Origin of the sequence: Streptomyces sp. NPDC007157 (genome assembly GCF_040634235.1) — a bacterium.
GTDB lineage: Bacteria > Actinomycetota > Actinomycetes > Streptomycetales > Streptomycetaceae > Streptomyces.
Map to the genome: position 1 here is coordinate 57,672 of NZ_JBEYFE010000015.1, position 57,436 is coordinate 115,107.

Annotated in this window: 51 protein-coding genes and 1 pseudogene (1 of these 52 running past the window's edge); 31 read left to right on the forward strand and 21 right to left on the reverse strand. The window is 70.5% G+C overall.

From position 1 onward, the window contains the following. Positions 1–641, reverse strand: partial view of a VOC family protein gene (locus tag ABZ642_RS26100; RefSeq protein WP_360488735.1) — the 5' portion only. The gene continues 175 nt to the left of window position 1, outside the view; 641 of the gene's 816 nt are visible here — the first part of the coding sequence; the start codon lies at positions 639–641; its stop codon lies off the left edge, out of view. A 315-nt stretch (positions 642–956) separates the two neighbouring features. Here ABZ642_RS26100 and ABZ642_RS26105 point away from each other — a divergent pair, with 315 nt between their 5' ends. Next, entirely contained in the window at positions 957–1,799 is an 843-nt protein-coding gene (locus ABZ642_RS26105; RefSeq protein ID WP_360488738.1) for a sulfurtransferase, read from the forward strand. Between the two features lie 70 nt (positions 1,800–1,869). On the opposite strand, the gene sepH is transcribed toward ABZ642_RS26105, so the two are convergent. Beyond that, positions 1,870–2,904 carry a septation protein SepH gene (sepH, locus tag ABZ642_RS26110; RefSeq protein WP_360488741.1) on the reverse strand — a complete coding sequence of 345 codons (1,035 nt, stop codon included), beginning with the start codon at positions 2,902–2,904 and terminating at the stop codon, positions 1,870–1,872. A 471-nt stretch (positions 2,905–3,375) separates the two neighbouring features. Between sepH and ABZ642_RS26115 the strand changes: the two genes are divergently transcribed. Further along, complete coding sequence (locus ABZ642_RS26115; protein WP_360488744.1) at positions 3,376–4,167, forward strand: hypothetical protein; 792 nt, start codon at positions 3,376–3,378, stop codon at positions 4,165–4,167. Here the strand turns inward: ABZ642_RS26115 and ABZ642_RS26120 are convergent. Together ABZ642_RS26120 and ABZ642_RS26125 are read right to left on the reverse strand one after the other, a co-directional pair. Next, a complete protein-coding gene (locus ABZ642_RS26120; RefSeq protein ID WP_360488747.1) occupies positions 4,091–5,419 on the reverse strand; it encodes a D-arabinono-1,4-lactone oxidase in 1,329 nt (442 codons plus the stop codon). The genes ABZ642_RS26115 and ABZ642_RS26120 overlap by 77 nt on opposite strands. Next, on the reverse strand, positions 5,379–6,617 hold the full coding sequence (locus ABZ642_RS26125; RefSeq protein WP_360488750.1) for an MFS transporter: 1,239 nt from the start codon (positions 6,615–6,617) through the stop codon (positions 5,379–5,381). The genes ABZ642_RS26120 and ABZ642_RS26125 overlap by 41 nt, the downstream gene beginning before the upstream one ends. Positions 6,618–6,776: 159 nt before the next feature. On the opposite strand from ABZ642_RS26125, the gene ABZ642_RS26130 reads away from it, so the two are divergent. Together ABZ642_RS26130 and ABZ642_RS26135 are read left to right on the forward strand one after the other, a co-directional pair. Continuing rightward, a complete protein-coding gene (locus ABZ642_RS26130) occupies positions 6,777–7,904 on the forward strand; it encodes a ferrochelatase (protein ID WP_360488753.1) in 1,128 nt (375 codons plus the stop codon). Positions 7,905–7,912: 8 nt separating this feature from the next. After that, on the forward strand, positions 7,913–8,728 hold the full coding sequence (locus tag ABZ642_RS26135) for an inositol monophosphatase family protein (RefSeq protein WP_360488756.1): 816 nt from the start codon (positions 7,913–7,915) through the stop codon (positions 8,726–8,728). Positions 8,729–8,879: 151 nt separating this feature from the next. Here ABZ642_RS26135 and ABZ642_RS26140 read toward each other — a convergent pair whose 3' ends face one another. Next, on the reverse strand, positions 8,880–9,053 hold the full coding sequence (locus ABZ642_RS26140) for a hypothetical protein (protein WP_351709989.1): 174 nt from the start codon (positions 9,051–9,053) through the stop codon (positions 8,880–8,882). A 415-nt stretch (positions 9,054–9,468) separates the two neighbouring features. Between ABZ642_RS26140 and ABZ642_RS26145 the strand changes: the two genes are divergently transcribed. From ABZ642_RS26145 to ABZ642_RS26160, 4 genes are all read left to right on the forward strand, one after another. After that, on the forward strand, positions 9,469–10,122 hold the full coding sequence (locus ABZ642_RS26145) for a response regulator transcription factor (RefSeq protein WP_196943825.1): 654 nt from the start codon (positions 9,469–9,471) through the stop codon (positions 10,120–10,122). A 5-nt stretch (positions 10,123–10,127) separates the two neighbouring features. Further along, entirely contained in the window at positions 10,128–11,387 is a 1,260-nt protein-coding gene (locus ABZ642_RS26150) for a HAMP domain-containing sensor histidine kinase (protein WP_360488759.1), read from the forward strand. A gap of 402 nt (positions 11,388–11,789) precedes the next feature. Then, positions 11,790–12,086: a DUF4193 domain-containing protein gene (locus tag ABZ642_RS26155; protein ID WP_003997302.1), complete on the forward strand. Its 297-nt coding sequence runs from the start codon at positions 11,790–11,792 to the stop codon at positions 12,084–12,086. 13 nt (positions 12,087–12,099) lie between these two features. Continuing rightward, positions 12,100–13,017 (forward strand): hypothetical protein, encoded by a 918-nt coding sequence (locus ABZ642_RS26160; RefSeq protein WP_360488762.1) that lies wholly within the window; start codon positions 12,100–12,102, stop codon positions 13,015–13,017. A gap of 27 nt (positions 13,018–13,044) precedes the next feature. Here the strand turns inward: ABZ642_RS26160 and ABZ642_RS26165 are convergent, their stop codons facing one another. After that, entirely contained in the window at positions 13,045–13,506 is a 462-nt protein-coding gene (locus ABZ642_RS26165; protein ID WP_360488765.1) for a DUF3093 domain-containing protein, read from the reverse strand. A 58-nt stretch (positions 13,507–13,564) separates the two neighbouring features. Between ABZ642_RS26165 and ABZ642_RS26170 the strand changes: the two genes are divergently transcribed. From ABZ642_RS26170 to ABZ642_RS26205, 8 genes are all read left to right on the forward strand, one after another. Beyond that, on the forward strand, positions 13,565–14,149 hold the full coding sequence (locus tag ABZ642_RS26170) for a PaaI family thioesterase (RefSeq protein WP_360488768.1): 585 nt from the start codon (positions 13,565–13,567) through the stop codon (positions 14,147–14,149). Beyond that, the gene (gene dut, locus ABZ642_RS26175) at positions 14,146–14,709 is read left to right on the forward strand and encodes a dUTP diphosphatase (protein ID WP_360488771.1); all 564 of its coding nucleotides are present in this window, start codon (positions 14,146–14,148) and stop codon (positions 14,707–14,709) included. Before ABZ642_RS26170 ends, dut begins: the two co-directional genes overlap by 4 nt. A 1-nt stretch (position 14,710) precedes the next feature. Then, a complete protein-coding gene (locus ABZ642_RS26180; RefSeq protein ID WP_360488774.1) occupies positions 14,711–15,472 on the forward strand; it encodes a DUF3710 domain-containing protein in 762 nt (253 codons plus the stop codon). A 194-nt stretch (positions 15,473–15,666) separates the two neighbouring features. After that, positions 15,667–16,836 (forward strand): alginate lyase family protein, encoded by a 1,170-nt coding sequence (locus ABZ642_RS26185; RefSeq protein WP_360488777.1) that lies wholly within the window; start codon positions 15,667–15,669, stop codon positions 16,834–16,836. A gap of 156 nt (positions 16,837–16,992) precedes the next feature. Next, positions 16,993–19,572 carry a sensor histidine kinase KdpD gene (locus ABZ642_RS26190; RefSeq protein WP_360488780.1) on the forward strand — a complete coding sequence of 860 codons (2,580 nt, stop codon included), beginning with the start codon at positions 16,993–16,995 and terminating at the stop codon, positions 19,570–19,572. Then, a complete protein-coding gene (locus ABZ642_RS26195) occupies positions 19,569–20,255 on the forward strand; it encodes a response regulator (protein ID WP_360488783.1) in 687 nt (228 codons plus the stop codon). The genes ABZ642_RS26190 and ABZ642_RS26195 overlap by 4 nt, the downstream gene beginning before the upstream one ends. A gap of 104 nt (positions 20,256–20,359) precedes the next feature. Beyond that, complete coding sequence (locus tag ABZ642_RS26200; RefSeq protein ID WP_351325771.1) at positions 20,360–20,758, forward strand: OB-fold nucleic acid binding domain-containing protein; 399 nt, start codon at positions 20,360–20,362, stop codon at positions 20,756–20,758. Between the two features lie 3 nt (positions 20,759–20,761). Next, positions 20,762–21,517 carry a DUF3159 domain-containing protein gene (locus tag ABZ642_RS26205; RefSeq protein WP_360488786.1) on the forward strand — a complete coding sequence of 252 codons (756 nt, stop codon included), beginning with the start codon at positions 20,762–20,764 and terminating at the stop codon, positions 21,515–21,517. Positions 21,518–21,583: 66 nt separating this feature from the next. Here ABZ642_RS26205 and ABZ642_RS26210 read toward each other — a convergent pair whose 3' ends face one another. Continuing rightward, positions 21,584–22,255: a TrkA family potassium uptake protein gene (locus ABZ642_RS26210; RefSeq protein WP_351710019.1), complete on the reverse strand. Its 672-nt coding sequence runs from the start codon at positions 22,253–22,255 to the stop codon at positions 21,584–21,586. Beyond that, a complete protein-coding gene (locus tag ABZ642_RS26215; RefSeq protein WP_351325777.1) occupies positions 22,255–22,926 on the reverse strand; it encodes a TrkA family potassium uptake protein in 672 nt (223 codons plus the stop codon). The genes ABZ642_RS26210 and ABZ642_RS26215 overlap by 1 nt, the downstream gene beginning before the upstream one ends. Positions 22,927–23,289: 363 nt before the next feature. Here ABZ642_RS26215 and ABZ642_RS26220 point away from each other — a divergent pair, with 363 nt between their 5' ends. Both ABZ642_RS26220 and ABZ642_RS26225 read left to right on the forward strand, forming a co-directional pair. Further along, positions 23,290–25,335 carry an APC family permease gene (locus ABZ642_RS26220; RefSeq protein ID WP_360488790.1) on the forward strand — a complete coding sequence of 682 codons (2,046 nt, stop codon included), beginning with the start codon at positions 23,290–23,292 and terminating at the stop codon, positions 25,333–25,335. A 272-nt stretch (positions 25,336–25,607) separates the two neighbouring features. Further along, positions 25,608–26,936 (forward strand): TRAM domain-containing protein, encoded by a 1,329-nt coding sequence (locus tag ABZ642_RS26225; RefSeq protein WP_360488793.1) that lies wholly within the window; start codon positions 25,608–25,610, stop codon positions 26,934–26,936. A 402-nt stretch (positions 26,937–27,338) separates the two neighbouring features. Here ABZ642_RS26225 and ABZ642_RS26230 read toward each other — a convergent pair. Continuing rightward, positions 27,339–27,593 (reverse strand): annotated as a pseudogene (locus ABZ642_RS26230) (ATP-binding protein); the annotation flags it as partial. A gap of 133 nt (positions 27,594–27,726) precedes the next feature. Between ABZ642_RS26230 and ABZ642_RS26235 the strand changes: the two are divergent. Further along, positions 27,727–28,575: an RNA polymerase sigma factor SigF gene (locus ABZ642_RS26235; RefSeq protein WP_360488796.1), complete on the forward strand. Its 849-nt coding sequence runs from the start codon at positions 27,727–27,729 to the stop codon at positions 28,573–28,575. A 479-nt stretch (positions 28,576–29,054) separates the two neighbouring features. Here the strand turns inward: ABZ642_RS26235 and ABZ642_RS26240 are convergent, their stop codons facing one another. Together ABZ642_RS26240 and ABZ642_RS26245 are read right to left on the reverse strand one after the other, a co-directional pair. Then, complete coding sequence (locus ABZ642_RS26240; RefSeq protein WP_360488799.1) at positions 29,055–30,809, reverse strand: SpoIIE family protein phosphatase; 1,755 nt, start codon at positions 30,807–30,809, stop codon at positions 29,055–29,057. A gap of 331 nt (positions 30,810–31,140) precedes the next feature. After that, positions 31,141–31,335 (reverse strand): hypothetical protein, encoded by a 195-nt coding sequence (locus ABZ642_RS26245; RefSeq protein ID WP_360488802.1) that lies wholly within the window; start codon positions 31,333–31,335, stop codon positions 31,141–31,143. A 30-nt stretch (positions 31,336–31,365) separates the two neighbouring features. Between ABZ642_RS26245 and ABZ642_RS26250 the strand changes: the two genes are divergently transcribed. The 4 genes from ABZ642_RS26250 (at position 31,366) to ABZ642_RS26265 (ending at position 36,299) form a co-directional block, all read left to right on the forward strand. After that, entirely contained in the window at positions 31,366–32,949 is a 1,584-nt protein-coding gene (locus ABZ642_RS26250; protein ID WP_360488805.1) for an FMN-binding glutamate synthase family protein, read from the forward strand. 13 nt (positions 32,950–32,962) lie between these two features. Beyond that, positions 32,963–34,726, forward strand: a complete 1,764-nt coding sequence (locus tag ABZ642_RS26255) for a thiamine pyrophosphate-dependent enzyme (RefSeq protein WP_360488808.1) — start codon at positions 32,963–32,965, stop codon at positions 34,724–34,726. A 96-nt stretch (positions 34,727–34,822) separates the two neighbouring features. Next, entirely contained in the window at positions 34,823–35,668 is an 846-nt protein-coding gene (locus ABZ642_RS26260) for an RNA polymerase sigma factor SigF (protein WP_360488811.1), read from the forward strand. Between the two features lie 472 nt (positions 35,669–36,140). Next, positions 36,141–36,299: a hydrophobic protein gene (locus ABZ642_RS26265; RefSeq protein ID WP_360488992.1), complete on the forward strand. Its 159-nt coding sequence runs from the start codon at positions 36,141–36,143 to the stop codon at positions 36,297–36,299. 622 nt (positions 36,300–36,921) lie between these two features. On the opposite strand, the gene ABZ642_RS26270 is transcribed toward ABZ642_RS26265, so the two are convergent. The 4 genes from ABZ642_RS26270 to ABZ642_RS26285 all read right to left on the reverse strand — a co-directional run bounded on the left by ABZ642_RS26270 (position 36,922) and on the right by ABZ642_RS26285 (position 40,475). Next, positions 36,922–38,130 carry a phospholipase D-like domain-containing protein gene (locus ABZ642_RS26270; protein ID WP_360488814.1) on the reverse strand — a complete coding sequence of 403 codons (1,209 nt, stop codon included), beginning with the start codon at positions 38,128–38,130 and terminating at the stop codon, positions 36,922–36,924. 416 nt (positions 38,131–38,546) lie between these two features. Further along, positions 38,547–39,260: a hypothetical protein gene (locus tag ABZ642_RS26275; RefSeq protein ID WP_360488817.1), complete on the reverse strand. Its 714-nt coding sequence runs from the start codon at positions 39,258–39,260 to the stop codon at positions 38,547–38,549. A 69-nt stretch (positions 39,261–39,329) separates the two neighbouring features. Continuing rightward, positions 39,330–39,632 (reverse strand): hypothetical protein, encoded by a 303-nt coding sequence (locus tag ABZ642_RS26280; RefSeq protein ID WP_360488819.1) that lies wholly within the window; start codon positions 39,630–39,632, stop codon positions 39,330–39,332. Positions 39,633–39,932: 300 nt separating this feature from the next. Continuing rightward, positions 39,933–40,475: a hypothetical protein gene (locus tag ABZ642_RS26285; protein ID WP_360488822.1), complete on the reverse strand. Its 543-nt coding sequence runs from the start codon at positions 40,473–40,475 to the stop codon at positions 39,933–39,935. 59 nt (positions 40,476–40,534) lie between these two features. On the opposite strand from ABZ642_RS26285, the gene ABZ642_RS26290 reads away from it, so the two are divergent. Together ABZ642_RS26290 and ABZ642_RS26295 are read left to right on the forward strand one after the other, a co-directional pair. After that, positions 40,535–40,873, forward strand: coding sequence for a helix-turn-helix domain-containing protein (locus tag ABZ642_RS26290; RefSeq protein WP_360488825.1), 339 nt, complete (start codon positions 40,535–40,537; stop codon positions 40,871–40,873). 240 nt (positions 40,874–41,113) lie between these two features. Continuing rightward, positions 41,114–42,580, forward strand: coding sequence for a WGR domain-containing protein (locus ABZ642_RS26295; RefSeq protein ID WP_360488827.1), 1,467 nt, complete (start codon positions 41,114–41,116; stop codon positions 42,578–42,580). 213 nt (positions 42,581–42,793) lie between these two features. Here ABZ642_RS26295 and ABZ642_RS26300 read toward each other — a convergent pair whose 3' ends face one another. The 4 genes from ABZ642_RS26300 to ABZ642_RS26315 form a co-directional block, all read right to left on the reverse strand. Beyond that, positions 42,794–44,509: a SpoIIE family protein phosphatase gene (locus ABZ642_RS26300; RefSeq protein ID WP_360488830.1), complete on the reverse strand. Its 1,716-nt coding sequence runs from the start codon at positions 44,507–44,509 to the stop codon at positions 42,794–42,796. A gap of 240 nt (positions 44,510–44,749) precedes the next feature. Further along, the gene (locus tag ABZ642_RS26305; protein WP_360488833.1) at positions 44,750–45,232 is read right to left on the reverse strand and encodes a DUF5994 family protein; all 483 of its coding nucleotides are present in this window, start codon (positions 45,230–45,232) and stop codon (positions 44,750–44,752) included. Positions 45,233–45,446: 214 nt separating this feature from the next. Beyond that, positions 45,447–45,731, reverse strand: coding sequence for a hypothetical protein (locus tag ABZ642_RS26310; RefSeq protein ID WP_360488836.1), 285 nt, complete (start codon positions 45,729–45,731; stop codon positions 45,447–45,449). 117 nt (positions 45,732–45,848) lie between these two features. Further along, entirely contained in the window at positions 45,849–46,193 is a 345-nt protein-coding gene (locus ABZ642_RS26315) for a hypothetical protein (RefSeq protein ID WP_360488839.1), read from the reverse strand. Positions 46,194–46,580: 387 nt separating this feature from the next. Here ABZ642_RS26315 and ABZ642_RS26320 point away from each other — a divergent pair, with 387 nt between their 5' ends. From ABZ642_RS26320 to ABZ642_RS26345, 6 genes are all read left to right on the forward strand, one after another. Beyond that, entirely contained in the window at positions 46,581–47,591 is a 1,011-nt protein-coding gene (locus ABZ642_RS26320; protein WP_360488842.1) for an acyl-CoA desaturase, read from the forward strand. 41 nt (positions 47,592–47,632) lie between these two features. Beyond that, entirely contained in the window at positions 47,633–48,061 is a 429-nt protein-coding gene (locus ABZ642_RS26325; RefSeq protein WP_360488845.1) for a DUF5994 family protein, read from the forward strand. 247 nt (positions 48,062–48,308) lie between these two features. Then, complete coding sequence (locus ABZ642_RS26330) at positions 48,309–49,634, forward strand: extracellular solute-binding protein (RefSeq protein ID WP_360488848.1); 1,326 nt, start codon at positions 48,309–48,311, stop codon at positions 49,632–49,634. 53 nt (positions 49,635–49,687) lie between these two features. After that, positions 49,688–50,539 (forward strand): sugar ABC transporter permease, encoded by an 852-nt coding sequence (locus ABZ642_RS26335; protein ID WP_360488993.1) that lies wholly within the window; start codon positions 49,688–49,690, stop codon positions 50,537–50,539. Beyond that, positions 50,536–51,456, forward strand: a complete 921-nt coding sequence (locus ABZ642_RS26340; RefSeq protein ID WP_360488851.1) for a carbohydrate ABC transporter permease — start codon at positions 50,536–50,538, stop codon at positions 51,454–51,456. The genes ABZ642_RS26335 and ABZ642_RS26340 overlap by 4 nt, the downstream gene beginning before the upstream one ends. Before the next feature lie 107 nt (positions 51,457–51,563). After that, entirely contained in the window at positions 51,564–53,918 is a 2,355-nt protein-coding gene (locus tag ABZ642_RS26345; RefSeq protein ID WP_360488854.1) for a glycoside hydrolase family 3 N-terminal domain-containing protein, read from the forward strand. Between the two features lie 63 nt (positions 53,919–53,981). Here the strand turns inward: ABZ642_RS26345 and ABZ642_RS26350 are convergent, their stop codons facing one another. After that, a complete protein-coding gene (locus ABZ642_RS26350) occupies positions 53,982–56,123 on the reverse strand; it encodes an RICIN domain-containing protein (RefSeq protein ID WP_360488994.1) in 2,142 nt (713 codons plus the stop codon). A gap of 153 nt (positions 56,124–56,276) precedes the next feature. Next, on the reverse strand, positions 56,277–57,317 hold the full coding sequence (locus ABZ642_RS26355) for a LacI family DNA-binding transcriptional regulator (RefSeq protein WP_360488857.1): 1,041 nt from the start codon (positions 57,315–57,317) through the stop codon (positions 56,277–56,279). Positions 57,318–57,436: the final 119 nt, after the last annotated feature.

The following is a 57,436-nucleotide window of genomic DNA, read 5'->3' on the forward strand; positions in this document are numbered from 1 at the left end:
CAGTGCGGCCCCCGGTCCCGCGGCAGCGAGAGACCGACCCCGTGGATGCCGGCCACCGGGCGTCCCTCGACGTGCAGGGTCACGTAGTCGAAGTCGGCGGACACCACCGGCTCCTCCTCGTACCCGAACACCGCCTCGTAGAACTTGGCGACGCTCGCGGTCTCGAAGGTGAGCAGCTCGTTCCAGGCGGGCGTGCCGGGGACACCGGTGACGGCCGTGCCGAGGTGGGCAGAGGCCTGCCAGATGCCGAACACGGCGCCCGACGGGTCGGAGCCGATGGCCATCCGCCCGGCCTCGGCCGCGTCCAGCGGGCCGACGCCCACCGTGCCGCCGCACAGCCGGGCCGTCTCGGCCGTCAGGTCCACGTCCTCCGAGGCGAAGTACGGCGTCCAGGCGATCGGCAGCCGGCGGTCCGGCGGCAGCTGCCCGATACCCGCGACCTCCTGCCCGTCGAGCAGCGCCCGGACGTAGGGTCCGAGCTGCTGCGGTCCGGGCTGGAACTCCCAGCCGAACAGGGCCTCGTAGAACTCCTCGATCGCGGTCAAGCCGTGCACCATCAGACTCACCCAGCAGGGGGTGCCGGGCGTGCGCCGAGCGTGTGTACCGCCGTTCAGGCCGGCCGATCCCCGTACCTCGGTCATCGTCACTCTCTCCTCGGCCCCCTCACGGTGGCCGTGTCGCTTCCGCTCTCCGGACCGGCTGTGCCGCAGCCGCGGGCACGCCCCGTGCCGATGCTCGCACCCTCCGTGGCGTCCTGCGTCCAGGCGGGGGTGGCGGCCTTCGCCGCGAGGATGCCTGATCTGCCGTTTCCCGCCCGTTACCGGGCGATTGCTGCCGAGTGTCCATCAGCTGTACAGCATGTGCCCGATCCCGTACGCCCGGTGATCGTGCCTGTCCGGCCGAGCAGAGTAGTCGTACCTGGACGATGCGGCCACCCCTGGCGTAAGGATGGGGCCATGGAAGCCATCATCAACGCAACCGAACTCGCCGCCGACCTGGCCGGGCCGAACCCGCCCGTGCTGCTGGACGTGCGCTGGCAGCTGACCACGCTGGGCGGCGCGGCCTTCGACGGCCGGGCCGAGTACGCCGCCGGGCACCTTCCGGGCGCCCGTTACGTGGACCTCGACACGGAGCTGGCCGGCGCGCCCGGCGAGCGCGGCCGCCATCCCCTGCCCGACCTGGCCGTCTTCGGGGCCGCGATGCGCCGGGCGGGTGTGTCGGCGGGCCGGCCGGTGGTCGTGTACGACGGCGGACACGGCTGGGCGGCGGCGCGCGCCTGGTGGCTGCTGCGCTGGACGGGTCACCCGGATGTGCGGGTCCTGGACGGCGGGTTGCCGTCCTGGGAAGGCGCTCTTTCGGCTGACGCGGCCGAGCCGGCCGAGGGTGACTTCGAACCGGCGCCCGGCGCGCTGGAGTTGCTCGACGCGGACGGGGCGGCCGCGCTGGCCCGCGCGGGTGTGTTGCTCGACGCCCGCGCGGGGGAGCGGTACCGGGGCGAGGTGGAGCCGATCGACCGGATCGGCGGCCACATCCCGGGCGCGGTCTCCGCGCCGACCACCGAGAACGTCGGCCCGGACGGCCGTTTCCTGTCCGCCGGGGAGCTGAGCGACCGTTTCAAGGCCCTGGGCACCTCCGCGGCGGCCCCGGTGGGCGTCTACTGCGGCTCGGGTGTCTCGGCCGCCCACGAGGTGCTGGCGCTGGCCGTGGCGGGCATCCCGGCGGCGCTGTACGTCGGTTCATGGTCGGAGTGGTCCGCGGACCAGTCCCGTCCGGTCGCGGTCGGCCCCGACCCGCAGTAGGACAGCGAGAAGAGGGGGCACGCGCGCGTGCCCCCTCTTCGTACGGCCGTACGAGTCCTGCTACTCCTTGCTATTCCTGCTTCTTGCGCCGCGTTCCGAAGACGATCTCGTCCCAGCTCGGCACCGCGGCCCGGCGGCCGGGGCGGACGCCGTCGGCCTCGGCCTGGCGGTCGGTGGCGCCGATCAGCCGGTCGCGGTGGCTGCCGACGGAGCGGGGCATGAGGACGTCCGCGTAGGCGGAGCCGGCCGAGGCCGCGGGTGCCGGGGGCTCCTCCGCCGCCGGTTCCGGAGCGGGCTCCTCCGGTGCGACCTCCGCCGGGCGCTCCGGGACCACCATGTCGCCCCGGAAGCTCGGTACCGCCTCCAGCAGGCTGGTCAGCGAGTCCCGCTCGCCGGCCGTCTCCTCGACCGGTTCGGCCGTCTGCGCGGGCAGGCTCGGCCGGTCCCGGTCGCCGGAACGGTCCAACGGGCGGTCACGCGGCAGCCGCGCGATCCGCGGCACGAACGGAAAGCTGGGCTCCGGTACGGCGAGGTCGTCGGACTCGCCGATCAGCGAGCGCGCCTCGTCGTCGACGGCCTGGACCAGCCGCCGGGGCGGGTCGTAGGTCCAGCTCGCCGAGTGCGGTTCGCTCGCGACGCGGTAGACGAGGAGGACTTCCCAGGTGCCGTCGTCGCGCCGCCAGGAGTCCCACTGCACGGTGTCCTTGTCGGCACCACGCAGCACCAACCGCTCCTGGACGGCCTCGCCGAGCAGCGGCCCGGAGTTCTCGCCGGGCCGGCGGACCGGCGTCTTGCGGGCTCGCTCGGCCATGAAGGCGCGCTCGGCCAGTACCGGACCCTCGAAGCGCCGCACCCGGTCGACGGGGATCCCGGCGAGCTGGGCGACCTCTTCCGCGGTCGCACCCGCCCGTATCCGCGCCTGGATGTCTCGGGGCCGGAGATGGCTCTCGACCTCGATCTCGATCTGGCCGAGCCGGGGCCGGTCGCCGCGTACGGCGGCACGGAGCCGTTCGTCGATCGGAAGCGTGTACTCCGTAGAGTCGGCAGCCTTGAGCACCAGCCGTGTGCCGTCATTGGAGACGGCCACGACACGCAGTTCGGGCATGGGGACCTCCCGGGTGGTGCCTGCCGACGTCACGTGCGTCGCTGCTTCCGCTAGTCGAGTGTGGCCTGCCCGGGTGCAGCCTGCCACAACCTTGCCGAGTTGCCCGGCGTGTCGGGCACAGGCCCGGGTACGCCGTTATGGCACGGTTACCTATTCGCAACGCTAAGTGACCAACTCCGTCACCCTGTGCAACTAGCCCCCTCCCGGCGGTCCTGCAAGGCCCCGGACGCCCTGGCGGGAGACCGGACCCAGGGCTCGCAACAGTACTCCATTCGGGCCACGTGCGTGGATTGGCGCGCCGCCCAACTTCTGGCAACGAGCCGCCCCTGGCCGCCGGTTGCCCACTTCGGGCGATCTTGAACGTGGCGTACTTCACGCAATCCGCAGAAACGGAACTATTGGTTTCGTTCGTACGTCCCTTTCTTATGCAGTCGATCGAACAAGTACCGGAAGGGCAGGCAAGGTTCGGGAATGCGTGAAAGGCCCGGTTCCGGTGACCAGACCAGTGCGGGGGAGGAGGTGAAGGGGAGTTCGAAGCGGATCGACCTCAGCGTGCCCCAGGTCGCGGGCAGCGCGGTGGCCGCGGTCGTGGCCGCCAAACTCGCGTCCTATGCGGGGGTGTACGGCACGATCCTCGGCGCCGGAGTCGTCAGCGTGATCGCCACCTGCGGCGGCACCCTGTTCCAGCACTTCTTCAAGCACACCGGTGAACAGCTGCGCGACGCGACGGTGGCCCCCCGGCTCCAGGAGCAAGCGCCCCCGGCGCCCGGCGAGTTCACCGCGGGCACCGTCTACCGCGCCCGGGTGCGGACCTGGCGCCGCCCGGTGTTCGCGGCGGCCCTGGTGTTCGTGGTGGCCATGGCCGGTGTCACGACCTACGAACTGGTCTCCGGCAGCAGCTTCAGCGGCGGCTCCGGTACGACGGTCAGCGGCGCCGTCACCGGCGACACCGGGTCCTCGAAGTCGTCGGCCCCCGCCGATCCTGCGGACCCCTCGGGCTCCGCCGACCCGAACTCCGTTGAGGGCACGGGCACTTCGCCGACCCCGACCCCGACACCGTCGCCGCCGTCGTCCTCGGACGCGTCACGGACACCGGCGAGCGGGGGTGCCACGACGCCGGCACCGTCCCCGAGCGAGTCCGCGAGCGGGGAGCCGAGTACGGCCCCCTCGCCCGCCGGGCCGCCGGCTACTGACCCAGAACCCTCCGCAAGTAGTCGTTCTGGAACAGCCGGTCCGGATCGAGCCGATCCCGCAGTGCGGTGAACTCGCCGAACCGCGGGTAGGCCTTGGCGAAGTACTCCGCGTCCCTGGTGTGCACCTTGCCCCAGTGCGGACGGCCCTCGTGCGCGGTGAAGATGCGCTCGGCGGCGGTGAAGTACGCCTGGTACGGGGTGCCCCGGAACATGTGCACCGCGACGTAGGCGCTGTCCCGGGCGGAGGCGGTGGACAGGGCGATGTCGTCGGCCGGGGCGGTACGGACCTCGACCGGGAAGTTGATCCTGAGACCGGAACGGTCGACCATCGCCTTCAGTTCCCGCAGCGTGTCCACCAGGGCCTCGCGCGGCACGGCGTACTCCATCTCCACGAAGCGCACCCGGCGCGGGGATGTGAAGACCTTGTAGGGGATGTCCGTGTACGACCGCGCGGACAGTGCCCTGCTGGAGATCCGGGCGGCCGTCGGTACGACGGCGGGCACCGCGCGGCCGAGCAACTGCACGCCGTGGAAGAGGCCGTTGGAGAGGAACTCGTCCTCGAACCAGCCGGCCAGCTGCCCCACCGGCTGCGGCGGGCCCGCGCTGCGGTTGTTGCGCTTGGTGTTGGTGTTGCCGGTGTGCGGGAACCAGTAGAACTCGAAGTGCTCGTTCTCGGTCCAGAGCTGGTCGAACTCGGCGAGGACCCGGTCCAGGGGCATCGGCTCCTCCCGCGCGGTGAGCAGGAAGAGCGGCTCCACGGCGAACGTGATCGCGGTGACGATCCCGAGCGCGCCGAGACCGATCCGCGCGGCCGCGAAGATCGCGCGTTCTTCCTCGGTCCCCTTCCCGGAGCAGGTGAGCACCGAGCCGTCGGCGGTGACCAGTTCGAGTTCCCGGATCTGGGCGGCGAGCGAGGCGGACTCGCGGCCCGTGCCGTGGGTGCCGGTGCTGGTGGCCCCGGAGACCGTCTGCTCCATGATGTCGCCCATGTTGGTCAGCGACAGGCCCTCGCGGGCCAGGGCCACGTTGAGTCTCTTGAGCGGGGTGCCGGCCTCGACCGTGACGGTCATGGCCTTCCGGTCGATATCGCGGATCCCGGTCAACAGTTGAGGGCGGATCGAGACACCGTCGGTCGCGGCGATCGAGGTGAAGGAGTGGCCGCTGCCGACCGCCTTCACCTTCAGTCCGTCCTGGGCCGCCTGCCGTACCGCCGCCGCCAGTTCGTCCACGGAGGCGGGCGTGACCTCCCGCGCGGGACTGACGGTGACGGTCCCTCCCCAGTTACGCCACGTGCCGCTCTTCCCGCTCGCTGTACTGCTCAACGGTGCCTCCCCGACCCGTGACCGGCCTGTTGAGCCGGCGGTACCCGAGGAAACCGACCGCGACCGCGACGGCCCCGGACACGGCCGGAACCCCGTACCCGGCACGGGCCCCGGCCGCGTCGATCACCCAGCCGGCGACCGAGGAGCCGAGCGCCACCCCGACCGCGAGGCCGGTGCTCACCCAGGTCATGCCCTCGGTGAGCTTCGCGCGAGGTACGTGCTTTTCGATGAGGGACATCGCCGTGATCATCGTCGGCGCGATGGACAGGCCCGCAACGAACAGCGCCACGGCCAGAAGCGGCAAGTTTCCGACCAGTAGGAGGGGGATCATACTCACGGCCATCGCACATATGCCCAGCAGCCACCTGCGTTCCGGCTTCCCCCCGAACCGCATCAGGCCGAAGACCACCCCGGCCAGACAGGAGCCCGCCGCGTACAGCGCCAGGACCACGCTCGCGGCGCCCTTGTGGCCGCGTTCGTCGGCGAAGGCGACGGTCACCACGTCCACCGCCCCGAAGATCGCTCCGGTGGCCACGAAGGTCGCCACCAACACCTGGAGGCCGGGCGCGCGCAGCGCCGAACCGCGGGTGTCGTGCTCGCGCGGGTGCGGCGCGGGTTCCGTGGCGCGCTGGGCGGTCAGCCAGAAGACGCCGGCGGCCAGGAAGCACCCGGCCAGCAGCGGTCCCGCCTCCGGGAACCAGACCGTGGACAGGCCGATGGAGATGATCGGCCCGAAGATGAAGCAGACCTCGTCGACGACGGACTCGAACGAGTAGGCGGTGTGCAGCTGCGGGGTGCCCCGGTAGAGGGCGGCCCAGCGGGCCCTGACCATCGCGCCCAGGCTCGGCACCGCGCCGATCCCGGCGGCGCAGACGAACAGCACCCAGTCCGGCCACCCGTAGTGCGCGGCGAGGAGCAGCCCGGCCGCCGCCGCCAGCGCGAGCAGCGTCGCGGGACGCAGCACCCGGCGCTGGCCGTACTGGTCGACCAGCCGGGACACCTGCGGGCCGACCGCGGCGGCGGCGAGCGCGATGGTGGCCGAGAGCGCGCCCGCGAGGCCGTAGCGCCCGGTGAGCTGGGAGATCATCGTGACCACGCCGATGCCCATCATGGACAGCGGCATCCGGCCGACGAAGCCCGCGGCGGAGAAGCCCTTGGTGCCGGGGAGGGCGAACAGGGCGCGATAGGGGCTGGGCACGGAGGTCTCCGACGGCTGGGTAAGGCGTGACAGCGGTTGGTACAGCTTACGAGTTAGGGGACCCTAATGCACCTTGTCGGCACTGGGGATAAATCTCCCGAATCCGACTCTTCACTCTCCTGTTTCCGGGGTGTCAGCGCCGGGTGGCAGGATCGGCACATGTCAGACGCGCTCGATGCCACCCCCTACGACGCCCTGCTCCTGCTCTCCTTCGGCGGCCCGGAAGGCCCGGACGACGTGGTCCCGTTCCTGGAGAACGTGACGCGCGGGCGCGGTATCCCGAAGGAACGTCTCAAGGAAGTCGGGCAGCACTACTTCCTGTTCGGCGGGGTCAGTCCGATCAACGACCAGAACCGCGCCCTGCTGGACGCCCTCCGCAAGGACTTCGCCGAGCACGGCCTGGACCTGCCGATCTACTGGGGCAACCGCAACTGGGCGCCGTATCTGACGGACACCCTGCGCGAGATGGTCGCCGACGGCCGCCGCCGCATCCTGGTGCTCGCCACCAGCGCCTACGCCTCCTACTCGGGCTGCCGTCAGTACCGCGAGAACCTCGCGGACTCGCTGGCCGAGCTGGCGGCCGAGGGCCTCGAACTGCCGAAGATCGACAAGCTGCGGCACTACTTCAACCACCCCGGCTTCCTCGACCCGATGATCGACGGGGTGCTGCGGTCCCTCGCCGACCTCCCCGAGGACGTCCGAGCGGGCGCCCACATCGCCTTCACCACCCACTCCATCCCGACCGCGAGCGCCGACACCTCGGGGCCGGTCGAGACCCACGGGGAGGGCGGCGCGTACGTCGAGGAGCACCTGGACGTGGCCCAGCTGATCGCCGACGCGGTCCGCGAGCGCACCGGCGTCGACCACCCCTGGCGGCTCGTCTACCAGTCCCGCTCCGGCGCCCCGCACATCCCCTGGCTGGAGCCCGACATCTGCGACCACCTGGAGACACTGCACGGCGCCGGGGTCCCGGCCGTCGTCATGGCCCCCATCGGCTTCGTCTCCGACCACATGGAGGTCCTCTACGACCTCGACACGGAGGCCACCGCCAAGGCCGAGGAGCTCGGCCTGCCGGTACGGCGGTCCGCGACCGTCGGGTCCGACCCGCGGTTCGCCGCCGCGATCCGTGAGCTGGTCCTGGAGCGCGCGGGCGTGGAGAGCGGGCGCGAGGTCACACCGTGCGCGCTGGGCGCGCTGGGCGCGAGCCACAACCTGTGCCCGGTCGGCTGCTGCCCCGCCCGCGCCCCTCGCCCGGCCGCGGCCGGTGCCGACAGCCCGTACGCGTGAGGAGCCCCGTGACCGACGCCCTGCACACCGACCTGCTCAAGCTCGCCAAGGAGGCGGCCGCCCGCGCGGGCGAGCTGCTGCGGGACGGCCGCCCGGCCGACCTCGCCGTGGCCCGGACCAAGTCCAGCCCGATCGACGTCGTGACCGAGATGGACATCGCGGCCGAGAAGCTGATCACCGACCTGATCTCCGGACACCGTCCCGACGACGGCTTCCTCGGCGAGGAGGGCGCGTCGACGCCGGGCACGAGCGGGATCCGCTGGGTGATCGACCCGCTCGACGGCACGGTCAACTACCTGTACGGGTTGCCGACCTGGGCGGTCTCCATCGCCGCCGAGCAGGACGGCGAGACGGTGGCCGGTGTCGTGGCGGCGCCGATGCGCGGCGAGACGTACCACGCGGTACGGGGCGGCGGAGCCTGGGCGACCGGGGCGTGGGAGGGCGAGCGGGAGCTGCGCTGCCGCCCGGCGCCGCCGCTGGACCAGGCGCTGGTGTCGACCGGCTTCAACTACGTGACGGAGGTCCGCACCCACCAGGCCGAGGTCGCCGCCCGGCTGATCCCGCTGCTCCGCGACGTACGCCGGAGCGGGTCGGCGGCGATCGACCTGTGCGATGTCGCCTGCGGCCGGCTGGACGGGTACTTCGAGCGTGGGCTGAACGCGTGGGACTGGGGCGCGGGCGACCTGATCGCGCGGGAGGCCGGCGCGTTGACCGGTGGCCGCCCCGGAGAACGCCCCTCCCGGGACCTGACGATCGCCGGCACCCCGGGTGTCTTCGAGCCGCTCCAGCGGCTGCTGGACGACTTCGGGGCCTGGCACGACTGAGCGCCGGACGTCGGGAAGAGGGCCCGGTTTCTTCTGATGCCGGTGAATCGAACGTTGTTGCGGTGGGTAGGGGGCAAGGTATGAGCAGGGCCCCGGCGCTGGATTCGCCGGGGCCCTGCTCCTGTGCCGGTGAGTTGCTGCTGCGGGACTGTCAGACGCTGGTCATGCCGACTTCCACGCCGTGTTCGGCGGCGAGGCGGCGCAGGTCGTCGAGCTCGGCCTGTTCCACTTCGACAAGGAAGTCGTCGCCCTCGTCACGAGCCCGGGTGATGTCGGACTCGGTCGCCTTTATGCGCTGCAGAAGTCCTGTGGTGAATGCGTCCATGCTGCGCCCCCTCGTCCTGGGTCGTGGGTCGGTGGCACGGGGGTGTGCCGTTGAAGGGGCGATCACGTCTCTCGCGGGTGCCCAGCGCTGCCCAGCTGGGCGGCGACGGTGCCGGACACCCCCATCGTCCACTCTGCTGTAGCGGCGACGTACGTACCGCATGGTGCTGCGGCACATGCAGAGCGTGATCGCGGGGTGTACATGCCGTCCTCCCCCCGCTCCCCTCCGTGGAAACCTCAACCGGAAGAGAAAATCTCGCATTCCCGCCCAGCGCCGCCGATCCTGCTGCCCAGCCCCCGTCTTACTGCCGACTTATGGCCGAAAAGGGCAGGATGGAGGTCACACACCCCATGGAGACCCCTGCCCACGTGCGCCGGTGCGCGCTACGCGGGTGGACAGCGGAAGGACAAGCGACGTGCGCGTACTCGTCGTCGAGGACGAGCAACTGCTCGCCGATGCGGTGGCCACCGGACTGCGCCGGGAGGCCATGGCCGTCGACGTCGTGTACGACGGTGCGGCCGCCCTGGAGCGCATCGGCGTCAACGACTACGACGTGGTCGTCCTCGACCGCGACCTCCCCCTCGTGCACGGCGACGACGTCTGCCGCAAGATCGTCGAGCTCGGCATGCCCACCCGCGTGCTGATGCTCACCGCGTCCGGCGACGTCAGCGACCGCGTGGAGGGCCTGGAGATCGGGGCCGACGACTACCTTCCCAAGCCCTTCGCGTTCAGCGAGCTCATCGCCCGAGTACGCGCCCTCGGCCGCCGTACCAGCGTGCCACTGCCCCCCGTCCTGGAGCGCGCCGGCATCAAGCTCGACCCGAACCGCCGCGAGGTCTTCCGTGACGGCAAGGAGGTCCAGCTCGCGCCCAAGGAGTTCGCGGTCCTGGAGGTCCTGATGCGCAGCGAGGGCGCGGTGGTCTCCGCCGAGCAGCTCCTGGAGAAGGCCTGGGACGAGAACACGGACCCCTTCACCAACGTCGTACGGGTGACCGTGATGACGCTGCGCCGCAAGCTGGGCGAGCCCGCCGTGATCGTCACCGTCCCCGGCTCGGGCTACCGGATCTGATGACTGTGGCCACCACTCCCGCACCTCCGCAGGCACCCCCCAAGCCCACCTGGGACCCCCGCAGACCGCAGCCGGTCTTCCCGTGGCTGCGCCCGACGATCCGGATACGGCTCACGCTGCTGTACGGCGGCATGTTCCTGATCGCCGGCATCCTGCTGCTGTCGATCATCTACCTGCTCGCCGCGCAGGCGATCAGCACCGGCAACCAGCCGCTGTTCAAGATCGTCGCTTTCCAGAAGCTGCAGGTGTCCAGTGACAACTGCCCCGCGATCAACATGGCCGGCACCACGTCCACCGTGCCGCTGCAGGACTTCAACAACGCCATCGCCCTGTGCGTGGACCACCAGCGCCAGGCGGCCCTGGACGACCTGCTGAGCCGTTCGCTGCTGGCCCTGCTGGGCCTCGCCGTGATCGCCTTCGCGTTCGGCTACGCGATGGCCGGCCGGGTGCTGTCCCCGCTCGGCCGGATCACCCGCACCGCCCGCGCGGTGGCCGGCTCGGACCTGTCCCGCCGGATCGAGCTGGACGGCCCGGACGACGAGCTCAAGGAGCTCGCGGACACCTTCGACGACATGCTGGAGCGGCTGCAGCGGGCCTTCACCGCCCAGCAGCGCTTCGTCGGCAACGCCTCCCACGAACTGCGCACGCCTCTGGCGATCAACCGCACGCTCCTGGAGGTGCATCTGTCGGACCCGGGCGCGCCCATGGAGCTGCAACAGCTCGGCAAGACCCTGCTGGCCACCAACGAACGCAGCGAGCAGCTCGTGGAGGGCCTGCTGCTGCTCGCCCGCAGCGACAACCAGATCGTCGAGCGCAAACCCGTGGACCTGGCCGAGGTGGCCACCCAGGCCGTCGACCAGGTGCACGCCGAGGCGGCGGCCAAGGGCGTGACCATCCGGGGCGTACGGAAGCCGGCCGTGGTGCAGGGCAACGGCGTCCTGCTGGAGCGGATCGCGCTGAACCTGGTGCAGAACGCGGTGCGCTACAACGTGCCCGAGGACGGCTGGGTCGAGGTCGACACCGAGATCCAGCACGGCCAGGCGGTAATGTCGGTCTCGAACACCGGTCCGGTGGTGCCCGCGTATGAGATCGACAACCTCTTCGAGCCCTTCCGGCGACTCCGTACCGAGCGCACAGGCAGCGACAAGGGCGTCGGCCTGGGTCTGTCCATCGTCCGGTCCGTGGCCCGGGCGCACGGCGGCCACATCGCGGCCCAGCCCCGCGAGGGCGGTGGTCTGGTGATGAGGGTCACCTTGCCGGTCTGATGCCGTTACAAGATCACGACACACGCGGAGGATGTTCGCTTTGCGCGGAATTTTCTGTCGGCGTGGCGTGGTACCCCATGTGTGATCGATCACAAGGGCGGATTTCCGGCCATCTACTCTCCGTGATCATGGCTGGGGGAATAAAGCCGGGAAAATCCCTGTTTTCACGGGTCTTGATCACGGGAAGTACAGGGTGAGGCGCCTTTGAGGTGTCTCGTGAGAACCGTGTACGGTCCCCATCGCCATTCAACCCGATCGCTCTCGAGGGATCCGGTTGGGTGTCGATTGAGTAACAGACCTTGATGTGAGGCAAAATCTCCGCCTCAGGTCGGGCACAAGTCCGGCCTCTCACGCGTTACGTGCGCTGGAGACACCGCAGACACCCAGAGGGGGAGAGCGACAATGGCAACCGATTACGACACTCCACGCAAGACCGACGATGACGTCGACTCGGACAGCCTTGAAGAGCTGAAGGCTCGGAGGAACGACAAGTCCACGTCCTCGGTGGACGTAGACGAGTTCGAGGCCGCCGAAGGCCTGGAGCTGCCCGGCGCGGACCTCTCGAACGAGGAGCTGGCCGTCCGGGTGCTGCCCAAGCAGCAGGACGAGTTCACCTGCATGAGCTGCTTCCTGGTGCACCACCGCAGCCAGCTGGCCCGGGAGAAGAACGGTCAGCCGATCTGCCGCGACTGCGACTGAGGAGGGGTCGGGCATGACTGGCTCGACCCCACCCCGGAAGCGCCGCTTCCCCCTGCCGGGAGCGGACTCGGGGCCGTCCGACGGCCCACGCGCGCGTGACGACGGGCGAGGCTCATCCGATCCGGGAGCCTCGCTCGAACCGGCGGCCGACCGGGGTGACCTCCCGGCGCCGGCGGACCGACCCGCGCCCGTCGCCAGGCGACGGGCCGGGGTCATCCGTGACAAGGCCGTGAATCTGGCCCGGGAAGGCGCCCGCAAGGGCGGCAGCCGGGCGAGAGCGGGGCTGGCCTACCTCGCGGACCGGATCATCGAGATCGCCCCTCGTGTCCCCGTACGCGACCTCGCGACCCTGCGTCGGCAGTTCCCGGACCTCGGGCCCGAGCAGCTCGCCGACAAACTGGTGGCGGGCGCGGCGGGCGCGACCTCGGCGGTCGGGGCCGGGGTCGGCGCGGCGGCGATGCTGCCGGTGCCGCCGGCGATGCCGACCGAGCTGGCCGCGGAGATCACCGGGGTCGCGGCGATCGAGCTGAAGCTGATCGCCGAACTCCACGAGGTCTACGGCGTGCGGCCGCCGGGGAACCTGAAGGCCCGCAGCACCGCGTATCTGTCCTCCTGGTCGGGGGAGCGCGGGATCGACGTGATGAAGCCGTCGACCGTCAACAACGCCCTCGGCGGGCACATGAAGCGCGAGTTGCGCCAGCAGATCATGAAGCGGATGGTGCGGGACCTGCCCAACCTGATGCCGTTCATGGTGGGTGCGGCGGTGGGCGCGGTCATGAACCGCCGCGACACCAAGAAGCTCGCGGCGCGGATCCGGGCGGACCTGAGAAAGATCCAGGTGCCGTGGGAGGAACTGCCGGAGCTGCCGCCGCTGGAGAAACCGGCGGAGCCGCTGCCGATCGCCGAACTGCCGGAGGACCTCGGGGGCTGACGGCCGGCGGCCGGAACCGGGCGAGACCTACTGGGCCTTCTTCGCCGCCTCGATCGCCGCCGCCAGAGCCTCCGGCTCACGCGTCGACAGGTACAGGTACGGCGTCGGGTCCGCGGGGTCGGTGACCTCCACGCGCAGGGCCCTGGGGATGTAGGCGCGCAGCAGGAGGAAGGCGCGGACGTCGGCCTTGTACGTGCGCCAGGCGCGCGCCTCCTCCGGGTCCAGGACCTCTGAGGCGCCCAGGGCGGACACCGGGATCTTCGCCTCGCCCGCGATCAGCGAGTCGCCCACCACCCGGATGCGCGGGGAGCCGTACGAACTGGCCACCACCGCTGCCGCCGCCGTGCCGCCCACCAGGCCGCCCAGCGTCGGCAGAGTGCCGAAGGGAAGCAGGACCAGGGCGCACGAGACGCCGATCAGGAAGCTGAGGAACCACCACGACCAGGGGGCCGTGAGGCGTTCTTCGTACGGGGTGGTGGAGAGCTGCATGGCGTCAAGCTTGGCACGGTGTCCGGATTCACCGGACGCGCGGGTAAGGTCTGCGGCTGTGAGTGGTAGTTCCGCAGCTCTTCAGCCTCCCGCCAGTGCCCGGAAACCGGTGCGGCATCCCGATGCTCCCGCGCCCGGCGAGCTCATCGGCGCCCACTACGAACAGTGTTTCGGGTGCGGCCACGAGCAGTCGCACGGGCTGCATCTGGAGGTGCGGGCGGGCGAGGGGGTCTCCCTCACCGCCGAGTTCACCGTGCGGGCCGCCCATCAGGGCGCCCCGGGCCTCGCGCACGGCGGTGTCCTCGCCACCGCCCTCGACGAGACGCTCGGTTCGCTGAACTGGCTGCTGCGGAAGATCGCCGTCACCGGACGGCTGGAGACCGACTTCGTACGGCCGGTGCCGGTGGGCACCACGCTGTATCTGGCGGCCGAGGTCGCCGCGGTGGCCGGCCGGAAGATCTACTCGACCGCCACCGGGCGCCTGGACGGCCCCGACGGACCCGTCGCCGTCCGTGCCGACGCCCTCTTCGTGGAGGTACCGGTCGAGCACTTCGTCGACAACGGCCGCGAGGAAGAGATCAAGGCCGTCATGAACGACCCGGACCAGATCCGGCGCAGCCGCGCCTTCGAGGTGAACCCGTGAACCCCGCATCCTGTGTGAGCCCTCTCGACGTCCTCATCCGGCGCGTTGACCCGGACGTACCGCTTCCGGCGTACGAGCACCCCGGTGACGCGGGAGCCGATCTGCGGACCACGGAGGCGTGCGAGCTGAAGCCCGGCGAACGGGCCGTTCTGCCCACAGGGGTGTCGATCGCCCTCCCGGACGGGTACGCGGCCTTCGTGCACCCTCGTTCGGGGCTCGCCGCCCGGTGCGGTGTGGCCCTCGTGAATGCCCCGGGGACGATTGATGCCGGGTACCGTGGGGAGATCAAGGTGATCGTGGTGAATCTCGATCCGCGCGAGGTCGTGCGGTTCGAGCGCTTCGACCGGATTGCCCAACTGGTCGTCCAGCAGGTCGAGAGGGTCCGCTTCCAGGAGGTGGCGGAACTTCCCGGCTCGGCACGGGCCGAGGGGGGCTTCGGGTCCACCGGCGGGCATGCCGCGGTGGGTGACGGGAGCGGCACAAGCGGTCAGGCCGCCGACGGTGGCCGGACGGGTGGGAATCGATACGCTTCGGTCGTATCCGACCGGGAAGGACAGTGACGTGTTCGGACGTCGCAACAAGAAGGGTGCCGCCGAGGACGCGGCCGGCGAGGCCGAGCAGGTCGTCGACAGCATCGGCACCGAGGCGGACGAGGAAGAGGGCGAGCGCGAGCGCGTACGCCTGGAACCGGAGCCCCGGCCCGACGGGCCGTGGGACGACTCCGAGGTGCGGGAGCCGGGCGAGGGCCGGGTGGACCTCGGCGGGCTGTTTGTGCCCGGCGTCGACGGCATGGAGCTGCGGGTCGAGGTCGCGGGTGACGCGATCGTCGCGGCGACCGTGGTGCTCAAGGACAGCGCCGTGCAGTTGCAGGCCTTCGCCGCACCCAAGCGCGAGGGCATCTGGGGCGAGGTGCGTGAGGAGATCGGCTCCGGCATCACCCAGCAGGGCGGCATCGTAGACGAGGTGGAGGGCCCGCTGGGCTGGGAGCTGCGCGCCCAGGTGCCGGTGCAGCTGCCGGACGGCACGGGCGGCTTCCAGGTCGTGCGGTTCGTCGGTGTGGACGGTCCGCGCTGGTTCCTGCGCGGGGTGATCTCCGGGCAGGGCGCGGTGCAGCCGCAGGCCGCCGGGCTCCTGGAGCAGATCTTCCGTGACACCGTCGTGGTCCGCGGCGAGGGTCCGATGGCCCCCCGTGACCCGATCGTCCTGAAGCTGCCGAACGACGCCCAGATGGTCCCCGAGGGTGTCCAGCAGGAGGAGTCCTCGCGCTTCTCAGGCGGCATGGGCCAGCTCCAGCGCGGGCCGGAGATCACCGAGGTCCGCTGACGCAACAGGTGGCGACAAGGGCCGTACCCCGCACCGGGGTGCGGCCCTTTCACATGCGCGGGCTTCGGGTGTGAATGGCTCCGGCTTACTTCACACCTTGACGGAAGCTTGGTCCGTACCTACGGTCTCGGCACGCCTATGTTCACAGAGGCGCTCCAGGTTCACATACGAGAACGTACGAGAACGGAGTCGCTGTGCGTCGCATCCCCCTGCTCGCGGTCGTGGGAGCCCTGCTCCTGGGCGTCTTCACGGCCCCCGTCGCCCACTCGGCCCCCAGCACCTTCGTGCACCCCGGAGTCACCGTCTCCAAGGCCCAGCTGGACTTCGCCCGCACCGAGGTACTGGCCGGCGCCCAGCCCTGGAAGGCGGCCTACGACCAGATGATGGCGAGCAAGTACGCCGACCTGAACCGGACGCCCGCGCCCAGGGCGACGGTCGAGTGCGGGTCGTACTCGAACCCCAACTACGGCTGCACCGACGAGCGCGAGGACGCGATCGCCGCCTACACCGACGCCCTCGCCTGGTACATCACCAAGGACGCCCGCTACGCCCAGAAGGCGATCCAGATCATGGACGCCTGGTCGGCCACGATCACCAGTCACACCAACAGCAACGCGCCCCTGCAGACCGGCTGGGCCGGCTCCTCCTGGCCCAAGGCCGCCGAGATCATCAGGTACACGTACACCGGCACCTGGGCGAACGAGGCCCGCTTCGCCACCATGCTGCGCAACGTCTACCTCCCGACCGTCATCAAGGGCTCCAACTCCAACGGCAACTGGGAGCTGACGATGATGGAGGCCGCCGTCGGCATCTCCGTCTTCCTGGAGGACAAGACGTCGTACGACACGGCCATGGCCAAGTTCCGCACCCGCACGGCCGCTTACGTGTACCTGGCCTCCGACGGGTCGGTGCCGAAGACCGTGCCCAGCCAGAACCTCGACACCACCGCCAAGATCGTCTCCTACTGGCAGGGCCAGTCCACCTTCGTCACCGGACTCACCCAGGAGACCTGCCGGGACTTCACGCACACCGGCTACGGCATCTCCTCGATCTCGCACGTCGCCGAGACCAGCCGGATCCAGGGCCAGGACCTCTACGGCACGGACGTCGGCGAACGGCTGCGGCAGGCGCTCGGCTTCCAGTCCAAGTACCAGCTGGGCACCGCCGTCCCCAGCTGGCTCTGCGGCGGCTCCCTGACCCTCGGCCTCGGGCCCGTCACCGAGGTCGGCTACAACGCCCTCCACAACCGGCTGGGCATCGCCATGACCAACACCCAGACGCTCACCCAGAACAACCGTCCCGCGGGCACCAACAACCTCTTCGTCGCCTGGGAGACCCTCACCCACGGCGACAACCCCAACTGAGCCTCCTGTGCCCCGTGACCTCCTCGGAGAGGCCCGCGGGGCACATCAGGGTTGCGTCAAAGATGCCCGCCGCCGAACCACCTGACCAGTTCGCCCGGATTGTTGGCCGTAAGGTCGACGCTGCGTAGGCGGCGGTAAGCGGAAGACAATGGGACCATGGCACGCGGCAAGCTTCGGATCTATCTCGGTGCGGCACCGGGCGTGGGCAAGACCTACGCCATGCTCTCCGAGGCCCACCGGCGCGTGGAGCGCGGCACCGACTGTGTGGTCGCCTTCGTCGAGCACCACAACCGGCAGCGCACCGAGGTGATGCTGCACGGCCTGGAGCAGGTCCCCCGCAAGGAGCTGGAGTACCGGGACGCCACCTTCACGGAGATGGACGTGGACGCGGTGCTGCACCGCGCCCCCGCCGTCGCCCTGGTGGACGAACTCGCCCACACCAACATCCCCGGCTCCCGCAACGCCAAGCGCTGGCAGGACGTCGAGGAACTGCTGGCGGCCGGGATCGACGTCGTCTCCACCGTCAACATCCAGCACCTGGAGTCCCTCGGCGACGTCGTCGAGTCCATCACGGGGGTGCGCCAGCGCGAGACCGTGCCCGACGAGGTGGTACGGCGCGCGGACCAGATAGAGCTGGTCGACATGTCGCCCCAGGCGCTGCGCCGGCGCATGGCGCACGGCAACATCTACAAGCCGGACAAGGTCGACGCGGCCCTGTCCAACTACTTCCGCCCCGGCAACCTGACCGCCCTGCGCGAACTGGCGCTGCTGTGGGTGGCCGACCGGGTCGACGAGTACCTGAAGCAGTACCGCAGCGAGCACCGGGTCTCGGCGATCTGGGGCTCGCGGGAGCGGATCGTCGTCGGGCTGACCGGCGGGCCCGAGGGGCGCACGCTGATCCGGCGGGCCGCGCGGCTCGCCGAGAAGGGCGCGGGCGGCGAGGTCCTCGCCGTCTACATATCCCGCAGCGACGGCCTGACCTCGGCCTCCCCGAAGGAACTCGCCGTCCAGCGCACCCTGGTCGAGGACCTCGGCGGCACCTTCCACCAGGTCGTCGGCGAGGACATCCCCGCGGCCCTGCTCGACTTCGCGCGCGGGGTCAACGCCACCCAGATCGTGCTCGGCTCCTCCCGCCGCAAGGCCTGGCAGTACGTGCTCGGGCCCGGCGTCGGCGCCACGGTCGCCCGCGAGTCGGGACCCGATCTGGACGTCCACATCGTCACCCACGAAGCGGTGGCCAAGGGACGCGGGCTGCCGGTGGCCCGGGGTGCCCGGCTCGGACGCGGCCGGATCATCGCGGGCTGGCTGGTCGGCCTGGCCGGCCCGGCCGTCATGGCGGTGCTGCTGAACACCGTCGACCTCGGCCTGGCCAACGACATGCTGCTCTTCCTGACCCTCACGGTCGCGGCGGCGCTGCTCGGCGGGCTCTTCCCGGCGCTGGCCTCGGCGGCCTTCGGGTCGCTGCTGCTGAACTACTTCTACACCCCGCCCCTGCACCGGCTCACCATCGCCGATCCGAAGAACATCGTGGCCATCGTGATCTTCTTCGGGGTCGCGCTGTCCGTCGCCTCGGTCGTGGACCTCGCCGCCCGCCGCACCCACCAGGCCGCCCGGCTGCGCGCCGAGTCGGAGATCCTCTCCTTCCTCGCCGGCAACGTGCTGCGCGGCGAGACCAGCCTGGAGGAGCTGCTCGAACGGGTCCGGGAGACCTTCGGCATGGAGTCCGCCGCCCTTCTGGAGCGGGCGGGCGACGTCCAGCCGTGGAGCTGCGCGGGCCGGGCCGGCGTCGGACCCGCCCTGGCGCGGCCCGAGGACGCCGACGTCGACGTGCCCATAGGCGACCACATGGCCCTCGCGCTGACCGGCCGGGTGCTGCCCGCCGAGAACCGCCGGGTGCTCGCCGCCTTCGCCGCCCAGGCAGCCGTCGTACTGGACCGCAGGCGGCTCCAGGAGGAGGCCGAGCAGGCCCGCACGCTCGCCGAGGGCAACCGGATCCGGACGGCCCTCCTGGCCGCCGTCAGCCATGATCTGCGCACCCCGCTCGCCGGGATCAAGGCGGCGGTGTCGTCGCTGCGCTCCGACGACGTGGCATGGTCCGAGGAGGACCAGGCCGAGCTGCTGCAGGGCATCGAGGAGGGCGCCGACCGCCTCGACCACCTGGTCGGCAACCTGCTCGACATGTCCCGCCTGCAGACCGGCACCGTCACCCCGATCGTCCGGGAGATCGACCTCGACGAGGTGGTCCCGATGGCGCTGGTCGGGGTGGACGAGGGCAGCGTCGAGCTGGACGTCCCCGAGACCCTGCCCATGGTCGAGGCCGACGGCGGGCTCCTGGAGCGGTCGGTGGCCAACCTGGTCGAGAACGCCGTCAAGTACAGCCCGCCCGACCGGACCGGCCCTGTGGTCGTCGTGTCCGCCAGCGCCATCGCGGACCGCGTGGAGCTGCGGATCGTGGACCGCGGGCCCGGCGTGCCCGACGACGCCAAAGAGCGCATATTCGAGCCCTTCCAGCGCTACGGTGACGCTCCGCGCGGCGCCGGGGTCGGACTGGGGCTCGCGGTCGCCCGGGGCTTCACCGAGGCGATGGGCGGCACGCTCAACGCCGAGGACACGCCCGGTGGCGGCCTCACCATGGTCCTCACCCTTCGCGCGGCAGGATCGGTCACCGCAGCAGCAGAACCCGTGGCGGAAGCAGCAGCACAGGCCGCGGCAGAACCGGAAAGGCAGGCCTCATGACCCGTGTGCTCGTGGTCGACGACGAGCCGCAGATCGTGCGCGCCCTCGTGATCAACCTCAAGGCGCGCAAGTACGAGGTCGACGCGGCCCCCGACGGCCGTACCGCCCTCGAACTGGCCGCCTCCCGCCACCCCGACGTGGTCGTCCTCGACCTCGGCCTGCCCGACATGGACGGCGTCGAGGTGATCAGGGGGCTGCGCGGCTGGACCCGGGTGCCGATCCTGGTGCTGTCCGCCCGTCACTCCTCCGACGAGAAGGTCGAGGCGCTCGACGCGGGCGCCGACGACTATGTCACCAAGCCCTTCGGCATGGACGAGCTGCTGGCCCGGCTGCGGGCCGCCGTCCGCCGCGCCGAGCCGGTCGCCGGGGGCGGCGAGGACGACGTGCTGGTGGAGACCGAGGGGTTCACCGTCGACCTGGCCGCGAAGAAGGTCAACCGGGCCGGCCGGGACGTCCGGCTGACCCCCACCGAGTGGCATCTGCTGGAGGTGCTGGTCCGCAACACCGGCCGGCTGGTCAGCCAGAAGCAGCTGCTGCAGGAGGTGTGGGGGCCGTCGTACGGGACGGAGACCAACTATCTGCGCGTGTACATGGCACAGCTGCGCCGGAAGCTGGAGGCGGACCCCTCGCACCCCAAGCACTTCATCACGGAGCCGGGGATGGGGTACCGGTTCGAGAAGTGAACCGGGCGTCGGTTCGAGAGGTGAACCGGGCGGTCGGTTCGGGAAACGAGCCGGGGCGTGAGCTGGACTACGGCAGTGACGGTGAGCCCCGGTACGCTTCAGACATGAGTGCTGTTCCTCGTTCCGAAAAGCCGGCCGGCCGGTTCCGGCGCATGCTGGGCCGGCTGTCCTCGTCGCAGGAGGACCTGGAGTCGGAGGAGCTGCGCGAGGACGCCGACACGGCGGGCTGCATCCGGATCGGCGACTGCCAGGACCGGCAGATCGTCACCGTTACTGGTACCTTGCGCACGGTCACCCTGCGGCCGCGCGCCGGAGTTCCGGCCCTGGAAGCCGAGCTGTTCGACGGCTCCGCGGCGCTGGACGTGGTGTGGCTCGGCAGGCGCTCCATCGTGGGCATAGAACCGGGGCGCAGGCTGATCGCATCGGGCCGGATCTCGCTGAGCCGGGGCCGCCGGGTGCTTTTCAACCCCAAGTACGAACTGAGACCCCTCGGTAGGGAGTAGCCGGTGACGTCGCTCGACAAGCCGACCGAAGACACTCAGGCCAAGGACGATGCGCGGGCGGTGACCGAGGCCGCGCTGTTCGAGGCCTTCGGCGGCGTGCGCGGCATGGTCGAGACGGTGCTGCCCGGCCTGCTGTTCGTCACGATCTTCACCATCAACAAGGACCTGCACTGGTCGGCGATCGCCGCCCTCGCGGTCTCCGTGGTGCTGGTCGTGGTCCGCCTGGCGATGAGGGACACGGTCAAGCACGCCTTCAGCGGAGTCTTCGGCGTCGCCTTCGGTGTCGTCTTCGCGATGATGACCGGCAACGCCAAGGACTTCTACCTGCCCGGCATGCTCTACACGCTGGGCCTGGCGGTGGCCTACATCGTCACCACGCTGTGCGGGGTGCCGCTGATCGGCCTGATCCTCGGCCCGGTCTTCAAGGAGAACCTCTCCTGGCGCACCCGCAACCCCGGCCGCAAGAAGGCGTACGCCAAGGCCAGCTGGGCCTGGGGCCTGATCCTGCTCGCCAAGTGCGCGATCCTCTTCCCGCTCTACTGGTGGGCCAACACGGCCCAGCTCGGCTGGGTGCTGGTCGCCCTGAAGATCCCGCCGTTCCTGCTCGCGGTCTGGCTCACCTGGGTCTTCCTGGCGAAGGCGCCGGCGCCGATCGACGTCTTCGCCGAGATGGAGGCGGAGGAGAAGGCCGAGGAGGAGCGCAAGGCCGCGCTGGCCGCGGAGAGCGGTGAGCCCACCGGCGGACGCCACCGCAAGTAGACGGCCGCACGCGTACGACAGAAGGGCGCCCTCCGTGACGGAGGGCGCCCTTCTTCCTGCGCTGCGTCAGACGTCTTCCCGCCGAACCGACAGCAGGTCCTCCAGCTGTTCCTCGCGGGCCTGGGCCGCCACGAACAGGAGTTCGTCGCCGGCCTCCAGGGAGTCCTCGCGGGAGGGGGTGAGGACCCGGGTGCCGCGGATGATCGTGACCAGCGAGGTGTCCTCGGGCCACTCCACGTCGCCGACCTGGGTGCCGGCCAGGGCCGACTCCTCGGGCAGGGTCAGCTCCACCAGGTTGGCGTCGCCGTGGCTGAAGCGGAGCAGCCGGACCAGGTCGCCGACGCTCACCGCCTCCTCGACCAGGGCGGACATCAGACGGGGCGTCGATACGGCCACGTCCACCCCCCAGGCCTCGTTGAACAGCCACTCGTTCTTGGGGTTGTTGACCCGTGCGACGACGCGCGGAACGCCGTACTCCGTCTTCGCGAGGAGCGAGACGACCAGGTTCACCTTGTCGTCGCCCGTCGCGGCGATCACGACGTTGCAGCGCTGCAGCGCCGCCTCGTCCAGGGAGGTGATCTCACAGGCGTCGGCGAGCAGCCACTCCGCCTGCGGGACCCGCTCCACCGAGATGGCGGTCGGGGCCTTGTCGATCAGCAGGACCTCGTGGCCGTTCTCCAGCAGCTCGCCCGCGATCGAGCGGCCGACGGCGCCGGCTCCGGCAATGGCGACCCTCATCAGTGACCGCTCTCCTCTTCCGGACCCCCGGCGAAGGCGGCCTCGACCTTGTCGACGTCGTCCGTGCGCATCATCACATGCACCAGGTCGCCCTCCTGCAGCACCGTCTGCGAGGTGGGCAGCATCGCCTCACCGAGCCGGGTGAGGAACGCGACCCGGACGCCGGTCTCCTCCTGCAGCGTGCTGATCTTGTGGCCGACCCACTTCGGGGAGGCGTGCACCTCGGCGAGCTGGACCCCGCCGGTGGGGTCCCGCCACAGCGGCTCCGCGCCCGAGGGCAGCAGTCGGCGCAGCATCTGGTCGGCGGTCCAGCGGACCGTGGCGACGGTCGGGATGCCGAGGCGCTGGTAGACCTCGGCACGGCGCGGGTCGTAGATGCGGGCCGCGACGTTCTCCACACCGAACATCTCGCGGGCCACCCGGGCCGAGATGATGTTCGAGTTGTCGCCGCTGGAGACGGCGGCGAAGGCGCCCGCCTCCTCGATGCCCGCTTCGCGCAGGGTGTCCTGGTCGAAGCCGACCCCGGTGACCCGGCGACCGCCGAATCCCGGGCCCAGCCTGCGGAAGGCGGTGGGGTCCTGGTCGATCACGGCGACCGTGTGCCCCTGTTGCTCCAGGGTCTGGGCGAGAGCGGAACCCACTCTGCCGCAGCCCATGATGACGATGTGCACGACCGTCCTTCCGGTGTCCAAAAGTTACTGCTCAGCCCCATCAGGGTCTCAGACCGAGGCCCAAGCTACACACGCACCGTCCGGGCTGGGCACCCCTCGGTCATGCTCATCGGCGAGTGATGCTGCGCACGCTCCAGGCAGTGAGGATTCCGAGGCCGACGAGGGTCACCGTGGCACCGATCAATTCTGCGGTCGCGGGCATGGGACCTCCGAAGTGCGACGACGGGCGGGGTCTGTCATCTAGGCACGGATCGGACGTAAGCTGCGGAATCCGCAGTTCCAGCCGTCACTTTTTTCACTCGGGAGGCAGATCCCGTACTTCGGCTGGAGGCCTGCCAGGTGGAAGGCCTACGATCCTCTCTCGTGTCCAAACTGACCGACGTGCCCAAACGGATCCTGATCGGGCGCGCTCTGCGCAGTGACCGGCTGGGCGAAACGCTCCTGCCGAAGCGCATCGCACTCCCCGTCTTCGCCTCCGACCCGCTGTCCTCCGTCGCCTACGCGCCGGGGGAGGTCCTGCTGGTCCTGTCCATCGCGGGCGTGTCGGCGTACCACTTCAGCCCCTGGATCGCCGTCGCGGTCGTCGTGCTGATGTTCACGGTGGTCGCCTCCTACCGGCAGAACGTGCACGCCTACCCGAGCGGCGGCGGCGACTACGAGGTCGCCACCACCAACCTCGGCCCCAAGGCCGGCCTCACCGTCGCCAGCGCGCTGCTCGTCGACTACGTCCTGACCGTCGCCGTCTCCATCGCCTCCGGCATCGAGAACCTCGGCTCGGCGATCCCCTTCGTGGTCGAGCACAAGGTGCTCTGCGCGGTCACCGTGATCGTGCTGCTGACGCTGATGAACCTGCGCGGCGTGAAGGAGTCCGGCAAGCTCTTCGCGATCCCGACGTACGTGTTCGTCGGTGGCGTCTTCATCATGATCGTGTGGGGTGCGTTCCGGGGCCTGGTCCTCGGCGACACGATGCGCGCGCCGACCGCGGCCTATCACATCAAGGCCGAGCACCAGGGCCTGGCGGGCTTCGCCCTGGTCTTCCTCCTCCTGCGCGCCTTCTCCTCCGGCTGTGCCGCGCTCACCGGTGTCGAGGCGATCTCCAACGGCGTCCCGGCCTTCCGCAAGCCGAAGTCGAAGAACGCGGCGAGCACGCTGGCCGCGATGGGGCTGCTGGCGGTCACCATGTTCTGCGGCATCATCGCGCTCGCCATGGTCACCAAGGTCCGCATGGCCGAGAACCCGGCCACCGACCTGCTCCACAACGGCGTCGCGATCGGCTCCGGCTACGTCCAGAACCCGGTGATCTCCCAGGTCGCCGAGGCCGTCTTCGGCAAGGGCAGCTTCCTGTTCATCGTGCTCGCCGCGGCCACCGCCCTGGTCCTCTTCCTGGCGGCGAACACGGCGTACAACGGCTTCCCGCTCCTCGGCTCGATCCTCGCCCAGGACCGCTACCTGCCGCGCCAGCTGCACACCCGCGGCGACCGCCTCGCCTTCTCCAACGGCATCGTGCTGCTCGCCGGCGCCGCCGCCCTGCTGACGGTGATCTACGGCGCCGACTCGACCCGCCTCATCCAGCTCTACATCGTCGGAGTGTTCGTCTCCTTCACGCTCAGCCAGACCGGCATGGTCCGGCACTGGAACCGCCACCTGGCGACCGAGAAGGACCCGGCCAAGCGCAGCCACATGATCCGCTCCCGCGCGATCAACACCTTCGGCGCCTTCTTCACCGGCCTGGTGCTGGTCGTCGTCCTGGTCACGAAGTTCACGCACGGCGCCTGGGTGGCGCTGCTCGGCATGTGCATCTTCTACGCGACGATGACCGCGATCCGTAAGCACTACGACCGGGTCTCCGAGGAGATCTCGGCCCCCGAGGAGCCGGACGACGACCTGGTACGGCCGTCCCGCGTGCACTCGGTCGTCCTGATCTCCAAGATCCACCGCCCCACCCTGCGCGCCCTCGCCTACGCCAAGCTGATGCGCTCGGACACCCTGGAGGCGCTCACCGTCAACGTCGACCCGGCCGAGACGAAGGCGCTGCGCGAGGAGTGGGAGCGGCGCGGGATAGACGTCCCGCTGAAGGTCCTCGACTCGCCCTACCGCGAGATCACCCGGCCGATCATCGAGTACGTCAAGGGCCTGCGCGCCCAGTCCCCGCGGGACGCCGTCTCCGTGATCATCCCGGAGTACGTGGTCGGCCACTGGTACGAGCATCTGCTGCACAACCAGAGCGCCCTGCGCCTCAAGGGCCGGCTGCTGTTCACACCCGGTGTCATGGTGACCTCGGTGCCCTACCAGCTGGTGTCCTCGGAGGCGGCCAGGAACCGGGCCCGCAAGCGGCAGGACTGGAACGCACCGGGCGCGGTCCGGCGCGGGCCGGCCGAACACCGGCCGAAGGAGCACAGCGGGGGGTGACCGCGAGGGGGCGCCCTGTGTGGGGGGCGCCTTGTGTGGGGGCGCCGTGAGGGGGGCGTCGTGAGTGAGGGCGTCGTGTCTGGGGCCCCCGTGTGTCGGGACCTCGCGTGTCTGAGGCCCCGTTTGTGTGGGGCCCCGTGCGCGTGCGTGTGGGGCAGGTGCCTTCGGCAACCGTGTGTCGGCGGGAGGTCTCGGCGAGCACGTAGACTGGTGGGCTGTCGTCGGCCCATGCGCGGTCGAGCCCCCTCTCGTTGATCTGGAGTCACCCCGCCATGCAGGCAGAACCGAAGAAATCTCTGGTGGGGACGGAGTACGAGGTAGAGGTGGGCCCGGTCGCGCACGGCGGGCACTGCATCGCCCGCACCGCCGAGGGCCAGGTGCTGTTCGTCCGGCACGCGCTGCCCGGCGAGCGGGTGGTGGCCCGGGTGACCGAGGGCGAGGAGGGGGCCCGCTTCCTGCGCGCCGACGCGGTCGACATCTTGGACGCGTCCAAGGACCGCGTCGAGGCCCCCTGCCCCTACGCCGGCCCCGGCCGCTGCGGCGGCTGCGACTGGCAGCACGCCAAGCCGGGCGCCCAGCGTCGGCTCAAGGGCGAGGTGATCGCCGAGCAGCTGCGGCGGCTGGCCGGCCTGACGCCGGAGGAGGTGGGCTGGGACGGCACGGTGATGCCCGCCGAGGGCGACAAGCTGCCGGCGGGCGAGGTGCCGCAGTGGCGCACGCGCGTGCAGTACGCGGTCGACGCCGACGGCAACGCGGGACTGCGCCGGCACCGCTCGCACGAGGTGGAGCCGATCGAGCACTGCATGATCGCGGCGCCGGGCGTCAGCGAACTCGGCATCGAGGAGCGCGACTGGTCGGGCATGGTGGCGGTGGACGCGATCGCCGCGACCGGTTCCCAGGACCGCATGGTGATCCTGGAGCCCCGCCCCGGCGCCCGCCTGCCCCTCGTCGAACTCGACAAGCCGGTGTCCGTCCTGCGGGTGGACGAGAACGACGGTGGCATCCACCGCGTCCACGGCCGTGCCTTCGTCCGCGAACGGGCCGACGGCCGCACCCACCGCGTGGGCAACGGCGGCTTCTGGCAGGTCCACCCGAAGGCGGCGGACACCCTGGTGACGGCGGTGATGCAGGGCCTGCTGCCGCGCAAGGGCGAGATGGCGCTGGACCTCTACTGCGGTGTCGGCCTGTTCGCCGGCGCCCTCGCCGACCGCCTCGGCGAGAAGGGCGCGGTGCTGGGCATCGAGTCCGGCAAGCGAGCGGTGGAGGACGCCCGCCACAACCTCGCCGGCTTCCCGCGGGTCCGTGTCGAGCAGGGCAAGGTCGAGTCGGTCCTCCCGCGCACCGGCATCACCGAGGTCGACCTCATCGTCCTCGACCCGCCCCGCGCGGGCGCGGGCCGCAAGACGGTGGAGCACCTGGTGTCCCTGGCCGCCCGCAGAATCGCCTACGTCGCCTGCGACCCGGCGGCACTGGCCCGCGACCTGGCGTACTTCCGGGACGGCGGGTACCGGGTACGCACACTGCGGGCGTTCGATCTGTTTCCGATGACGCATCATGTGGAGTGCGTGGCGATCCTTGAGCGTGCTGGAAAAGGCTCCTGACCTCCGCTTCTTCGGTTCCTGTTGGTTGCGTGCGGGGTGGCCGAGGTCGCGTCCAGGGAGATGGTGTCGCTGCTTCCGGCGGAGCGTCAGGTGGGTGGCCCGCTGGTCTGCCTGGTCATGGCTCGCTCCCACCTACGCGTCTGCGACTGCTCTGTCCCGCGTCGGGACAGCCGATCCTCTCCTCACCGGGACGGCCTCCGCCTGCCACAGGACGCGGGCGAGATCCACGGGCCGCCTCCAGGAGGCGGCCCGTCGCCGTCCCTCGCTCCCTGAGCTCGCCCTCCCCCTAAACGTGAGTCAGCATGGGCGCCACTACGGGAGGACACCTGCTCGGTCGCATGAGCTCCACCAGCTCGCCTCACCGGGACCCGTACAGGCACGGCCGCCGGGCTGCGTGGGATTGGGCGGGCGGCGGCCGGCTAGGGGATCGGTCAGCCGTCCGCCGTCGTGGACCTCGCAGACGATCCGGTCGCTCTCGGCCCAGATCCGCAGTGTCCCCGAGCCGTCGCCGTGGATGACGCTGTTGGTGGTCAGCTCCGCCACCGCGAGTTCCAGATCTCCCAGGCTCACGCCGGACACGCCCAGGGACCGCGCCTGGGACACGGCGAAGTCGCGGGTGTCGGGCAGTGTCTGGGCGGCGAACGGGCGGGCCGAGGCTTCGAGGGGGGCGAGCAGTGGCGGGCCGCTCAACACAGCACAGGTATAGGTAGGGGAGTACCGGGTATGCGCTGTGCCGTCGGCCGTTTTTGCTGGCGGAAGCGGTCGGGCTCGAACTTCGGGAGGGCACAGCATGGCGGTCATGACCATTCCGGCGGCACTGGACGCACGAACGAGCGAGCTGCCGGAGGTCGCCGACCCCTCCCGGGTGGCGCCCAAGGACGCTCGCCAGCTCTCCCGGCTCTTCTTCGAACAACTGACGGTCCTGGAAGAGGGCACCCCCGAGTACAGCTACGCCCGCGGAACGCTGATCGAGATGAACATGTCCCTGGTCCGCTACGCGGCCGGCCGTTTCCGCAGCCGCGGCGCGGAGGAGATGGAGGACATCGTCCAGGTCGGCATGATCGGCCTGATCAAGGCCATCGACCGGTTCGAGCTGACGCGCGAAGTGGAGTTCACCTCGTTCGCGATCCCCTACATCGTGGGCGAGATCAAGCGGTTCTTCCGCGACACCACCTGGGCCGTGCACGTGCCGCGCCGGCTGCAGGAAGCCCGCGTCGAACTCGCCCGCGCCACCGAGGAACTGGGAAGCCGGCTCGGCCGCACGCCCACGGTCCAGGAGCTGTCGGAGCTGATGAGCCTGTCCGAGGAAGAGGTGCGGGAGGCTCGTCTGGCCGCCAACGGCTACAACTCCTCCTCTCTGGACGCCGCGATCGGCGGGAGCGAAGACGGCGAGAGCGCCCTGCAGGACTTCATCGGTGCCGAAGACCAGGCGCTGGAACTGGTGGAGGACTTCCACACCCTGGCCCCGCTGCTCGCCGAACTCGATGAGCGGGACCGGCAGATCATCCACATGCGGTTCGTGGAAGAACTCACCCAGGCCCAGATCGGCGAACACCTGGGCGTGTCCCAGATGCACGTCTCCCGACTCCTGTCACGGACCCTGAGCCGCCTGCGTGAAGGTATGCTCACCCACCGCTGAGGCCCGCCGGCAACGCGATGCCGGGTCCGCAAGGTCCGTCGGCGGATGCCGTCCAGAACCGGGCGACCGCGCTGCCGTCGAGGTGGGCTGCACGCGTCGGTCATGAAGGCGTCGGACGACATGTGGATGACTCTGGGCCCCAGTAGGAGTGGCTCCTTGCCGTCGCTGCCTGCGATGTAGGCGATGGCCCATTTGTAGAGCAGGGCTTCGCGTAAGTCGTCCGACGGGGCGCGCCTGGACGGACGACGGATGTGTGGTCGTGCGGATCGGGCCCGACCTACAAGCCCACGGCGCCCGTCTTCCGCGGCGAACCGTCACGCGGACACCGCGTTCTGGCCCCGATCACCGGCGGGGCAGTGCGGGGCACGTACAGCGCGAAGTTCTCGCGCGGCGGAGAGAGGCGTTCGAAGCCTCAGCCCACCGGCTCGGGAGCTTCGACAGTCTCCCGTTCAGCCCACTCGATCTGACTCGCGCGCGAGTCAGGCGGGTCCTACGGGAGGGGGTGTGCGCAGCGCGATCATGGCGACGTCGTCATCGTTGTCGCTGGGGCGGACCTGGTCCAGCAGCAAGTCGCAGAAGGAGTCGAGGGGGCGGTGGGCGAGGGAGGCCGCGTGTCGGCGCAGCCGGTCAAGCCCGTGATCGATGGAGTGGTGCGGGGATTCGACCAGTCCGTCGGTGTAGAGCAGGAGCGTGGCCTGGGGTGGCAGGACGGTGACGGCGTCGGGGCGAGGTCTGGTGACTCCGGTTCCGAGGAGTATGCCGTGAGCCTCGTCGAGGTAGCGGGTCTGACCGTCGTGGGTGATGAGCAGGGGCGGCGGGTGGCCGGCGTTCGTCCAGCGTAGGCGCCACAGTGTGTCATTCCCGAGGGTGAGCCTGGCGAGGATCATGGTGGCCATGGGTACCTCGGCTATGTGCATCACGGCATCGTCGAGCCGTGTGACGACGGCGCTGGGTGCGGCCTCGGGGTGGGACCAGGCGAAGGCGCGCAGCATGTTGCGGACCTGTGCCATGCCGGCTGCGGCGTCGAGATCGTGTCCGACGACGTCGCCGATGGCCAGTGCGTGGGCGTGGGCGGCCAGAGCGAAGGCGTCGTACCAGTCACCGCCCACGGATGAGGCGTCCGGAGCGGGTACGTAGCGCGCGGTCATCTCCAGCCCGGGCAGGACGGGCAGCTGGGGCAGCAGGTGGCGTTGCATGGTCTCGGCGACTTTGCGCTGGCGCTGGTACAGGCGTGCGTTGTCCAGCGCCAGGCCCGCCCGGCGGGTGAGGTCCTCCAGCAGCGGCAGGTCGGCAGGGGTGAAGGCGTCATGACGCTGGGCGCGGCCCAGGGTCAGGGCGCCGAGTACGTCCCGCAGTCCGCGAATCGGTGCGATGACGGCGGAGTGCATACCTGTCGCGGTGAACAGGCGCTGCTGCTCGACCGCTATGCCGGAGTCGGGCGGACCTTGGTAGGTGGCGGGGCCGGCGAGGGAGGAGGCGGCGCCGCGCAGGGCCCGTGACAGGGGCATCGGTGACTCTGCCGGCACGGGAGGCATCGGGCCCTGCAGGTCGTCCCGCTCGACGAGAATGCCGTCCTTGTGCTCCATCACGAGAACGCGTCGTACTTCGTCACGTTCGGTGAGCAGGTCGAACACGGCCCAGTCCGCGAGCCGGGGCACGGTCAGGGCCGCCAGTCGGTGCAGCGCCTCGTCCGCGTCCAGGGTGGATGTGAGCTGCGTGGTCGTCTCCGCCAGCAGGGACAGGCGGTCCAGTTCCGTCAGCGGTGCGGAGTGCCCGCCGTCGGTGTGGCGCACGTCCCCTGGCTTCGGCTCGTACAGCATCGCCAGCGCACCTGTCCCGCCCGGACCGGGTGAGTAGGGCGTGACCAGCCAGGACAACTGGACGAGAGTGCCGTCCCCGCAGGCGAACCACTCGGCGTCGCCATGTCTGGTGTCCCCCGTGAGGATGGCCTTCCTCATCAGGCTGCGCGTGCGCGGTACCGAGTGCCCGTATCTGTCCCGGTGCAGCAGGTCGTGGAAGTCCTGACCGACGAGTTCTGAGGCTTCCCTGCCCAGCAGGCTTTGGGCCGCGCTGTTGACCGCGACGATGAGGCCATCGTCATCGATCGCGATGGCGGACGCCCGCAGGTTTTCCAGCGTTCCGTCGAGCAGGGCGCCAGAACGCGCCGGATGCCCGGACGGGGGAACACTTTCCCTGCTGGCAGCGGCGACAATGTCCCTCCTCTGTTCAAGCATGTCCCTCCTCTGTTTCAAGCCCGAATCGCGTCGAGTACCCCAACCGGATTCCGGCATGCATGGAAGGCTCGTCTTTCCTGCTGCGACTGCTCGACATCCTGGTGGTGAAGCTGTCCGTGAAGTCCCGAATGCCGGTCGCGAGTGACGAGGAGGAATGGACTGTTGCTCTTGACGCCCGCCTGACGCTCTCGGCGCACGCACGCGGAGTAATGAGCCGGAAAACAGTGCCTGAGCTGGTGTTGTGCTGCTGACCTGCTGGAGGCCAGCCGGGCTGCCGGCCCGACGACCGTCGAAACCTCGGTTCGGTCCCATCTCCGCGCCGAGTAGGAGGTCAGGTTGCCGCCCGGGTCTTGCCCATGCGGTACGGGCTGGGACTGATGGCGTGTTCCCGTGTGGACTCGGCGCTGAGGGCGCGGGCGTTGGAGAAGCCCATGCGGTCCACCACCCTGACGAGCGTGGCCGGGGGCTCCCGGCCCGTCCGGCGGCCACGGCGACTGGGAGCGTCCAGTGCCCGGCTGTCGCGCATGGCGATCGATAACCGGGCAACACGCCAGGTGTGACACGCATTGGAATCGTCCTCCTGACTCTCGTGGCCGCTCTCGGGGCTTTGGCCGCGGCGCTCTGGATCTCGCCCTACTGGTGGTTCGCGGCCGTTCCGCTCATGTGCACGGGGGTGCTGGGCGCCTGGGACCTGGTGCAGCGGCGGCACTCGGTGCTGCGCAACTATCCCGTCCTCGGCCATGCCCGCTACCTCCTGGAGCGCGTACGCCCGGAGCTGCAGCAGTACTTCATCGAGCGGAACTATGACGGGCGCCCCTTCGACCGGGATGTGCGCAGCATCGTCTACGAGCGCGCCAAGGGCACCGACGCGGAGGAGCCGTACGGCACCGAGCGGGACGTGTACCAGCCCGGTTACGAGTTCCTGGTCCCGTCGATGGCGCCGTGCCCGGTGCCGAAGGACCCGCCGCGCGTGAGGATCGGCGGCCCGGACTGCAGCCGTCCGTACGACATGGCACTGCTGAACGTCTCGGCGATGAGCTTCGGCTCGCTCTCCGCCAATGCGGTCCTCGCGCTCAACGGGGGTGCCGCGGCCGGGGGTTTCGCCCAGGACACCGGTGAGGGCGGGCTGTCCGAGTATCACCTCCGTCCGGGAGGCGACCTCGTTTGGGAGATCGGCACAGGGTACTTCGGCTGCCGTACCGTGGAAGGCGATTTCGACGCGGCCGAGTTCGCCGACAAGGCCGCACACGATCACGTCAGGTGTGTGTCCCTGAAACTGTCGCAGGGCGCGAAGCCCGGCATCGGCGGTGTTCTGCCGGGAGCCAAGGTGAACGCCGAGATAGCCCGGGTCCGCGACGTGCCCGAGGGGCGGACGGTCGTCTCCCCGCCGTACCACCGCGTGTTCTCCACCCCGCGCGAACTCGTGCGCTTCATCGCTCGCATGCGCGAGTTGTCCGGTGGCAAGCCTGCCGGGTTCAAGCTGTGTGTGGGCTCCCGCCGGCAGTTCCTGGCCGTGTGCAAGGCCATGCTGGAGGAGGGCACTGCGCCTGATTTCATCGTGGTGGACGGCGGCGAGGGTGGGACCGGTGCGGCGCCGCTGGAGTTCGCGGACCATGTGGGCACCCCGCTCACCGAGGGTTTGCACACCGTTCACAACGCCCTCGTGGGCGTGGGCCTGCGCGATCGGATCAGGATCGGGGCGAGCGGCAAGATCGCCACTGGTACTGACCTGGTCAAACGCATGGTGCAGGGCGCCGACTACGGCAACGCTGCGCGGGCGATGATGTTCGCCGTCGGGTGCATCCAAGCGCAGAGGTGCCATACCAACACCTGCCCCACGGGTGTCACGACCCAGGACCCACGGCGTGCCCGCGCCCTCGACGTAGGTGACAAGACGACGCGCGTCCAGCGTTTCCAGCAAGCGACCGTGGCCAGCGCGTTGCAGATCATGGCGTCCATGGGGGTCACCGATCCCGCGGAACTGCGTCCGCACATGCTCCGTCGGCGCGTCGACCCCTGCACCGAGCGCTCCTTCGAGGAGCTGTACGAGTGGCTTGCGCCAGGGCAGCTGCTCGCCGAGCCGCCCGCCTCCTGGGCGGCCGACTGGCAGGCCGCCGACCCCGACCGTTTCACCGTGTGACCTGGAGGACTACGTGACCCGTACTGTTGCCCGCGTCATCGTGGACGCGTTGAGCGAGCTCGGCGTGCGCCAGGTGTTCGGCGTCGTGGGAGACGCGCTCAATCCCCTGACCGACGCCATCCGCACCACCGAGGGCCTGGAATGGGTGGGCTGCCGGCACGAGGAGGCGGCGGCTTTCGCCGCGAGCGCCCAGTCGCAGCTCACCGGCACCCTCGGCGTGTGCATGGGTACGGTCGGACCCGGTTCCGTCCACCTCCTCAACGGGCTGTACGACGCGGCCAAGAGCCACGCCCCGGTCCTGGCCATCGCCGGCCAGGTGCCGCTCGCGGAACTCGGCAGCGACTACTTCCAGGAGGTGGACAACGACGCCCTCTTCAGGGACGTGGCCGTGTTCCGCGCGACCATCACCTCTTCCGACCAGCTTCCGCAGATGCTGGAGACGGCGGTGCGTCACGCACTGGGCCGCAGGGGTGTCGCCGTTCTCACGGTGCCGGGTGACCTGGGCGAGCGGGAACTGACCGCCGACCGGCCGGCCCGGTTGTCCCTGAACGCCCCGGTGAGCCGGCCGGACGGGTCGGCCGTCCACCGCGCCGCGGAACTCCTCGACCGCTCCGAACGGGTCACCCTGCTCGTCGGTGAGGGCGCCCGCGCCGCTCGCGAGGACGTCCTCACCCTCGCCGACCGCCTGGCCGCACCGATGGTGCTCACCCTGAAGGCCAAGGCGGGATTCGAAGGCGACGACAACCCCTTCCAGGTCGGCCAGACGGGGCTGATCGGCAACCCCGCCGCCGCTGCGGCCCTCCAGGACGCGGACACCCTGCTGCTGCTCGGCACGGACTTCCCCTACCGGGACTGGTATCCCCAGGGCCGGACCGTGATCCAGGTGGACACCGAGGCCACCCATATCGGACGCCGGGTACCGGTCGACGTCGGGCTCGTGGGAGACACCGGCGCCACCGTACGCGACCTCCTGGACGACCTCGCCGCCGCGTCCGCCGGGTTCGAGGGCGCACGTGACCGCTCGCACCTGGAGAAGGCGCGTGAACGCTTCGACCAGTGGCGCACCGGTCAGGCCCGGCTCGCCGATCCGTCGCACGACAAGGGCGTGGTGGGCCGTATCCGCTCCGCGCTGGACAACCGCGCCCATGACATCCGCCCCGAGGCGCTGGCCGCGGCCGTCGACCGGATCGCGGCCGATGACGCCGTCTTCACCTCTGACACGGGCATGGCCACCGTGTGGCTCTCGCGCTTCGTCGAGATGCGCGGCGAGCGGCGCCTCATCGGCTCCTACAACCTCGGCTCGATGGCCAACGCCATGCCCCAGGCCCTGGGCGCCCAGTGCCTGGACCGCGAGCGCCAGGTCGTGGCCTTCTGCGGCGACGGCGGACTGAGCATGCTCCTCGGCGACCTCATGACCCTGAAGACGTACCGCCTTCCCGTCAAGCTCGTCGTCTTCGACAACCGCCGGCTGGGCATGGTGAAACTCGAACAGGAGCAGTCCGGCCTGCCCGAGTTCGGCACCGTGCTCGACAACCCCGACTTCGCCGCCGTAGCCGAAGCCATGGGCATCACCGGCATCCGTGTGACCGACCCGGCCGACGTGGAGGGTGCCGTGCGACGCGCCTTGGACAGTCCGGGCCCGGTCCTGCTGGACGTCCTCACCAACCCCGACGAGGTCGCCGTCCCGGCCAAGCCGACCGTCGAGCAGGGCTGGGGTTTCGCGGTCGCCAAGATGAAGGAAATCGTACGCAGCCATGGAGAGTCCGGCAGGGACTGACAACAGTTCGAGGAATGCCGGTCGGCGCACGGGGTAGGCGCGTGCCTGCCGGACGATGGACCGGCGAGGACGAGGCTGATCGACTGGGAGGGCGCCATGATGCCGACGACGACCGTGCCGACCGCCGAGCAGACGGTGGATGTGCCGGAGATCACGGACCCTTCCAAGGTCGCGCCGAAGGACGCGCGGGAGCTGTCGAAGCCGTTCTTCGACCGGCTGGCCGTCCTGGAGGAGGGAACGCCCGAGTATCAGTACGCGCGCAACACGCTGATCGAGATGAACATGTCCCTGGTCCGCTACGCGGCCGGCCGGTTCCGCAGCCGCGGGCCGGAGGAGATGGAGGACATCGTCCAGGTCGGCATGATCGGCCTCATCAAGGCGATCGACCGCTTCGAGCTGACCCGCGAGGTCGAGTTCACCTCCTTCGCCGTGCCGTACATCGTCGGCGAGATCAAGCGGTTCTTCCGCGATACCTCCTGGGCCGTACATGTCCCGCGCCGGCTCCAGGAAGCCCGCGTCCAACTCGCCCGCGCCAGCGAGGAACTGCGCAGCCGACTGGGCCGGACACCGACCACCAAAGAGCTTTCCGAGCTGATGAGCCTTCCGGAGGACGAGGTCGTCGAGGCCCAATTGGCCTCCAACGGCTACAAGTCCGCCTCCCTGGACGCGGCGATCAACGGCAGCGAGGACGGCGAGGCCGCGCTGGCGGACTTCATCGGCGACGAGGACGCCGCCCTCGGCCTGATCGAGGACTTCCACGCCCTCGCCCCGATGCTCGCCGAACTCGACGAACGCGACCGCAAGATCATCCACTGGCGGTTCGTGGAGGAACTCACCCAGGCCCAGATCGGTGAACGTCTCGGTGTCTCCCAGATGCACGTCTCCCGGCTGATCTCCCGTCTCCTGGCCCGCCTGCGTGAAGGCATGCTCAGCACCGTCTGACGGTCGGGGGCCCCGGCGGCCGGACGGCAGCCGGGCGTCCTGCGGAGCGGGGGAGATATCGGGTGTAGTGCCTCGCTCTTGCGAGGGTGACCGTCTGCACCATCCATGATGCGGACGCTCTCACCCCCGTCCTCCGGCCGTCTCATCCGGCACCACGGTGCGACACCACCCGGCCGCGTGTGTCGCGTACCGCACCAAGTGCCTGCGGCACGGGACACTCTGGCCCTCACTGTGCGCATGCCCGGCTCGCTTTTCGAGCAGCCGCTCTGGCCGGCGGACGGCCACAGGGGGCCACGGTCCCTCGCCTCTCTCAGCCACCGTGTGGTGAACAGAGCCGTCGGCACGTTCCCGTGTCCGCCGGGGACCCGCGGGTGCGGGCCTGGTGGCGACCTGGGCGACGGCCATGGACGGGAAATCGTCGGCATGGTGGCGGGCGAGAAGGCCGATGAGCGGTTGAGACGAGACTCAGTGCCTGCTTGTTCTGCTTCTTGCACTGCTCCTCTTCGGTGCCGGCTTCGCCATCAAGATCCTCTGGTGGGTCGCCGTCGCCGTCCTGGTGCTGTGGCTTCTCGGCTTCGTCATGCGCTCCACCACCGCCGGTGGCGGCCGAGGTCGTTGGTACCGATGGTGATCTGACCCGCAGTGCGCCTTCATCACGGGGTCCGACCGATATGACGGCCGGACCCCGTGCGCATGCCGGACGTGAGGCGACCTGGTACGTAGGGGGCCGTACGGCCCGTAGGTGTCCCAAACGGCAGCAGGGTAGGCGTGTTGCAGTCGGGGGCGGGACACGCACGCGCGAGGGAACCCGCGCGACCTCCTGCCGTGTCCCCGCCCCCGGCCTTACCGGCGGCCGTGCGCCCGGCCGGGCTGCGGCGGCGTGCGGAGGTTCCGCGGCGCGACTCGCGGACGCAGTGGCCGGCGACCGGGACGCGGCTACCGAAGTGGCCAGGTAGAAAGCGACCACCGCCGAGCTGATCCGTCGCAGCCCCGACCACGCCCGTACGGACCTCCCGTTGCCTTTCAGCGTCGGCTTGCGTTCGTAGCCTGACCCTGGGGAGATGTAACAGTGGCTTCGATACCTGGATGCGGAGAGCGGCTCAGGGCCGGGCAGGGGCGGGGCCTTCTCTTTCCGGACTCCTGTACCACGAGGCCGGTTTCTTGTACGCGCCCCGCCCTCAACGCCGCCCGTGCGGCGCTGGCCGGCTCGCGCGGATCCTGCGGTTCGCCCTTGTGCCAGGGTGCCGGTCGGCTCACAGGAAGCGCCGGATCGGGGTGACGGCGGCTTCCTTGGCGCGTTGCAGCACTGCCCGTCGTCTCCATCGAGTGAGCTCGATGCCCACGCTGTGGCGCAGGTCCGCCTCGTAGTCGCGGTCGAGGGAGGCAGTGAACTCCTCGTCCAGGACGGCGAGCATCACTTCTTCGTCGTGGTCCATGGACCGGCGGTTGAAATTGGTGGATCCGATGAGAGAGGCGACCGAGTCCACGGTGATGATCTTGGCGTGCATCATGGTCGGCTGGTACTGGCGAATGTGCACGCCGGCCTGCAGCAGACGCGTGTAGTGGTGTTGACCGGCGAGCTGGCAGGCGCGCTGGTCGGTGTGGGGGCCGGGCAGCAGGATCTCGACCTGCACGCCGCGACGTGCGGTCTGGCACAGCAGGTCGATGAAGTAGGCGTCAGGGGCGAAGTAGGCGGTGGCCAGCCGGAAGCGTTCCTCGGCGGAGGTGAGCATGACCCGGATGAGGGTTTGCATGTCCTGCCAGCCGATGCTTGCGGAGCCGCGCACGACCTGCACCACCGACGAGCCGGCCTGCTGGTGTTCCGTGAAACGGTCGCGGTCATCGAAGAGTTCGTCATGACACTCGGCCCAGTTCTGCGCGAACGCGGCGGCGATGCCGTCCACGGCCGGGCCGCGCACCTGGACGTGGGTGTCGCGCCACTCGGCAGGGTTGCGGGCATTGCCGCTCCATTCCTCCGCGATGCCGACGCCCCCGGTGAAGGCGGTGTGTTCGTCGACGATGAGGGCCTTGCGGTGGCAACGGTGGTTCTGTTTGAACGGTGACAGCCACACGGGTTTGCGGAACCAGGCCACCTGCACGCCCGCGGCACTCATGAGGTCCAGCAGCCGCCGCTCGATCTCCTTGGCGCCGAAGCCGTCGAGCAGCAGTCGCACGCGCACCCCCGCGCGGGCTCGGTCGGCCAAGGCGACGGCGAAGTCGTGGGCGATCTGACCCCGCCAATACACGAACGTCATCATGTCGACGGTGTGCCGAGCCGAGCGGATCGCCCCGAGCATCGCGGGGAAGATCTCATCACCGTTGCGCAGGGGCACCAGGTCATTGCCTTCGGTGGCGGCCACGCCGATCAGTCGCTCCAGGCGACGGCGCAGGCGCTGCTTGCGCGCTGCCGCGTCAGGCGCGGTGTCGCGCGCAGGGGATGCCGGTATGCCGTCGAGTATCACGCCGAATCTCCCACTGGACCATGAAGACAGAAAACATCACGGGCGCTGGCGAGCCCGAACAACCACATTCCCGGCCGGCACCGCGGTACTCCAGCAGGCTGCCTGGACCGAGCCCACCGACACCGCGACGCCGGCCGCACAGTCTTTGCTGAGGACGTCAGTCAGACGATCACCGTCGTGTCGTCACGACGCCCGTTTGACGCTCCAGACGTCCGCAAGGGCGGTCAGCGCAGCCGCAAACCCGATCTGACCTGCGGTTGTTTCGGCTCCGGGTTCCTGTGACGTGATTTCGATGACGCATCATGTGGAGCGTGTGGCGATGAAGTTGAGGGTGGGCCGACAGGTGCAGGTGCACCCTGACTCCGAACGTTGGCTGCTCGATGTCGGCTCCGGCCCGGTCGTCGTCCCGATCGCGGTCAGCTCTTGACGCCGAAGACGCGGAGCTCGTAGGTGGTGGGGGTCGGGCCACCGCCGTACTCCAGGAGTTCGGTGGCTGCCGGTCCCGCCCGGTACAGCGGGCTGACCGTCGTCACGCCGGCCTCGCGGAACTTCCGGTCCGTGGGCCCGGTGATGCTGTCGACCCAGCGGACAGCCGCGGCCGGGTCTGCGCCGGGGTGGTCCAGACGGACGCAGGCGTGCAGGAAGGCCGCCCGGCCGGGTGCCTTCACGGTGGCCCCGCAGGACAGGGACTCCAGATCGCCGGCCAGGTCCCACACCACGGAAACCCCGAGTTCGGTGCCCTTGGTCGGATGCGTGGTCCCCTCGGCATGCCATACGGCGGGCTTGTCGTCCTTCGTGGAGTCGAACTTTGTCCGAGCGTCGAGGTCGATGTGCCACTGCCGGGTCAGGGCGTCGATGAAACTCTTGCCCGTGTAGTTCCGCGAAAGAATCTCGGAGTCGACCTTCGGGACCTCGGTCTCGTCGACGTCGGTCGGCACGGTCGGCCAGGCCGAGATGTCGGGAGAGGCGGAGGCCGACGTGGACGCGGACGGCTCACCGGAGGCGGGGGTGGCCGGGTGCGTGGTACCGGCGGAGGTGGTGTGGTGCGAGGACGAACACCCGGTGAGAGGCAGGGCCAACGCCAGTGCTGCTGCGGCGAGATGGCGGGGGTGGATGGAGGGCAGGGGCATGGGCGGGGCTCCGGGGCGTGGGGCGGGGTCGTGGGCGGCGGTGCGCCGTGCGGCCTGGCCGGAGCCCGGTCACGCGACGCACCGCCGTGGTGGGCGAGGCGGGAAGGGGCAGGAGTCGGTGAAGCAGTGGTCCGAGGTGGCGACGGTGGTGGTCGGCTGGAAGACCACGGCGTCATAGGCGACGTCCTGGTCGCCGGTGTAGTCGCTGCGGCTGACGTTGTCGAGCTGGATGCCGGCGCCCTGCCAGAGCCTGAGGGTGCCGAGATCCCCCCAGACGTCGTTGCCGTTGCTCTTGGTGGCCTGGTTGACGTTGCACACGTGGGTGGGCTTCGCGTTGGCGTTGTTCACGCCGACGTGGACGGTGTAGGGCACGACGGCCTGCGCGCCGTGGTTGGGCAGGTGGACGAAGAGTCGTACAGGACGCCTGTGGTGCCGTAATCCGCCATCAGGGCCGGGTCGGGGGTCCAGGTGGCCAGGACCTTGTGCCCCTGGTCACCCGCTTCGGCGACGGAGCTGCCGGTGATGCTGCCGGGGTAGGCGTGGGTGAACCAGGTGTGTCCGTCGTAGCCGGCGCCCAGCTGGTGCAGATCGATGGGGGCGATGTCGCCGGTGGCCCGCCAACTGCCGTCCGAGCGCTGGTAGGTGAAGTTGTCTCCCAGCTGGAGGGTGAACTTAACCGTTGCGGATCCAGCGGTACCGAGGGGGAAGGGTGGTGCGAGGCGCGACGAAGGACCATGCTCCGTGGCCTATAGGACCGATGACGGGGCGGCGTACGATTTCCTCGAACCAGTCGGCGGCAATGCGGCCCAGCTCCGTCAGCGATCCGGTCGCCTCCAGCGATTCCACGTCGTCGCTGGGCTCGGGCCGGTAGGTGGTGGTGTGTCGTTGGCTGCAGAAGAGGTGGTCGCCGGCCACGGTCGCGCCCAAGGTCCTGAATACGCGATTTTTCTCCAGATCGAGAAGGTCGACGGCCAGCAGTAGCACCTGTTCTCCGTCGGCCAGTGCCTCGTCGATCGCGATGTCATAGGGGTCGCGATCGCGCTCACCATCGCCGCCTTGGCTTTCCCCGCCAGTCTCGTCCGGCTCGCTCACCAGCACAGAGGTTGCACTGGGCGGGCATTCCGGCCAGAAGCGTGCTGATTCCCGTACCACGGCAACCAGTTTCTGATTCCGGTCGTTCACATCGTCGTCTACGTCGAACCAGTCTTCATCCACCGCATCAGATTACTTAGGTTGAATTCGCGGAGTCCGTGGCCCGTGACGTTTCTTGATCGTTGCGGTACGACGTGGTCCTGCCGTACGCGCATGGTGGCGGGCTGACGCTCAGGCAGCAGGAGGAGCTGGAGCGGGTGCGCTTTGAGGCGACCGAGCGGTTCGCTCGTGGTGAGAAGACCGAGGCCGTCGCAAGGAAGCTTCGGGTGACGCCGCGGTCGGTGCGACGTCGGCGGCGGGAGTGGGGGGATGGCGGTGCGGACGCTCTGCGCTCGAAGGGGCCGGCCTCGGTGGAGCGGCTGAGCCCCAGCCAGTGGGATTGGCTGGAGCGGGAGTTGCAGCAGGGCCCGCTCGTGCACGGCTGGGACGACGAGTACCGTGCGGTCCGGCTCACTCAGTGACGGAGCCGCCGCGCCCCCGAACCAGGGGCCGCGACGGTACACGCCGACGGCGATCACAGCGGCGACGGTGCGAGCGTCGGCGCGCTCCCACCCGCCCCGATCCCGCACCCGGGCCCGGCGCGAGGAGGACCCGCATCACCGGATCCGGCCGGGAGCGTCGATGTCAGTGGTGGCCACTAGTTTGGAGTCGCTGGAGGTCGGCCGCACCGGCCGAACCGGACCTTTGGGGAGGGGTGGGCTGTGTCCGCTGCGCAGACACGACAGTCGGGGAACACGACGTATCTGGAGCTGTCCCAGGAGAGCGGCGGTGCCCACAAGTTCTATGAGGTGACCGTCCAGGGGACCACTGTCTCCGTGCGGTACGGACGGATCGGCGTGGACGGGCAGCGCCAGACCTCCACCTTTCCGACCGTCGACAAGGCGGAGACAGCGGCGGCGAAGAAGATAGCCGAGAAGGTGCGGAAGGGATACGCGCCCGCCGTTCAGGGGCAGCGCGCAGCCCGCCCGGTGACGCGCCGTCAGGTGACCTCCGCCCCGTCCACGGCACGGGCGACGGCGCCGGTCCTGTGGCGGTTCTCCACGGGCGCCTCCGCGTTCGGTATCCACGTGGACGAGGACCGCTGCTGGGTCGGCAACCAGCACGGCAGCGTCTACAACTTGAGCCATGACGGCGAGGTGCTGGCTCACTACTCCCTGCCTGACGGTGTGAAGTGCCTGGTGGCGGACGACTTCTGGATCTACGCGGGCTGTGACGACGGCCGGGTGTACGACCTCTCGGCGAAGGTGCCGTTCGCCGCGTACGAGATAGCGGCAGAGGTGGACATCTTCTGGCTGGACATCCACGCCGGCGTGCTGAACGTCTCCGACCGCAACGGCGGTCTGACGGTCATCGACCACGAGGACGAACTTCAGTGGTCACGCAACTCGTCCGGGGAACACGGGTGGATGGTGCGGGCCGACGACCGCGCCGTGTACCACGGGCACAGCCGCGGTGTGACCGCCTACGCGGCGGACGGCACCAGCCAGCTCTGGCACACCGCGACCAGCGGCAACGTGCTCTTCGGATGGCAGGAGGAGAACGCGGTCTACGCCGGGACGGGACGCCGGGTCGTCCAGCGGCTCGCCAAGTCCTCCGGGCGGATCGAGGCCTCCTACCAGTGCGATGCCGCGGTCTACTCGTGTGCCACGTCCCCCGGCGGACGGTATGTCTTCGCGGGCGACTCCGCTTCCTCCGTCTACTGCTTCACCGCCGATGGCGCCCGGCTGTGGAAGCTCGGCACGGGTGGCGGCTCGGCGCTCTCCATGCAGTACCACGACGAAAGGCTGTACATCGTCTCCACCGACGGCTCGCTCGCCTGCATCGACGCGAGCGAGGCCGCGATCAACGCTGCTCAGTCGGGCACCGTCCCGGTCGCCGCGGACATCAAGCTGGCGGCTGCCCTGCCGACGTACGCACCCCTGACCACCGCCGCCTCCGTCGCCACGGTCAGTGCTGTCCCCGCGGCGGGGAGCGGAGTCGTCGTGGAGTGCTTCGACCAAGGAGGCCGGGTCCGCGTGCGGGTGCTCTCCGAGGGCTATGAACCGGATTGGAACGTCCAGTTCCCGCGTGCGATACGTCAGCCCGGCGCACGCTATGTGGTGGATGCGTTGCACTCCTCCTCGGGTGGCTTCTACCGAGTGCGCGGCGAGATCAGACGTCTGGTGTGACCGGCGCCATCGCCGGCCACCGCGCAGCCTGATGCCGCTGGTCGGCGGCGACAGAGCGGGGAGTACGCGTCCCGGACGGAGGTGCGGGTCCGGGGGGAGTGCGGGTCCGGGCCGGCCGTCCTTGAGTCGTCCTTGGCGCCTTCTCGGGGCCTGGGAACCCCGCCCCGGCCCCCTTGCCCCTGCTCCTGCTCCTGCCCTGTGCTCCTGCTCCTGTCACAGAGTCGGCAGGCGCAGGGCGAGGAGGGCCACGTCGTCGGTGCTGCCGGGCGGCATGCGGGCGAGCAGTTGGTCGCACAGCGTGTCCAGCGGTGCCTGGGCGAGTGCGAGAGCGTGGCGGCGCAGCCCGCCCAGGCCGGTGCTGAGGTCGCTGCCGGGGACCTCGACCAGCCCGTCGGTGTAGAGCAGCAGCGTGGATCCCGGCGGCAGGGACTCCGTGGCGTCGGGTCGGCTCGCTTCGCTGCCCAGGCGGGCGCCGAGGAGGATTCCCTGTCCGGCCTCCAGGTAGCGCGCGTGTCCGCCCGGGGTGAGGAGGAGGGGCGGCGGATGTCCGGCGCTGGTCCAGCGCAGTGTCCACGGCCCGGTGTCCGGGTGGCCTTCGACCCGGGCGAGGACGAGGGTGGCCATGGAGACGGTGGAGATGGCGGACATGGCGTCGTCGAGACGGTCGACGACGGCGCTCGGCGGCCCGGTGTGGTCCCAGGCCAGTGAGCGCAGGATGCCGTGCAATTGAGCCATCCCGGCCGCCGCGGTCAGGTCGTGGCCGACGACGTCGCCGATGACCACCGCGAGCGTGCCGTCCTTCAACTCGAACGCGTCGTACCAGTCACCGCCGACCTGGGAGCCGGCCGGGGCGGGCTGGTAGCGGGCGGCCAGCCGCAGGCGGCCGGGCTGGGGGAGCGGTGCGAGCAGGTTGCGCTGCATGGCCTCGGCGACGGCGCGCTGGCGGCCGAACCGCCGCGCGTTGTCGATGACCAGGCCGACCCGGCGGCCGATGTCGCTCACCACCGCCAGGTCGGCGGTGTCGAAGGGGTGTGCCGGGTCGGTGCGTACCAGCGTCAGGGCGCCGGTGATCTGGCGTCCGGAGCCCAGCGGCACCGTGATGACGGACCTCGCGCCCACCCTCCGCAGAAACCCGCTGTGCGCCGCGGCCAGGGGAGAGCCGGGCGGCCCTGCCGTCCGGGCCTCGTCCTGGAGTACGGGATCACCGCTGTTCAGCACGCGGACGAGAGGTGAGGGGTCCCCCTCCCCGGGATCGGGAAGCCGCTCGCGCTCGCCCTCCAGCGCGACATCCCGGCCCGTGGGACCGGTCACCGCCACGCGGTGGACCTGCCCGGAACGGGTCAGGAGGTCGACCGCCGCCCAGTCGGCCAGACGGGGAACCAGCAGGCGGCCCAGCCGGGCGAGGGCCTCGTCCGTCTCCAGGGTCTGGCCCAGTACGTCGGTGATCTCCGCGACCAGCGTCAGCCGCTCGTTGAGGTCCTCCAGGGCGCTCGTATAGGCCGCACGTTCCCGGCGCGCGCCGTGGTCGCCCGTGACGTCGGTGAACATCACGGCGATGCCCTTGAAGGAGCCGCCGTCCCTCAGGGGGGAAGCGGACCAGGAGATCGTGATCAGGCGGCCGTCGCCGCGCAGGTAGCTGGCGCCCTCCCCACGCGCGGCGGCCTCGTCGGCCACCGCCTGGAGCAGCGGGCACCGCTCCCGGAGGAGTGGGCGGCCGCCCGCGTCCCGGTGCAGCAGATCGTGGGCGTCCCTTCCGCGCATCTCGGTCTCGGCACGGCCCAGCAGCCGCTCGGCGGCCGGGTTGAGGGCGACGATCCGTCCGGCCGGATCCACCACCATCAGGGCGGTGCTCAGCTGGGCGACGACCTGTCGCCAGAAACCCGGCCCGGCCGCCGGCCCCGCCCGCCCCTCATCTCCCGCACCGGGCACCGCACCTGGACCACGCACCCTCGACCACGCACCCTCCAGCCGTCGCGGCCCCGCACTGGAGACCGCGGGCACGTCAGGGAAACCGACACACCAGTGTCCGATGGTCTCCCGGCCGGAGCCTGCCCGCACGGCCGACACGACGATCCGGTCCCGCACCTCCTGAGCGCCCGCCCCTCCGGACGTCCCCTGATGCCGCGGCATGACCGTCGCCGGTGTGTTCTCCCCGAGGCCGCTCCTCCGTCAGGGGCAGAGCAGGAGGGCCGCGGGGGCGCCGCCGATCTCGTGCTTCCCGGGCTCCGGGGTTGCGATGCGGGCTCGTTCCGCCGTCATGAGCATGGCCGCGGTCCTCGACGGGCCGGTGTCCGCACTCGCGGCGGCCATCAGCCGGGCGGCCGCGAGGGCGCCGGTTTCCGGGGGGATCACGAGGAGGTCCCAGCGGCCGGCGGTGTAGGACTGCAGCAGGATCTCGTGCGGATCCAGCTCGGAGGTGGACCAACCGACCTTCACCTCATGGCCGTTGGCGGACATCCTGGGTGGCAGGACCGGCCAGTGGCGGGGGTTGACCGCGATACGGGTGATCCGTCCCCACAGCGGATCCAGCACATCCGCCAAGGCGGGGAGCTCGCTCGGCAGGTCACGTGACCGGGGCCACCAGGCGCCGTCCAGGCCGGCGGCCCCTCGGGAACGGCTCTCGGACTTCAGCGCGAGGCGCGCGGTCGGCACCCTGAACGGACTGGACGGACCAGACGGAGCAGACGGACCAGACGAAGCAATGGGACTGGCGGGAACGGGTCGTGGAGAGACACGAGGCGTGCTGGCGGACATTGCGCGGACCCGTCTCCGGACCCTGCGCAAGGGCAGCCGCCCGGTGTCGTCGCTCACCGGGAACGGCACCGGCATCGGAGTCGGTGTGCGAAATGCTCCCGGTGACTCAACGCTACTCCGCGGCGGCTTCGGCCGGGCCGTTCCCGGACGCCGTCCCACCTCCGCCGGCGGCCCGCTGCCCGGACCGGCTGGTTTCGAGCCAGGACCGTGCGGGTTCTGCCGCGCGGGTGGTGTCCACGGTGAGGTCCAGGAGGGTTCCTCCGTCGGGGCCCGCGGGATAGCTGCGCTGCTCCGTGGCGGCGAAGCAGTGGCGCAGTACCTCCGCCACCCTGCGGGCGACCTCGGGCGAGGCGGCGACGATACGGACCGCGGCATGCCCGTCCGAGGGTGTTTGCATGGACTGCACGGCGACCTCGGAGTTCGGTGTCCCGGTATGAGAGGGACTCGGACTGGATCTTCCACTCTACTCCGGCGTGTCCCGCGGCCCCACGGGTGACCGACGGAGTCCCAGGCCCTAGGTCCGCAGCAGCCGTTGGGTGATCTCCCGGTACTGCCTCAGAGCGTCCCGGAGTTCGGCGGAGTCCGTCTCGGGCGCGTGGTCGTGCCAGCCCGCGCGCAGGACCTGCCGCAGCTCCGCAAGGGCCTTCGTGAGCTGGGCGGCGGCTTCGTCGAAGGCGCCCTCGGCCTCCTCCAGTGCCTCGCGCGGGGTGTCCGCGAAGGTGTTGACGGCGTGTCCGAGGCGGCGCACGATCTCGTCCCGTTCTTCCGGGGGGAGCAGCGGCTCCGGGCCCGTGGTGCGGCGTCCGTCGGGGCCCGGGGGCCGGCCTGCGGGCTGCTGGGCGCGTGTCTGGTCGTACATCGTCGTGTGTACCGCTTCCGTTGCGATGGGGGGCACCGTCTGGAGACGCCCTTCGCGTCACCTTCTCGACGGCCTGCTCCAGGCTTCCGGGGACCCGGTCGACCCTGCCCTTCATGGCCCGGCCCTCGGTCGTCCTGCCAGTCAATGTCCGGCGACGACCGGTGTCAACGCGATGCCGCCCCGGGCGCGTCCCGGCGGTGGCCGTCGGTCGACGCACTCCCGGCATCCCGCGCAGACGGAGTACGGGGGAGTACGTTGGGGGGAGCGAGGGTGTGTCGTGCCTACCGTCAGGTCGTTTCCAGCACACCACCCATCCCCCAGGGGCAGTCCGTGACCCCGGCCGCACCTTCTTCCCGGCGGCCTTCGCCCAGGTCAAGGAGCCCCACCATGCCATCCACCCCGATAGCCCCCACCACTCCTGTCACGCCGAGTCCGCCGGACGCCGCCGCGCCGCCCCGGGCCTACGACGGCGTCTCGCCCTTCCCGCCGGACGGACCGGCGCCCGCGCGCGACGGCGGGGAGCGGCTGTACGTGACCGTGACGGCGGTGATCGTCGTCCTGCCGTTCGTGGCTCTCGGCCTGGTCGGCTGGCTGCTGTGGGGCCGTCTCGTCCACCCCGTCGACATCCTGCTCGCGGCCGTCTTCTACACGGTCACCGGCCTGGGCGTCACGGTCGGCTTCCACCGCGGTCTCACCCACGGCAGCTACCGTGCGACACGTCCCGTGCGCGTCGCGCTCGCGGTGGCCGGTTCGATGAGCTTCCAGGGCGACGTCATCGGCTGGGTCGCCACCCACCGCCGCCATCACGCCTTCACCGACCGGCCCGGCGACCCGCACTCCCCGTACCGCTACGGCACACACCTGCGCGGCCAGCTGCGCGGGCTCCTGCACGCCCACATCGGCTGGCTGTTCCGCAACGACCGGACTCCCGCCGACCGTTACGCCCCGGACCTGCTCGCCGACCCCGACATCCGGGCCGTCTCGCGCGCCTTCCCGCTGCTGTGCGTCCTCACCCTGGCCCTGCCGTTCGGGGCGGGCTGGGCCATCGGCGGCAGCTGGGTGTACGGCCTGACCGCCCTGCTGTGGGCGGGACTTGTCCGTATCGCGCTGCTCCACCATGTCACCTGGAGCGTCAACTCCCTGTGCCACATGATCGGGGAACGCCCCTTTAGGACGCGTCGCCACGACCGCGCCACCAACCTGTGGCCGCTCGCCCTGCTCTCCTTCGGGGAGAGCTGGCACAACCTCCACCATGCCGACCCGACCAGCGCCCGGCACGGCGTCGACCGCGGCCAGATCGACCCGTCGGCCGCCGTCATCCGCCTCCTGGAACGCCTCGGCTGGGTGTACGACGTGCGCTGGCCGACTCCGGACCGGGTCGCCGCGCGTCGCGCCTGACGTCAACCACGCATCCACCTGAGCCAGTTGGCAGGAGTCTCATGACCACCGCGCTGCAGCCCGCACTTCCCGCTCACCCCGTCCTTCGCCTGCACCTGGCGCCCCACGGCGACCTGCCCCGGCCCATCGACGGAGCATGGTGGCCGCGCTCCTACGACCTGCTCGTGGAACTCCCGCGTCTGCTGGCCGGGTTGCCGCGCGACTGGGGCCAGATCACCAGCGCCACCGTCAACGGGGCGGTGTGGTCGGCGACGCCCGGCCGGATACTCGTCTCCAACCAGGTCGTACGACTGCGCAGATCCCTGGCGGCGAACGCCCCGCACACCGTCGTCCTGCTCGCTCCCGGCCGCGGCCGCTGGGACCTCGTGGTCGTGCCTCCGGACACCGCCGAGGACGCCGCGGAATCGCTCATGGCGGCCGCGACGGGTGACCTCGAAGTCGGCCTCGGGGACGAACTCGGGGAACGCTGACCCGGGCGCCGCGCCACCGCGTCTCCCGCCACTTGCCTCGGTTCGCGAAAATGTTTCGTAACCGAGGCATTTCCCTCGCTTGTCCCTGCCGTGAATCACGTGTCAGTGTCCCGGCCAGCAGGCAGGCCGTCGGCAACGTGACGTACGAAAGCCTTTCGTACGAGTCCGTACGAGTCCGTGCGACTCCGCACGAGTCTCCGGTCTGCCTCGCTCACCGACGGTATGGGGAAACAAGAGAGGCACGACCATGCGGAGAACACCGGTCACCGGACATCTCGAAAGCCCGCGCATTCGTCGCGTCGTGGCGTCCGCCGTCGCCCTGGCGGCGGCCATGACCCTTGCCGGGTGCGGGACTTCGGGGCCGTCGACGTCCTCGTCGGCGAAGGGCCTGACGATGTGGGCGCTCAACGACCAGACGATCCTCAAGGAGTCCGTCGACGCCTACAACAAGGACCACCCGGACGCGCAGATCACCCTGCGGCTCTTCGCGAACGACGACTACAAGCAGAAGCTGCGGGTGGCCTTCGGCGCGAACCAGGCCCCGGACATCTTCTTCAGCTGGGGCGGCGGAGCGCTCGACGACTACGTCAAGGCCGGCAAGGTCGACGTGCTGACGCAGGCCCAGGCGAACACGGACCGGTACACGCCGAGTGTGATGCAGAGCGCCACCTTCGACGGCAAGGTCTACGGCGTCCCCGCCAACGGCCTCGCCCCGGTCGTCCTCTACTACAACAAGAAGGTGCTGGCCGACGCGGGCGTCCAGCCGCCGAAGACGTACGCCGACCTGCTGGCGGCCGTGAAGAAGCTCAAGGGCAAGGGCGTGACCCCGCTCTCCCTCGCCGCGAACTCCAAGTGGCCGACGCTGATGTACCTGGAGTACCTGCTCGACCGGCAGGGCGGCTCCGACGTCTTCACGAAGATCGCCTCAGGTGACTCCGCGGGGTGGCAGGACGCATCGGTCACCAAGGCCAACCAGTACCTCCAGGACCTGGCGAAGGCCGGTGCCTTCGGCGGCAACGCCTCCTCCGTCAACTACGACCAGGGCGCCTCCACGGCCCTCCTCTACACCGGCAAGGCGGCGATGGAGGTGATGGGCACCTGGGAGTACGCCAACATAGCCAAGGCCGCACCGGACTTCCTGAAGAAGGGCGACCTCGGCTACACCGCCTTCCCGTCGCTGTCCGGCGGTGCCGGCGACCCGAAGAGCATCGTCGGCAACCCCTCGAACTTCCTGTCCCTGAACTCCTCGTCGAAGAACAAGTCGGCCGCCCTGACCTACCTCAAGGACTACGTCCTGGACGGCTCCCAGGTCGACGCCTATCTCGCCGCCGGCAGTGTGCCGCCGGTCAAGGGCCTGGAGTCGAAGCTGGCCGCGGTGAAGTCGTCGTCCGACAAGCAGTGGCTGACGTTCGTCTACGACCTGGTGCAGAACGCGCCGGGCTTCCAGCTCTCCTGGGACCAGGCACTGCCGTCCGACCAGGCGGACCCGCTGCTGACCAACACCGACAAGTCGTTCCTGCGGCAGATCTCGCCCGCCGAGTTCGGTACGAACATGAGCAAGGCGGGGTCGTGACCACCGCTGTCGCCGCGGGCCGTAAGGCGGGCCGCCGTTCGAGCGGCCTCCTCATGGCCGCCCCCGCCCTTCTCCTGTTCGGCCTGTTCGGTCTGGTCCCCCTCGTCGGCGTGCTGGCGCTCAGCCTCGCCGACTGGGACGGTCTCGGCTCCATCGGCTGGGCCGGCTTCGCCAACTGGGGCGACGTCCTGACCGACGGCGCGACCTGGCAGGCGCTGGGACTCACCGTCAAGGTGATGGTGGTGAGCTGGCTGGTCCAGACGCCGGTCGCGCTGGCCCTCGGCGTCTTCCAGGCGCCGCGGGGGAAGGTGCGGGCGCTGTTCGCCGTGCTGTTCTTCCTGCCGCTGCTGCTGTCCGCGGTGGCGATCGGCCTGACCTGGCAGGCGCTGCTCGACCCGTCCTTCGGCATCGGCGCCACGCCCGGCCTGCACTGGCTGGCGAAGCCGCTGCTCGGCTCGCCCGACCTGGCCCTGTACACGGTGATCTTCGTGATCGCCTGGCAGTTCGTACCGTTCCACGCGCTGCTCTACCAGGCCGGGATACGGCAGATCCCCACCGCGCTGTACGAGGCCGCCGCCCTCGACGGCGCGGGGCCGGCGGCCCGCTTCCGGCACATCACCCTGCCGCAGCTGAAGTACACGATGGTCACCTCCAGCACCCTGATGCTCGTCGGCTCGCTGACCTACTTCGACCTGATCTTCGTGCTGTCCGGCGGAACCGGCGGCCCCGGCACCGCCACCCGGGTCCTTCCCCTCGCCATGTACATCACCGGATTCCAGACCCATGACATGGGCCGGGCCAGCGCCGTCGCCACCCTCCTGGTGGTCTTCGGTCTCGGCCTGTCGCTGCTGACCACCCGGCTGTCCGGCTTCACCCGGATGGACAGCCGGCAGGAGGGCATGTGAGCACCACCGTGACCAAGGCCCGCGCCGCCACCGCACCGGACGACCTCCCCGCCCGGGGCACGGCGACCCCCGGCCCGGTACGGCCCAACCCCGTGCCCGGCATCCTCCGCCGCGCCCTCAGCGGCAGCGCCACCCTCGTGTGGACGGCGATCGTCGTCGTACCCGTCTACTGGCTCGTCGTCACCAGTCTGCGCGCCCGCGCCGACTTCACCACCGACAGCCCCCTGGCACTCCCCGCCCACCCGACGTTCGACAACTACCGGGCCGTACTGGACGGCGACTTCACCACCTACCTGCTCAACAGCGTGGTCGTCACCGCCGGGACGGTGGTGCTCGCGGTCGCCTTCGCCCTGATGGCCGCGTTCGCGATCGTCCGGGGCGCCGGCAGCCGGCTGTCCAGGCTGTCGTTCCGGCTGTTCCTGCTGGGCCTGGCGATCCCGTTGCAGGCCGTGATCATCCCCGTGTACCTGCTGATCATCAGGATGCGGCTCTACGACAGCCTGCTCGCGATCGTCCTTCCCTCGGCCGCGTTCGCGCTGCCGATCACCGTGATGATCCTGGTGAGCTTCCTGCGTGACGTGCCCCGCTCGCTGTTCGAGGCCATGATCGTCGACGGTGCCGGCGACTGGCGCATGCTCTGGTCGCTGGCGGCGCCGCTGGCCCGCCCCGCCCTGATGACGGTCGCCGTGTACGACGGACTCCAGGTCTGGAACGGCTTCCTCTTCCCGCTCATCCTCACCCAGAGCGGCGACAAGGCCGTACTGCCGCTGGCGCTGACCCTCTACAAGGGCCAGTTCGGCATCGACGTACCGGCCACCATGGCCGCGGTGGTGCTCTCCACCCTCCCGATGCTCGCGCTGTTCATCCTCGCCCGGCGCCAGCTCGTCGCCGGCCTCACCGCCGGCTTCTCCAAATAACCACGTAGCCAAGCAGCCCACACCACCGGGCAGTTCATCCCGTACGACGGCCGGGCCCCGCGCCCGGCCCCGTCGGCATGCCCGCGCAACTCCCCGAGGAGTCGTGAATGACGACCACCATGCCCGACCACGGCGGCCTCCCCCAGGAGGAGGACGGCCGGCCCTGGACCGACCCCGCCCTCCCCGTCGCCGAACGGGTCGAGGCACTGCTCGCCCGGCTCACCCTCGCCGAGAAGGTCGCGCAGCTCAGCAGCGCCTGGGAGGACGTCGAACCGGCCGGACCCGAGGTGGCACCGGGCACCAGCATCTTCGACCGCGTCGGCGACCTCGCCGAGACCGCCCGGCACGGCCTGGGCCAGCTCACCCGCCCGTACGGCACCCTGCCCCGGCCCGCCCTGGAGCACTCCCGGGCACTGGCCGACCGCCAGCGGCAGGTCATCGCGCAGAGCAGACTCGGCATCCCGGCCATGGCGCACGACGAGTGCCTGACCGGGTTCACCGCCTACGGGGCGACGATCTACCCCACCTCCCTCGGCATGGCGGCCACCTTCGACCCGGAGCTGATCCGGCGGGTCGGCGCGGCCATCGGCGCCGACATGGCCGAGGCGGGGGTCCACCAGGGGCTCGCCCCGGTCGTCGACGTGATCCGGGACTACCGCTGGGGCCGCTGCGAGGAGACCTACGGCGAGGACCCCTACCTGGTCGGGGAGATGGGCGAGGCGTATGTCACCGGCCTGCAGGGCGCGGGCGTGTACGCCACCCTCAAGCACTTCGCCGGATACTCCGCGTCCATGGGCGGCCGCAACCACGCCCCCGTCCACGCCGGCCCCCGCGAACTCCACGACGTCATCCTGCCGCCGTTCGAACGCCTGGTCGCCGCCGGTGTCCGGTCGGTCATGAACTCGTACGCCGAGATCGACGGCGAGGCCCCCGCGGCCAGCCGCCGGCTGCTCACCGAAGTCCTCCGGGACGCCTGGGGGTTCGAGGGCACCGTCGTCTCCGACTACTGGTCGTTGCCCTTCCTGGTGAACGCCCACCGGGTGGCCGCCGACCTGCCCGGCGCCGGAGCCCTCGCCCTGCGCGCCGGGATGGACGTTGAACTTCCGGACCAGCGGGGCTTCGGCGACGCACTCGTGCACGCCGTGGAGCAGGGCGCGGTCGACGCGGAACTGGTCGACCGCTCGGTGCGCCGGGTCCTGCGGCAGAAGGTCGAACTCGGCCTGCTGGACGCGGACTTCGACCCACGGTCCGCCGCCCTGCGCGCGGGCGAGCTGGACCTCGACAAGCCGGGCAGCCGTGCGCTCGCCCTGGCCGTGGCCCGGTCGAGTGCCGTCCTGCTCTCGAACGACGGCACCCTGCCGCTCCCGTCCGGCGGCCGGATCGCGCTGATCGGCCCGTGCGCCGACGACGTCCGCACCATGTTCGGCTGCTACAGCTTCCCCAACCACGTCCTCGCCGGACGCGACGACCTGGGCAACGGTGTCGAGGCCGTCTCCCTCCGCACCGCGCTGACCGAGGAACTCCCGTCCGTGGCATGGGAGTTCGCGCAAGGGTGCCCGATCCGGGACGAGGACCGCTCCGGTGTGCCCGCCGCCGTGGCGGCCGCGGCCGCCGCCGACCTCACCGTCCTGGTGGTCGGCGACAAGGCGGGCATGTTCGGCATCGGCACCTCCGGCGAGGGCTGTGACGTGGAGGACCTCCGGCTGCCGGGCGTCCAGGAGGAGCTGGTCGAGGCGGTCCTGGCGACCGGGAAGCCCGTCGTGCTGGTCGTGAGCAGCGGAAGGCCCTACGCCGTGGGCCGGTTCGCGTCCGCCGCCGCGGCCATGGCGCAGGTGTTCCTGCCGGGCGAGGAGGGCGGCCGGGCGGTGGCCCAACTCCTCGCCGGGAAAGCGAACTTCAGCGGCAAACTGCCCGTGCAGATCCCCACCTCGCCCGGCGGTCAGCCGTACACCTATCTCCATCCGCCGCTCGGCGACCGGCAGAGCTTCCTGTCCAACCTCGACCCCACCCCCGCGTTCCCCTTCGGACACGGGCTGTCGTACACGACGTTCGAGATCGACCAGCTGTCCGTGGACCGTGAACAGGTGCCCACTGACGGGGAGTTCACGGTGCGGGCGCGGGTGCGGAACACGGGGGCGGTCGCGGGCGCCGAGACCGTCCAGCTGTACGCCGTCGACCCGGTCGCCCAGGTGACGCGGCCGGTGCGCGCGCTGCTGGCCTTCGCCAAGGTGGACCTCGAACCCGGCGAGGAGGCCACGGTCCGCTTCCACGTCCACACCGACCGGCTGGCCTTCACCGGACTGGCCGGCCACCGCGTCGTGGAGCCCGGCGAGATCCTGCTGGAGGCGGGCTCCTCCAGCCTGGACACCCCGGTACGGGCGGCCGTCCGGCTGGTGGGCGAGGAGCGGGACGCGACGGTGCTGCGGCAGCACGGGGTGCCGGTGAGCGTCGAGCGGGAGTAGCGACGGGTACGCGAAGGCGGCGCCACCGGTGGATGCGGTGGCGCCGCTTCTTCGGCTTCGCGACTAACTACGGCTCCACTGCTGGGTCGCGGTGCCCAGTCCCGTCCACAGCTCCACCTTCGAGCCGTTGGCCGTCCCCCAGTTGGTCACGTCGATGACCAGGCCGTCGGAGCGGTTGACGATGGTGCCGTCCACGCGGAACGCCCACTTCTGGCTGGACTTCCCGTTGCAGGCCCAGAGGATGAGCGTGGTGCCCGCGGTCGTACCGTCGCCGTTCGCGGCCAGGCAGTCGCCGGAGACGCGCAGTTCGCCGGCCGCGGTCTGGGTGATGGTCTGGTTGGCGTTGCCCGAGCAGTCGTAGATCTGGACCTGGACGCCCGTCGAGCCGTTCGGGACGTCGAGGCAGCGGCCGGAGTAGGCGCCCTTCAGGGTGAAGGTCGCGGCCGTGGGGAGCGGATCCTGGACCAGCTGCCAGTCCTGGGAGCCGTCGGTGGTCGCCGCCGCCACGGTGACGGAGCCGCCGGCGGTCGAACCGGTCATGTAGAGGCTGGAGTTGAGGACGGAGCGGAGCTTGTAGTAGCCGCTGGTCGACGACGCGACCTGGGTCCACTGTTTGTCGGTGGCGCCGTCGTCGACCCACTGGGCGAGCTTCTGCCCGGCCGTCGCGGTGCCGGTCCAGATGGCGACCGAGCGGCCCCCCGCCTTGTTGAGCAGGGTGACGTTGCCGCCCTTGGCGGTCAGGTGCCAGCGTTGCGTGGCGGCGGTGGAGTCGGCCGCGCCGAGGACGAGGTCGGGGGTGTTCCCCGTGAGGTTCGCGTCCTGGGTCTTGCCGGACGCGGTGGTGAGGACCTGGCCGGTCAGCCGGTTGACGAGGCTGTAGTAGGCGCCGTCGGAGCGGCCGAGGTCGACCTCGGCGTACTTCACGGGGCCGACGCTGGTGCCGCTCCAGGACGCCTGGAGGATCAGGACGCGTCCGGTGCCGTCGACGTACTGGAGAGTGCGGCTGTACCCGGCGGCGATCGGCGCCTTGTACTCCTTCCAGGTGCCGGTTGACAGCCCGGACTCGTTGACCCAGACGTCGCCGCTGCCTGCGGCGTTGTAGGCGATCCGGCCGTCCGGCATGGGCAGCAGCACCGGGCTGCCGCCGGTGGACAGGGCGGCCCCGCCCGAGGGCACGGGCAGTGCGGTGATCGCGGCGTCCGTGGCGGAGAAGAACTTCGTCGGGTCGTCGGAGATCCGGTAGCGGACGTTGGTCCCGCCGCCCCAGTACTCGTACGTCAGCAGCCACTTGCCGTCGGTCGTCGGGGAGATGGTCGTCATGCCCGGACGGCCCCCGCCGATCTCCGTCTTTCCACCGCCCATGCTCACCGTGGACCCCGGGACGTCCACGACCGGGCTGCTCCAGGCCGAGCCGCTGGTGCCGTCCCAGGTGCGGTGCAGAAGGACCTGGCCGCCGGAGTCGGTCGCGGTGTCGTTGGCCGTGTCGAGGGTCGGGGCGCCGGTGGTGGTGTTGTAGCCGGTGTAGTCGTCCTCGTCGGAGTAGTAGGCGATGAGCTGCCCGTTGTGGGCGAGCAGATGCGGCTCCCAGACGGGGTCGACCTGGGCGTGGGTGTTGGCGGTCGAGACCCGGCCGACGCTGCCCGCGCTGCCGCCCTGCCAGCCGCCGGCCGCGATGATGTTCTCGAAGCTCCAGGTCGCCCCGTCGTCCGTACTCGCGTAGAGAGCCAGCGCCACGTCCTTGCGGTCGCCGTCACTGGTCGGCGTCCACCCGGAGTTGGCGGCCTTCTGCTCCTCGTAGTAGTAGTCGTCGCCCGAGACGATGCTCGCGAGCAGCAGCGTGCCGGCGCTCAGGGAGCCGACGCTCTGCGGGAGGACGTACAGGTACGGGTTGGTCCAGTTGCTCGTGTACTTGGCGTACGCGGAGTCGGTGGAGAGGTAGGCGGGGGCCTTGACGTCGGCGAGCTTCGCCCACGTCGTGCCGTAGTCGTCGCTCTTGTAGACCGGCAGCGTCTGGCCCACCGGGGCGCTCTGGCTGTTCTCGAACGTGGCCACGAGCCGGCCGTCCGCCAGCTGGGCCGACTTCGGGTAGAGCACACAGGGGCTCTTGTTGCAGGCGGCGGTGTTGTCCGCCGTATACAGATTCGCGGGGCTCGGCTGATACGCCGACGCGGCCGTCGCGGAGGCGATGGCGACCGCCACGCCCATACAGAGGGCCGTCGCCGAAGCGAAGGCCTTTCGCGCCCAGGATCTAGTCAACGGCATTCCTTTGCCACGGGGGTGCGGGGGAGGAAGCCAGTATTCGTAGGCGGCACGGCACTGTCACCGGCACATTGCGAAAGGGTTTCGCGCGGCGGCGGGTTACGGGGTATTGACGCGGTGGCGAACGGACGTCGAGGTCCGCACCACGAGTTCCGTGGTCAGCTCGATCCGCGAGGACGCGGGCGGCCGGCCCTGGGCGAGGTCCATGAGCACCCGGGTGGCCTCCCGTCCCAGTTCCTCGAACGGCTGGCGCACCGCGCTCAGCGGCGGGCAGGCCATGGCCGCCACCAGGGTGTCGTCGAAGGACATCACCGACAGGTCGCCGGGCACGGCGAGCCCTTGCTGCCGGGCCGCCTCCAGCACGCCGAGCGCCTGCGCGTCGCTGGCCGCGAAGACGGCCGTGGGCGGGTCGTCGGCCCGCAGGATCTGCAGGCTGGCGGTCAGCGCCTCCGCGTAGTCGAAGTCGGTCGAGCGGACGATCGCCGGATCGTAGGCGACCCCGGCCTCCTCCAACGCCGCCCGGTAGCCGTGCACACGGGCCGCCCCGGCCAGGGAGTGCGAGCGGCCGGCGACCATGCCGATCCGGGTGTGCCCCAGGTCCAGCAGATGCTGTACGGCGTCCCGGGCGCCGCTCCAGTTCGTCACGCCGATGCTCGGGATGTCCTCGGACGGCGCGCTGAGCGGGTCGATCAGCACGACCGGCAGCCGTTGCTCGACGATCCGCCGCTGGTCCTCCTCGGCCAGCATCGAGATCACGATCACCAGCCCGGCCGCGCCGAGCGCCACGCACTCCTCCAGCCACGCGGAGATCGACCGCCGGCTCGTCGTGCCGGTCACCACGTCGATGCCGAGTTCACCGGCCGCGTCCACGATCCCCCGGGCGACCTCCAGGGTGTACGGGCCGGACAGGTCGCGGAAGACGACGATGATCTGGCGGGGCGTTTCGGGATCCCGCTCCCACGGGCGGACGTACCCGTGCCGTGCCAGCAGTTCCTCGACCCGGTCCCGGGTCGCCGCGCCGACGTCCCGGCGCCGGTGCACCACCTTGGACACGGTGCTGAGCGAGACCCCCGCCTCGGCGGCGATGTTCGTGAGCAGGCCGTGCTGCGCCTCCTGCCGGCCCTTGCCTCGACCTGTCACCCGATGTCCGTTCCTACGCCGCGCGTCGATGCGCCGGACGCACCGCGTACCTGGTCGCAAGCCCCGCCGCAAGGTAACGGGGGCCGGTACGGGGAGGCAAGAGCGGTGACCGCCGGCCA

What these genes read in the sequence shown, in the direction of transcription:
- ABZ642_RS26260 (WP_360488811.1), top strand. Translation starts at nt 34,823, where the DNA reads ATGATGCCGACGACGACCGTGCCGACCGCCGAGCAGACGGTGGATGTG.
- sepH (WP_360488741.1), bottom strand. Translation starts at nt 2,904, where the DNA reads ATGCCCGAACTGCGTGTCGTGGCCGTCTCCAATGACGGCACACGGCTG.
- ABZ642_RS26225 (WP_360488793.1), top strand. Translation starts at nt 25,608, where the DNA reads ATGCAGGCAGAACCGAAGAAATCTCTGGTGGGGACGGAGTACGAGGTA.
- ABZ642_RS26140 (WP_351709989.1), bottom strand. Translation starts at nt 9,053, where the DNA reads ATGGACGCATTCACCACAGGACTTCTGCAGCGCATAAAGGCGACCGAG.
- ABZ642_RS26235 (WP_360488796.1), top strand. Translation starts at nt 27,727, where the DNA reads ATGGCGGTCATGACCATTCCGGCGGCACTGGACGCACGAACGAGCGAG.
- ABZ642_RS26315 (WP_360488839.1), bottom strand. Translation starts at nt 46,193, where the DNA reads ATGTACGACCAGACACGCGCCCAGCAGCCCGCAGGCCGGCCCCCGGGC.
- ABZ642_RS26165 (WP_360488765.1), bottom strand. Translation starts at nt 13,506, where the DNA reads ATGCAGCTCTCCACCACCCCGTACGAAGAACGCCTCACGGCCCCCTGG.
- ABZ642_RS26195 (WP_360488783.1), top strand. Translation starts at nt 19,569, where the DNA reads ATGACCCGTGTGCTCGTGGTCGACGACGAGCCGCAGATCGTGCGCGCC.
- ABZ642_RS26330 (WP_360488848.1), top strand. Translation starts at nt 48,309, where the DNA reads ATGCGGAGAACACCGGTCACCGGACATCTCGAAAGCCCGCGCATTCGT.
- ABZ642_RS26190 (WP_360488780.1), top strand. Translation starts at nt 16,993, where the DNA reads ATGGCACGCGGCAAGCTTCGGATCTATCTCGGTGCGGCACCGGGCGTG.
- ABZ642_RS26245 (WP_360488802.1), bottom strand. Translation starts at nt 31,335, where the DNA reads ATGCGCGACAGCCGGGCACTGGACGCTCCCAGTCGCCGTGGCCGCCGG.
- ABZ642_RS26160 (WP_360488762.1), top strand. Translation starts at nt 12,100, where the DNA reads ATGACTGGCTCGACCCCACCCCGGAAGCGCCGCTTCCCCCTGCCGGGA.
- ABZ642_RS26310 (WP_360488836.1), bottom strand. Translation starts at nt 45,731, where the DNA reads ATGCAAACACCCTCGGACGGGCATGCCGCGGTCCGTATCGTCGCCGCC.
- ABZ642_RS26155 (WP_003997302.1), top strand. Translation starts at nt 11,790, where the DNA reads ATGGCAACCGATTACGACACTCCACGCAAGACCGACGATGACGTCGAC.
- ABZ642_RS26105 (WP_360488738.1), top strand. Translation starts at nt 957, where the DNA reads ATGGAAGCCATCATCAACGCAACCGAACTCGCCGCCGACCTGGCCGGG.
- ABZ642_RS26115 (WP_360488744.1), top strand. Translation starts at nt 3,376, where the DNA reads ATGCGTGAAAGGCCCGGTTCCGGTGACCAGACCAGTGCGGGGGAGGAG.
- ABZ642_RS26325 (WP_360488845.1), top strand. Translation starts at nt 47,633, where the DNA reads ATGACCACCGCGCTGCAGCCCGCACTTCCCGCTCACCCCGTCCTTCGC.
- ABZ642_RS26130 (WP_360488753.1), top strand. Translation starts at nt 6,777, where the DNA reads ATGTCAGACGCGCTCGATGCCACCCCCTACGACGCCCTGCTCCTGCTC.
- ABZ642_RS26350 (WP_360488994.1), bottom strand. Translation starts at nt 56,123, where the DNA reads ATGGGCGTGGCGGTCGCCATCGCCTCCGCGACGGCCGCGTCGGCGTAT.
- ABZ642_RS26200 (WP_351325771.1), top strand. Translation starts at nt 20,360, where the DNA reads ATGAGTGCTGTTCCTCGTTCCGAAAAGCCGGCCGGCCGGTTCCGGCGC.
- ABZ642_RS26335 (WP_360488993.1), top strand. Translation starts at nt 49,688, where the DNA reads ATGGCCGCCCCCGCCCTTCTCCTGTTCGGCCTGTTCGGTCTGGTCCCC.
- ABZ642_RS26210 (WP_351710019.1), bottom strand. Translation starts at nt 22,255, where the DNA reads ATGAGGGTCGCCATTGCCGGAGCCGGCGCCGTCGGCCGCTCGATCGCG.
- ABZ642_RS26345 (WP_360488854.1), top strand. Translation starts at nt 51,564, where the DNA reads ATGACGACCACCATGCCCGACCACGGCGGCCTCCCCCAGGAGGAGGAC.
- ABZ642_RS26320 (WP_360488842.1), top strand. Translation starts at nt 46,581, where the DNA reads ATGCCATCCACCCCGATAGCCCCCACCACTCCTGTCACGCCGAGTCCG.
- ABZ642_RS26240 (WP_360488799.1), bottom strand. Translation starts at nt 30,809, where the DNA reads ATGCTTGAACAGAGGAGGGACATTGTCGCCGCTGCCAGCAGGGAAAGT.
- ABZ642_RS26275 (WP_360488817.1), bottom strand. Translation starts at nt 39,260, where the DNA reads ATGCCCCTGCCCTCCATCCACCCCCGCCATCTCGCCGCAGCAGCACTG.